Raw genomic sequence first — 55,573 nt, 5'->3', positions numbered from 1 at the left:
AGAACCGCGTCCACCTGGACCTGAAGGTCGGCGGCGGCCGAGGGGTGCCGCTCGCGGTGCGCCGCGAGCGGGTGGACGGCGAGGTGACGCGACTCACGGCCCTCGGCGCGACGATCCTGTACACCATGGACGAGCCGAACGGCATGGACTACTACGCGGTGGTCCTCCAGGACCCCGAGGGCAACGAGTTCTGTCTCGTCTGAGGAACAGGAGAGCGAGGTGACCGAGGTGACCGAGGTGACGGTGGCCGAGGTGATGGACGAGCTGGCCGCGCTGGAGGACCCGAAGGCGCGCGCGGTGAACGAGAGACACGGTGACGACCACGGTGTGAACCTCGGCAAGCTGCGCGCGCTCGCGAAGCGACTGAAGACGCAGCAGGACCTCGCGGAGCGGCTCTGGGAGACCGGCGACACCGCGGCGCGACTGCTGGCGCTCCTGATCTGCCGCCCGAAGGCCTTCGGGCGGGACGAGCTGGACTCCATGCTGCGCGGGGCGCGCACGCCCAAGGTGCAGGACTGGCTCGTGAACTACGTGGTGAAGAAGAGCCCCCACGCCGAGGAGCTGCGCCTGGCGTGGACCGCCGACCCGGATCCGGTGGTGGCGAGCGCCGGCTGGGCACTGACCACCGAGCGGGTCGCGAAGAGACCTGACGGACTCGACCTCGACGGACTGCTCGACGTCGTCGACGCGGAGATGAAGGACGCCCCGGACCGTCTGCAGTGGGCGATGAACCACTGTCTGGCCCAGATCGGGATCGAGCACCCCGAGCAGCGCGCCCGGGCGCTGGACATCGGGGAGCGCCTGGAGGTGCTCAAGGACTACCCGACGCCGCCGGGCTGCACGTCCCCGTTCGCACCCGTGTGGATCACCGAGATGGTGCGCCGCAAGGAAGGGGCGTAGCGCGGTCCGGGCCGGCCGGCTCCGCGGCGGGTCGGAAGGGTGGGACCCACCGCGGAGCCGGTTCGGACGCGTGCCGGCTACTTGGCGATGGCCCGGCTGATCACCATGCGCTGGATCTCGCTCGTGCCCTCGAAGATGGTGTAGATGGCCGCGTCGCGGTGCATGCGCTCCACCGGGTACTCGCGGGTGTAGCCGTTGCCGCCGAGGATCTGGATGGCCTGGGCCGTGACCTTCTTGGCGACCTCGCTCGCGTACAGCTTGGACATGGAGCCCTCGGCCGCCGTGAAGGGCTTGCCGGCCGTCGCCATCCAGGAGGCGCGCCAGACGAGGAGGCGGGCCGCGTCGATCTGGGTGGCCATGTCGGCGAGCTGGAAGGCGACGCCCTGGTTCTCGATGATCGGCCGGCCGAACTGGACGCGGGTCTTCGCGTAGTCGAGGGCGACCTCGTACGCGGCGCGGGCCGTGCCGACGGCCATGGCCCCGACCGCCGGGCGGGAGGCCTCGAAGGTGGCCATGGCGGCGTTCTTCACCTGCTCGCCGCCGGCCCTGGACTTCTCGCGGGCGCGGGCCAGGCGCTCGTCCAGCTTGTCCTTGCCGCCGAGGAGGCAGTGGCCGGGGATCCTGACGTCCTCCAGGACGACCTCGGCGGTGTGGGAGGCGCGGATGCCGTGCTTCTGGAACTTCTGGCCCTGGGAGAGACCGGGGGTGTTCGGCGGCACGATGAAGGAGGCGTGGCCCTTCGAGCCGAGTTCGGGGTCGACGACCGCGACGACGACGTGGACGTTGGCGATGCCGCCGTTGGTCGCCCAGGTCTTGGTGCCGTTGAGCACCCATTCGTCGGTGGCCTCCTCGTACACCGCGCGGGTACGCATCGAGGCGACGTCCGAGCCCGCGTCGGGCTCGGACGAGCAGAACGCGGCGACCTTGATGTCGTTCGCGTCGCCGTACATCTGCGGGACCCAGGTGCCGATCTGCTCCTCGGTGCCGTTGGCGAGGACGCCGACGGCGGCGAGGCCCGTGCCGACGATGGAGAGCGCGATGCCGGCGTCTCCCCAGAAGAGCTCCTCCATCGCCATGGGGATGCCGAGACCGGTCGGGTCGAAGAACTGCTGGGCATAGAAATCGAGCGAGTAGATGCCGATCTTGGCCGCTTCCTGGATGATCGGCCAGGGAGTCTCCTCACGCTCGTCCCATTCGGCGGCCGCGGGGCGCATCACATCGGCGGCGAAGCCGTGGAGCCAGTCGCGGACCTGCTTCTGGTCATCGTTGAGTTCGAGCGTGAACTCGCCCATATTCCCTCCCAGCTGTACGTTACTTGCGGTAACACCAGTCTGTTACCGGCTGGTATGGGCTGTCAACCTGCGGTGGAGCGATTCGGCCCGACCGGCAGCGGACACCGACCGGGTGTTACGTTGCGACAGCCTCACGAATCGCACGGGCGGGGAGACACGCTTATGGACATCGCACACCGGACCACCGACCAGCAGACGCCCGCCGAACAGCGGCGACGCGAACTGCTGGAGGCGGCGGACCGGGTGGTGCTCCGGGACGGCCCCAAGGCGTCCATGAACGCGATCGCGGCGGAGGCCGGCATCACCAAGCCGATCCTCTACCGCCACTTCGGCGACAAGGGCGGCCTCTACCGCGCCCTCGCCATCCGGCACACGGACGCCCTCCTCGCCTCCCTGCGGGCCGCGCTCGACGCGCCGTCCGACCGCCGCCGCCGCGTCGAATCCACCCTCGACACCTACCTCGCCTCGATCGAGGCGCTGCCCCAGGTCTACCGCTTCCTCATGCACCCGGCGGAGGAGTCGCACCAGACCGAGCAGGGCTTCGACGTCGGCCGTCACTCCGCCCCGCTGCTCCGGCGCATGGGCGAGGAGCTCGGCCAGGTCATCGCCGAGCGCGTCGACCTCGGCCCCGGCGCCGAGGCCCAGGCCCGGATCTGGGGGCACGGCATCGTCGGCATGATGCACGCGGCCGGCGACTGGTGGCTCGGCGAGCGGCCCTGCTCCCGCGACGACCTCGTCCGCAGCCTGGCCGACCTCCTGTGGGGCCGGCTCGCACAGGCACCGGACCTCCCCGGCGGCCCGGGGTTCTAGCCTCTGCGCCGGGGCCGTCGGGCCCGGACCGCCGAGCCCCGCCCCGGGAAGGCCGAGACGGTCCCGGCACCCCCGGCACCCCGGACCTTCCCGGGCCCCGGCGGCCCGTCAGCCCTCCAGCACCCCCGCCCCGCTCCCCCACGGCTGCTTGCGGATCGCGCGGATCAGACGTGACTTGCGCCACCCCGTGACGTGGTCCGCGTAGACCCCGCCCTCCAGGTGGTCGGCCTCGTGCTGGAGGCAACGGGCGAAGAAGCCCGTGCCCTCCACCCGTACCGGCGTCCCGTCCAGCCGTACGCCCTCGACCACCGCACGGTCGTAACGCGGCGTCGGAGCCTCGAGACCCGGCAGGGAGAGGCAGCCCTCGGCGTCCCGGAAGACATCGCCGTCGGCCTCCACCAGGCGCGGGTTCACGACATGTCCCAGGTGGCGGGTCTCCTCGTCGTCGGGGCAGTCGTACACGAAGACCCGCAGGCCCACGCCCACCTGGTTCGCCGCCAGGCCGACGCCGTTCGCCGCGTACATCGTGGCGAACATGTCCTCGACGAGCCGGGCCAGTTCGGGCCCGAAGTCGGTGACCGGGGCGCAGGGGGTGTGCAGCACGGGGTCGCCGAGCAGAGTCATCGCTCGGACCTGGCCGGAACTGCCGGGGATGGGGCGGTTTCGCATGGCGGTAAGGGTACGGTCCGCCGTGACCTGGCTGTTTCGCGCGGCCGCTCGGCGGTGCCGCTGTTCGGGCTGCTGGCCGGATCTCGATAGGCTGAGCCCGGACCGACGCAAGGAGGAACAAGAACGATGTCAGGACACCCCGGTAATCCAGAGCCGCTGTCGCCGCGCGCCAAGCTGGCCGTGACGGCGGGCAAGGCCGCGGCCGCGGTGTCGCGTGCGGCGGGGCGCGGCAGTGGATCCGTGATCGGCGGCAAGGTGGCGCTGCGGCTCGACCCGGACCTCCTGGGCCGGCTCGCGCAGCATCTGGACGTCGTCCTGGTGTCGGCGACCAACGGCAAGACGACGACGACCCGGCTGATCGCGGAGGCCCTGCGCGCCGCCGGCCCCGTCGTCTCGAACGCCCTCGGTGCCAACATGCCCGCCGGCATCACCTCGGCGCTCGCCGGCGGCTCGGACTCCAAGTACGGCGTCATCGAGGTCGACGAGAAGTACCTGGCCGGCGTCGCCCGCGACACCACGCCCAAGGTGATCGCGCTGCTCAACCTCTCCCGCGACCAGCTCGACCGCGCCGCCGAGACCCGGATGCTCGCCGAGAAGTGGCGCGAGGGTCTCAACGGCACGAAGGCCGTCGTCGTCGCGAACGCCGACGACCCGCTCATCGTGTGGGCCGCCTCCTCCTCGCCGAACGTGGTGTGGGTCGCCGCCGGCCAGGAGTGGAAGGACGACGCCTGGTCGTGCCCCGCCTGTGGCGGTGTGATGCAGCGTCCGGGCGACGACTGGTTCTGCGGCGAGTGCGGCTTCCGCCGTCCCGCGCCGAGCTGGGCGCTCAGCGGCGACCACGTGCTCGACCCGCACGGTTCGGCCTGGCCGATCCGGCTCCAGCTGCCCGGCCGCGCCAACAAGGCGAACGCCGCGACCTCGGCCGCCGTCGCCGCCGTCTTCGGAGTGCCGCCGCAGGTGGCCCTGGAGCGCATGTACCAGGTGCAGGCCGTCGCCGGACGCTACGACGTCGTCTCCTTCCAGGGCCGCGACCTGCGACTGCTGCTCGCCAAGAACCCGGCAGGCTGGCTCGAAACGTTTTCCCTCATCGACCAGCCGCCGACGCCGGTGATCCTCTCCGTCAACGCGCGCGGCGCCGACGGCACCGACACCTCCTGGCTGTGGGACGTGGACTACGGCCGGCTCGCCGGCCACCCGATCATGGTGATCGGCGACCGGAAGCTGGACCTCGCGGTCCGCCTGGAGGTCGCGGGCGTGGACTTCCGCGTCTGCGAGACGCTCGACGAGGCCGTCGCGATGGCCCCGCCCGGGCAGATCGAGCTGATCGCCAACTACACCGCCTTCCAGGACGTCCGCCGCCGCGTCGGCAACTGACCCGTAGAGGACTTGCAGCATGAGTGACAGCAGCCTGCGCCTGGTCTGGGTCTACCCGGACCTGCTCAGCACCTACGGCGACCAGGGCAACGTCCTCGTCGTCCAGCGCCGCGCGGAGCAGCGCGGCCTCCACGTCGAGCGCGTCGACGTCCGCAGCGATCAGCCGATCCCGACCTCGGGCGACATCTATCTGATCGGCGGCGGCGAGGACCGCCCGCAGCGGCTCGCGGCCGAGCGGCTGCGGCGCGACGGCGGCCTGAGCCGCGCCGCCTCCAACGGCGCGATCATCTTCTCGGTCTGCGCCGGCTACCAGATCCTGGGCCACGAGTTCATCAACGACCTGGGCGAGCGGGAGGCCGGTCTCGGTCTCATCGACGTGATCTCGACCCGCGGCGAGGGCGAGCGGTGCGTCGGCGACGTCCTCGCGGACATCGACCCGCGGCTCGGCCTGCCCCAGCTGACGGGCTTCGAGAACCACCAGGGCATCACCCATCTCGGCCCGACGGCCCGGCCGTTCGCCCGCACCGTGCTCGGCAAGGGCAACGGGACCGGCGACGGCACCGAGGGCGCGTACAACGACACCGTCTTCGGTACGTACATGCACGGCCCCGTCATGGCCCGCAACCCGCAGATCGCGGACCTGCTCCTGAAGCTGGCCCTCGACGTGAACGCGCTGCCGCCGACGGACGACCGCTGGTACGAGGCGCTGCGCGCCGAGCGCGTCGCGGCGGCCACGCAGCCCGCGTAGCGGTCACGCGGCCCGTCCGGGACGGGCCCCGGGGGCAACACACGCGCCGTTGTTGGTCCCTCGTACGAACGTACGTTGTCCACTGTGCGGACATCCGGTTCGGCCCCGCCACCCTGCGGCGATAGGGTGGCGGGGATCCAGCCGGACGACGTGGTCCGGGAGTCGGCCCACGTTGCAAAGGTTTTTGGGCTATGCGCATTGGCGTGCTCACCTCCGGCGGAGACTGCCCCGGTCTGAACGCTGTCATCCGTTCCGTCGTGCACCGCGCCGTCGTCGACCACGGCGACGAGGTCATCGGCTTCCACGACGGGTGGAAGGGCCTCCTGGAGTGCGACTACCGCAAGCTCGATCTCGAGGCGGTGGGCGGCATCCTGGCCCGCGGCGGCACCATCCTCGGCTCCTCGCGGGTCCAGCCCGCGCACCTGGTCGACGGCGTCGAGCGCGCCCGCGGCCATGTGGCCGACCTGGGGCTCGACGCGATCATCCCGATCGGCGGCGAGGGCACCCTCAAGGCCGCCAACCTGCTCTCCGAGGCGGGTCTCCCGATCGTCGGCGTCCCGAAGACGATCGACAACGACATCGCCTCCACCGACGTCACCTTCGGCTTCGACACGGCCGTGACCGTCGCCACCGAGGCCCTCGACCGGCTGAAGACCACCGCCGAGTCGCACCAGCGCGTCCTGGTCGTCGAGGTCATGGGCCGTCACACCGGCTGGATAGCGCTGCACTCCGGCATGGCCGCCGGCGCGCACGCCGTGGTCGTCCCCGAGCGCCCCTTCGACATCGACGAGCTGACCGCCCGGGTCGGCGAGCGCTTCGAGGCCGGCAAGCGGTTCGCGATCGTGGTCGTCGCCGAGGGCGCGAAGCCGCGTGAGGGCTCGATGGACTTCAAGACCGCGGGCACCGACATCTACGGCCACGAGCGGTTCACCGGGATCGCCAACCAGCTCTCCGTGGAGCTGGAGCGGCGCCTCGGCAAGGAGGCCCGTCCGGTGATCCTGGGTCACGTCCAGCGCGGCGGCACCCCCACCGCGTACGACCGCGTCCTCGCGACCCGCTTCGGCTGGCACGCGGTCGAGGCCGCGCACCGCGGCGAGTTCGGCATGCTGACCGCCCTGCGCGGCACGGACATCACGATGGTCCCGCTGGCCCAGGCCGTCGAGAGCCTCAAGACGGTCCCCGCCGACCGCTACGCCGAGGCCGAGTGCGTGATCTGACGCACGTCGGTACGCACGCGTGCGCGTGACACCGCCCCCGGTCGCAGTCGCGGCCGGGGGCGGTTCTAGTCTGGTGCGGACAACAAGCGCGAATCGGGCTCCAGGAGTACACACGATGGATCACAGCGGGCACGGCATGACCACGGATCTGCCGCCGTTCACGCTGGGACGGGGCCTGGAGTTCTCTCCCGACCTGTTCTTCCTGATCGGCTGCCTCGCGGCGCTCGGTCTGTACGGCTGGGGCGTGGCGCGGCTGCGGCGGCGCGGGGACGCGTGGCCGGTGAGCCGGACGGTGTTCTTCACGGTCGGCGTGCTGACCATCGCGCTCGTCATGTGCACCAAGCTCAACGACTACGGCATGGTCATGTTCAGCGTGCACATGGTGCAGCACATGGTGATCTCCATGCTGTCGCCGATCCTGCTGCTGCTCGGCGCACCGGTGACGCTGGCCCTGCGCGCGCTGCCGGTGGCGGGCCGGGGCTCGACCGGGCCGCGCGAGCTGCTGCTCAAGCTGCTGCACAGCCGGTACATGAAGGTGATCACGCACCCCGGCTTCACGATCCCGATGTTCATCGCGAGCCTGTACGCGCTCTACTTCACGCCGCTCTTCGACTTCCTGATGGGCTCGAAGCCGGGCCACATCGGGATGATGGTCCACTTCCTGATGGTGGGCGTGGTCTTCTTCTGGCCGATCATGGGCGTCGACCCTGGCCCGCACCGGCCGGGTTATGTGATGCGGATGCTGGAGCTCTTCGCGGGCATGCCGTTCCACGCCTTCTTCGGCATCGCGCTGATGATGGCCTCGGAGCCGATGGTCAAGGCGTACGCGAACCCGCCGGCCTCGCTGGGGATCGACGCGCTCACCGACCAGAACGCGGCGGGCGGCATCGCCTGGGCGTTCAGCGAGATCCCGTCGGTGCTCGTGCTGATCGCGCTGGTCTACCAGTGGTACCACTCCGAGCAGCGGCAGGCGGTCCGCCAGGACAGGGCCGCCGACCGGGACGGCGACAAGGAGCTGGAGGCGTACAACGCGTACCTCGCCTCGCTCCAGACCCGGCGGTGACGCTCGGCGTGCGGTGAACGGCCCCTTTCCGGGCCCGGCGCGGGACCTCGTACGGGGTCCGGCGCCGGGCCCGGTTCCGTTTCCGGCGCACGCCGGAGCGTCCGGGGAGTAGCGCGCGCCCCTCTCGGGGGGTCACGATGGCCTGGACGGCTTCCACGACCTCGGTCGGGAGGAGGGCGGACTGATGTCCGGTGGCACGAAGACGATGGCGGTGCTCACCTGCGCCGCGGTGGTGCTCACGACGGCCTACACGGTGGCGCTCGGCAGCAGTGGCTGGCTCTGGTTCGGCTCGGTGGTGCTCGTCGTGGCGACGATCGGCCTGGCCGCGTCGGACAGCGCGAGCCCGGCGGGACCGCGCGGCCGCCCGCCGTCGGGCCCTGGGCCGGCGAGCCCCTGAGTCGGCCCGATCGCCCGCGGCGCACTCCCGCCGCGCGCTGCGGCCTCGCGCGCTCAGCCGCGTGGTGCGAGGACCACCCAGACCTGTCCCGGTGCGAAGGCCAGCGGCTCGCCGCCCGGGGTCGTGAACGTGGTGCCCGACGTCGCCGACGTACGGGACCAGCGGGCCTCGTGCGCGCGCCCGTCGCGCAGGACGAGCGCGGTGCCGTTCCCGACGGTCTCGGTGTACGGGGAGACCGCGCCGGTGACGTCGCGGAAGCCGGAGGAGCGGACGGCGACGCGCTGGACGACCACGGTCGACGGGGCCAGGGGTCCCGTGTCGGTGGCGCGTGCCGCGCGGCCGTCCATCGCCACCCGCCAGGTCCGGTCGGAGGCGGACCAGGTGAAGGTGTAGCGGGCCGCCGGGTAGCGGACGGTCTCGGAGTCGACCGGGGTGCCTCCCGCCGGGGCGGGGCCGAAACGGAAGCCGATGTCCCGGGCGTTCTGGGGCTCCGGGACGGTGGCGAGGGCCCGTTCGGGGCGCAGGTAGAGGTTGTACGGGGCGGCCCGGTCCGGGGAGCGCCGGAAGGCGCCGGGGCTGGTGGTCTCGGTGACGGGGTGGAGCGGCGCGGCGCTCAGCAGCGGGTTCAGGGCGGACTGTGCCCCGGAGTAGGCGAGGACCGGCCGGCCGAAGGTGCCGAGCAGCTCTATGTCGGACTCGCGGGCGCTGCGGACGGGTCCGACCAGCTCGGGGAGGCGGGAGGAGTACACGGCGAGGAGCCGGGTCGCACCGCCCTCGACCTGTTCGACGTAGACGAGATCGGCGGTACCGAGCCCGGTGTGGGGGCGGGCCGCGGCCACGTTGTCGATCTTGACGGCGAGGACGGGGCCGGACCGTGCCGGGAGCCCGGTGAACGGGGACAGGCCGGTCGGGGCGGGGGGCGTCGGGGTGGGCGCGGGTGTCGTGGTGGCGGGCGCGGGCGTCGGCGTGGGGGCCGGCTCCGGCGGGCCCGAGTCGGAGCAGCCGTACAGCCCGGCCGCCGTCACCGCGCACAGCAGCGCGGTGAGGACGCGGCCGGGGCGCCTGGCTCCGCGCTCGCCGGTCATGGTGACGCTCCCCCACCAGTGGACCACGGGCCCGCGCACGGATACAACGGGCTTGACGGACGACGAACGGGGGTCGCGGGTGTTCTACCACCTGATGAAGTACGTACTGCTGGGACCGCTCCTGAAGCTGCTCTTCCGGCCCCGGATCGAGGGGCTCGAACACATCCCGGAGGAGGGTGCGGCGATCGTCGCGGGTAATCACCTCTCCTTCTCCGACCACTTCCTGATGCCGGTCGTGCTCGACCGGCGGATCACCTTCCTCGCCAAGCAGGAGTACTTCACGGGGCCGGGGATCAAGGGCCGGCTCACGGCCGCCTTCTTCCGGGCGGCCGGGCAGATCCCGGTCGACCGTTCGGGCAAGGAGGCCGGGAAGGCGGCGATCCGGGAGGGCCTCGGGGTGCTCGACCGGGGAGAGCTGCTCGGCATCTACCCGGAGGGGACGCGCTCGCACGACGGGCGGCTCTACAAGGGGAAGGTGGGCGTGGCGGTGATGGCGCTGACGGCCGGGGTGCCGGTGGTGCCCTGCGCGATGGTGGGGACCTTCGAGATCCAGCCGCCGGGGAAGGTCGTGCCGAGGATCCGCCGGGTCACCATCCGGTTCGGGGCGCCGCTGGACTTCTCCCGCTTCGCCGGGTCGGCGGGCGAGAGGGCGGTGGTCCGCGCGGTGACGGACGAGATCATGTACGAGATCCTCCGGCTGTCCGGGCAGGAGTACGTGGACGACTACGCGGCGGTGGTGAAGGCGGCGGAGGCCGACGGCTGAACCCGTGGCTGAACCCGTGGCGGGAAGTTCCCCCGCCGGGAACGCTCTGAGCGGATCCGCGCTCGGCGCAACCCGCTGGGCCGCCGCACCGGACGGTCGTAGCGTCACTCTCATGACCAAGGGAACCGCGTTCGTGCTGGGTGGATCGGGACAGGTGGGGCGGGCGGCCGTGCGGGCGCTCGCCGCGGACGGCTGGGAGGTGACGGCCGCCTCGCGGGGCGGCGGCAGGGACGAGAGGTGGCCGGCCGAGGTCCGGTCGGTGGCGCTGGACCGGACCGAGGAGGGCGCGCTCGCGGCGGGACTGGGCGACGGCTGCGATGTGCTGGTGGACATCGTGGCGTACGACGCCGGGCACGGCCGGCAGCTGACGGGGCTCGCGGACCGGATCGGTTCGGCGGTGGTGGTGTCCAGCGGCGCCGTGTACGAGGACGAGCGGGGGCGCAGCTTCGACACGCAGGACCGGCCGGACGGCTTCCCCGACTATCCGCTGCCGATCCCGGAGGACTGGCGGACGGTGGCGCCCGGCGACGGCACGTACGGCACGCGGAAGGTGGCGCTGGAGCGGGAGTTGCTCGCGGCGGGCGACGCCCTGCCGACGACGGTGCTGCGGGCCGGGGCGATCCACGGGCCGTACTCCCCGGGTCCGCGGGAGCTGTGGTTCGTGAAGCGGGCGCTCGACGGTCGGCCGGTGCGCCCGCTGGCGTACGGCGGGGCCTCGCGGTTCCACCCGGTGCACGTGGACAACCTCGCGGAGCTCGTCCGGCTGGCGGCGGCGAAGCCGGGCAGCCGGGTGCTCAACGGCGGGGACCCGGAGGCGCCGACGGTGGCGGAGATCGGGGCGGCGATCGACGCGGTCATGGGTGTCAGCAGTGAGGCGGTGCTGATCGAGGGCGCACCGCCGCAGGACGTCGTGGGGTCGACCCCGTGGACGGCTCCGCGGCCCGTGGTCTACGACATGGCGGCGGCGGAGCGGGAGTTGGGGTACCGGCCGGTGGTGTCGTACGCCGATTCGCTGCCGGAGACGGTCGCGTGGCTGACCGAGCGGGTGGCGGGCCGGGACTGGCGGGAGGCCTTCCCGGGTCTCGCGAAGTACGGGGTGGACTTCTTCGACTACGCGGCGGAGGACGCCTGGCTGGCGTCGCGGGGGTGACACGAGCGAGGGGAGGACGGGTGAGGGGAGGGACGGCTGTCCCTCCCCTCACCGGGCCGTCAGCGGGTCACGGCTTCGGGGTGGCGTGCGGGGCGCAGGTCTGGTCCCTGGCGTCCAGCTTGCCGGTCAGCAGGTAGGCCTCGACCTTGGTGTTGAGGCACGGGTTGACCAGGCCGGTGATGCCGTGCGAGCCGGCGTCCTTCTCGGTGATCAGGCGCGAGCCCTTGAACCGCTTGTGCAGCTCGACGGCGCCGGCGTACGGGGTGGCGGCGTCGCGCTCGGACTGGGCGATGAGCACCGGCGGCAGGCCCTTGCCGGTCTTCACCTCGGTCGGGCGCTGGCGCGGCGCGGACCAGGTGGCGCACGGCAGGTTCATCCATGCGTTGGCCCAGGTCATGAAGGGGTACTGCTGGTGGAGCCGGCTGTTGTCCCGGTCCCACTTCTTCCAGCTGGTGGGCCAGGGGGCGTCGGCGCACTCGACCGCGGTGTAGACGGCGTTGCCGTTCTCCGAGGCGGCGTTGCCCGCGGTGTCGGTGGGGTCGGAAGCCGCGTTGTCGATGAGCGGCTGCGGGTCACCCGCGGCGTAGGCGCTCCAGGCCTCGGCCACCGGTGCCCACATGGAGTCGTAGTAGGGGGCGTTCTGGAAGAAGCCGATGAGCTCGGCCGGGCCGACCTTGCCGCCGAGGGGCGCCTTCTTGGCGGCGGCGCGCAGCGTCACCCACTGCTGCTGGACCTCCGCCAGGGTGTCGCCGAGGTGATAGGTCGCATCGTTCTGGGCGACCCAGGTCATCCAGTCCTTGAGCCGGCCCTCGAAGGCGATGTCCTGGTCGAGGTTGACCTCGTACCAGATCTTGCGCGTCGACGGGTTCACGACGCTGTCGAGGACCATGCGGCGGACGTGGGTGGGGAAGAGGGTGCCGTAGACCGCACCGAGGTAGGTGCCGTAGGAGACGCCGACGAAGTTGAGCTTCTTCTCGCCGAGGGCGGCGCGGATGACGTCGAGGTCACGCGCGGTGTTGGGCGTGTTCATGAAGGGCAGCATGTCGCCGCTCTTCTCGGCACAGCCCTGGGCGTACTCGGCGGCGAGCTTGCGCTGCGCGCGCTTGTCTGCCTCGCTGTCGGGGACCGGGTCGAGCTTGGGGCCCTTGACGAACTCGCTCGGGTCGACGCAGGAGATGGGGGCCGACTTGCCGACGCCGCGCGGGTCGAAGCCCACGAAGTCGTAGGCCTTGGCGGCGCCCGCCCAGATGGCGTTCTTGGTGGTGACCCGGCGCGGGAAGCGCAGGCCGGAGCCGCCGGGGCCGCCCGGGTTGTAGAGGAGCGCGCCCTGGCGCTCGGCGGGGGTGCCGGTGGCGTTGATCCGGTCGACCGCGATCTTGATCTTCTTGCCGTCGGGCTTCGCGTAGTCGACGGGGACTGTGACCCAGCCGCACTGGATCGGCTTCTCCAGGCCCCAGTCGGCCGGACAGTCCTGCCAGTCGATGCCCGTCTGGGCGGCCCGCGCCGCGGCGACGGCGACGCCGATCGACTCGGCGTCGCGCAGGTGACGGTTGCTGTCGGCGTTCGCCGCCGGGGCCGCGAGCGCGCCCGCGACGAGCGTGCCCGCTATCAGGGTGCCGGCCGAGCCGAGCACTGCCGTACGTCTCAACGTGAACTCCCCCAGGATGAGCGCCACCCCCCGTGGCGGCGCTGTGTGTTGGCTGTCCGGGGGATCCTTTCGTCCCGGAGGCTCCCGATGAAAGGGCGAACACGTGTTTCTTTGCCGAACCAATAACCGGTGAACGGTGTACCGCTGAGCGGTGACCTCCGGCAGGTCACACGGATTCGGCCAGATTCGGTCAGAACGGGGCTAGTTCGGACAGAGCCGTGTCGAGCAGGCGCCGCACCGCGAGAGCGTCCGGGGCGACGGCGGTGGCGAGGGCCGCGGGTCCCGCGAGGGGGGTGACAGCGGCGTGCTCGCCGATCAGCCGTGGCCGTACCGGCTTCTCCGCGAACGCCGGGTCGACGACGAGGAGTTGCCCGGTGGCCCGGTGACCACCGAGGACCGCGCCACCGTCCCAGCCGCCGGGGGCGCCGGGGCCGAAGGCCAGCTCCTGGTCGAGGAGGGGACGCCCGGCGCGGCGGACGGTGAGGCGGGTGACGAGGGTGCCGGGCGGTTCGCCGTGCCGGCCGAGGATCTGTTCCTCGCGGAGGACCAGCCGGGCCGTGGCGGCGAGTTCGACGACGGTCCGCATCCGCAGGTCGGAGCCGTGCACGGAGACCACCTGCTCGGGCAGCCAGCGGAGCACCGCGCCCTCGCCGACGCCGATCCGGACGTCGTACGCGGCGGGCTCGGCGCCCCGGCCCGGCAGGGCGAGGGTGGCGGCGGCCGAGTCGACCAGGAGCCGGGCCCCGTCCCGTACCTCGGTCTCGACGGCGAGCCGGTCACCGCCGAGGGGCGCGCTCATCGCCCCGACGACGGTGACCCGGGTGTACGGACCGGAGGCCCTGGTCCGGCGCAGGGCGAGGGGCCCGTCGCTCACCAGCAGCGGCAGGCCGCCGTCGGCGTCGGCGGCGATCCGGGCGGTGGCGCGCAGGCTCACGCGGTCCATGCCCCGAGCCGGGCCCGGACCCAGTCGGCGACCGGGGCGACGCCGTCCTCGGCGCGCAACGACGTGAAGGCGACGGGCAGCTCGCCTCGCTGCTCCTCGGCGTCGCGTGCCATCCGCTCCAGGTCGGAGCCCACGTACGGGGCGAGGTCGGTCTTGTTGACGACGAGGAGGTCGGCGGTGGTGACGCCGGGGCCGCCCTTGCGCGGGATGTCGTCGCCGCCGGCCACGTCGATCACGAAGATCTGGGCGTCGACGAGTCCCTTGGAGAAGGTGGCGGTGAGGTTGTCGCCGCCGGACTCGATGAGGATGAGGTCGAGCGGACCAACGGTGTCTTCGAGCTCCTCGACGGCTTCGAGGTTGGCGGAGATGTCGTCGCGGATGGCGGTGTGCGGGCAGGCGCCGGTCTCCACGGCCTGGATCCGCTCGGGTGGCAGGACGGCGTTGCGGAGCAGGAACTCGGCGTCCTCCCGGGTGTAGATGTCATTGGTGACGACCGCGAGGGAGAGGGTGTCGCGCAGGGCCCGGCAGAGGGCGGCGACGGTGGCGGTCTTGCCCGAGCCGACCGGTCCGCCGAGCCCGATGCGCAGGGCCCGGCGGGTGCCGTCGGGGCGGTGGGCGTCGGCGGACACGGCGCCGTGGTGGGCGTGACCGTGGTCGAGGTGCATGGGACGGCTCCAGTGGTTCTCGGGGTGCGGGGCTTCTCGGGACGCGAGGGTCCTCAGGAGGCGAAGAGGCGGACGGGCCAGGACGCGTGCTGTTCGGCGGTGATGTCGAGGAGGGGCGCCGACGCCGCGGGCAGGGCGTCGATGCCCTGCCGGGCGGCGCGCGCCGCTTCCTCGGCGACCAGGTCCATGGCGGGGGCGAGTCGGGCGAGGACGGCGGTGGCCTGGAAGGGGTCCAGGCTCAGCAGTCGGACCGTGGCGGTGGCGGGACCGCTGACGGTCTCGTACGCGACGCAGTGTGCGGCGTCCGCGGGTCCGAGCCCCGCGGCGCGGGCGGCGACACCGAGGACGACGGGCTGGTGGGCGCCGCGCGGGAACGCGGCGGCGAGCGCGTCGAGTTCGGCGCAGGGCCAGGTGGCGCGGGCCGCGCGCATCATCTGCCGGCCGAGTCTGCGGGCGGCGGCGCGCAGGGCGGGCGAGGGGGTGCGGGCGTCGGCGGCCGCGTCGAGTTCCTCCGGGTCGAGTCCGTGCGCGGCCCCGGCGGCGAGCGCGGCGGAGGTGAGTCCGGTGGTGTGCAGCCTCCCCCGGCAGAAGGCTTCGAGTCCGGCGGCGTCCTTGATCCGTCCTGCCTTGACGGCGGCCTCGGCGCCGCCGGAGTGGGCGTGCCCGCCGGCGGGGAACCGCCCGTCGGCGAGCACGAGGAGCGCGGCGCGCTGGGCCGTCGGAAGAGGCTGTGTCATCAGAAGAGGAAGTAACGCTGGGCCATGGGCAGTTCGGCGGCGGGGGCGGGTTCGACCGCTTCGCCGTCGATCGTGACCGTGAAGGTGTCCGCGTCGACCTGGACCCGGGGCATCGCGTCGTTCTCCCGCATGTCCGCCTTGGACACCCGGCGGGTGCTGCCGATCGCGGTGAACTCCTTGTGCACACCGAGGCGTTGCGCGATGTCGTCCTCGATCGCCGCCTGGGCGACGAAGTTGACCGAACCGGCCGCCGCCGCTTTTCCGAGCGCGCCGAACATCGGTCGGGGCAGGACGGGCTGCGGGGTGGGGATGGAGGCGTTGGCGTCGCCCATCTGCGCGTAGGCGATCTGGCCGCCCTTGAGGACGGTGAGCGGCTTCACCCCGAAGAAGGCGGGTTCCCACAGCACCAGGTCGGCGAGCTTGCCGGGTTCGACGGAGCCGATGAGGTGGTCCATGCCCTGGGCGACGGCCGGGTTGATCGTGTACTTGGCGACGTAGCGGCGGGCGCGGTGGTTGTCGGCGCGGCCGTCCCCGGGCAGGGCGCCGCGTCGCTTCTTCATGACGTGGGCGGTCTGCCAGGTGCGCATGATCACCTCACCGATGCGGCCCATGGCCTGGGAGTCGGAGGAGATGATCGAGATGGCGCCGAGGTCGTGGAGGATGTCCTCGGCGGCGATGGTGGAGGGCCGGATCCGGGACTCGGCGAAGGCGAGGTCCTCGGGGACCGCCGGGTTGAGGTGGTGGCAGACCATCAGCATGTCGAGGTGTTCCTCGATGGTGTTGACGGTGTGCGGCCGGGTCGGGTTGGTGGAGCTGGGCAGGATGTACGGCTCCGAGACCACCGTGATGATGTCGGGCGCGTGCCCGCCGCCGGCGCCCTCCGTGTGGTACGCGTGGACGGTTCGCCCGGCGATGGCGGCGAGGGTGTCGCCGACGAAGCCCGCCTCGTTCAGGGTGTCGGTGTGGATGGCGAGCTGGGCGCCCGTCTCCTCGCACACGCCCAGGCAGGCGTCGATGACGGCGGGGGTGGCGCCCCAGTCCTCGTGGATCTTGAATCCGAGTGCTCCGCCGCGCAGTTGGGAGTGCATGGCCTCCCGGGACATGGTGTTGCCCTTGCCGAGCAGACCGATGTTGACGGGGAAGGTGTCCAGGGCCTCGAACATCCGGGCCGTGTGCCAGGGGCCGGGGGTGACGGTGGTCGCCTTGGTGCCCTCGGCCGGTCCCGTACCTCCGCCGACGAGGGTGGTGACGCCGGTGGCGAGGGCCTGCTCGACGACGGTCGGCGAGATGAAGTGGACGTGGGCGTCGACGGCGCCGGCGGTGACGATCCGGCCGTTGCCGACGATGATCTCGGTCTCGGGGCCGATCACGAGGCCGGGGTGGACACCGTCCATGGTGTCGGGGTTGCCGGCCTTGCCGAGGGCGGTGATCCGGCCGTCCCGGATGCCGATGTCGGCCTTGACGACGCCCCAGTGGTCGATGATCACGGCGCCGGTGATCACCGTGTCGGGGGCGCCCTCGGCGCGGGTGGTACGGGCCTGGCCCATGGACTCGCGGATGACCTTGCCACCGCCGAAGACGGCCTCGTCGCCGGCGCGGCCCGGGCCGCCGCTGCGGTCCTCCTCGATCTCGACGAGGAGGTCGGTGTCGGCGAGCCGGATACGGTCGCCGGTGGTGGGGCCGAACAGATCGGCGTAGACGGCGCGGTGCAGGTCAGGCACGGTCGGCCCCCTCGTCATCGGTGCGCTCGTGGGGCTCGTCCGCGCGGACGGCCCCGGTGTCGGTCGGGTCGAGCGGGCCCGCCGTCCCGCCGCGCAGGCCGGGCACGATCCGGCGGCCGGCGAGCGGAACGAGTTCGACCTCGACGGGGATGCCCGGCTCGAAGCGGACGGCGGTGCCGGCGGCGATGTGCAGCCGCTGCCCGTGCGCGGCGGCGCGGTCGAAGTCCAGGCCCGGGTTGACCTCGGCGAAGTGGTAGTGGGAGCCGACCTGGACGGGCCGGTCGGCGGCGTTGAGCACGGTCAGACGCGTGACGGGGCGCCCCTCGTTGAGGGCGACGGGGCCGTCCGCGTACAGGATCTCTCCGGGGATCATCGGCGCGGCCCGTTCAGACGATGGGGTCGTGGACGGTGACGAGCTTGGTGCCGTCGGGGAAGGTGGCCTCGACCTGGACGTCGTGGATCATCTCGGGGATGCCCTCCATGACCTCGTCGCGGGTGAGCACCTTGCGTCCCGAGGCCATGAGTTCGGCGACGGTACGACCGTCCCGGGCGCCTTCGAGGATGTGGGAGGTGAGGAGGGCGACGGCCTCGGGGTGGTTGAGGCGCACACCCCGGGCCAGGCGCTTGGCGGCCACGTCCGCGGCCACATGGATGAGCAGGCGTTCCTGTTCGTGCGGGCTCAGTTGCACTCTTCCACCTCACAGTCGTCGACCGGGACACCCGGACAGCTGCGGACCCTACCGACGGTCAACACCTTGTTGAACTGCGGAGATGCGGCTCGCGGCCAGACATTGCACGTTAGGGCGGAAGTTTTTCCGGCTCGTTAACTGCGGCTTTGCGTTTTCATGATCGTCGGACCGGATCGACCGACATGGACATCAGACCGCGGAGCCCGTCCTCCAGGACGTCGACGGTGACGTCGCCGAAGAGGGCCTGCTGGGCGATGAAGCCCTGGACGACGGCGATCAGCGTGCGGGCCACGTGGTCGGCGGGGACGTCGGCGGAGAGGATGCCGTTCTCCCGGTAGACGGTGACCAGGTCCGCCCAGACGACGCGCATGCCGTTGTAGCCCTCCGAGAGGGTCGTCGCCAGCCGCTCGTTACGCAGGGTCTCCGTCCACACCTGGATGATCAGGCGCGCGAAGGCCTGCCGGTCGGCGCCCTCGATCCGCTCCTCCAGGAAGAGCCGGAGCACCGCGCCGATCAGCACGTCGGGGGTGGGCGGCGGCGTGGTCCTCGACGCCTCCTCGAAGGCACCCCGGATCCCGGCGAAGGCCTCGGTCGCGATGGCCGCGATGATCTCGTCCTTGCCGCGGAAGTACCGGTAGACCGCGCCGGCCGACAGGCCGACCTCACTGAGCACGTCCTGCATCGAGGTGGCGTGGAAGCCGTTGCGGGCGAAGCAGCGCGCGGCGCCGTCGAGGATCTGGCGCCGCCGGGCGTCGAGGTGTTCCTGGGAGACACGAGCCATGGGACGAACCTAAAACGAATATTCATTCTTGACAACTTCCGTAGCCCGCAGGACAGTGAGGACATCTAAAAACGAACGATCCTTCTCTTTGAATCGAGGACACCATGTCCGCCAACGCCACCGCCGTCGGCGCGGGGCGCAGGGCCATCGCGGTGATGGTGCTGATCCCCGTCGTCGTCGCCCTGACCCTCTGGGCCTTCGCATGGCCCGCGGCCCGGACCGCCCCCCGCGACCTGCCGATCGGCGTCGCGGGCCCCGCCACGGCGGTCACCGCCCTGGAGCAGGACCTCGCCCGGCACGAGGGGGCCTTCGAGGTTCACCGCTACGAGGACGGGGCCGCGGCCCGCGCCGCGATAGAGGACCGCCATGTATACGGAGCGGTGGTCGTGAGCCCCGGCGGCACGGAACTCCTGACCGCCTCGGCGGCGAGCCCCGTGGTGGCCGGACTGCTCCGGGAGGCCCTCACCGCACAGGCCCCGGAGGGCACGAAGATCCCGGTCACGGATGTCGTCGCCGCCCCGGCGGGCGACCCGCGCGGGGCCGTACTCGCCTCCAGCCTGCTTCCGCTCGCCCTGGCCGGAGCGGCGGCCGGGGCCGTCACGACCCTTCTCGGCCTGCGCGGCGGACGCGCGGCCGGCGCGCTCGTCGGCGCCGCGGCGCTCGCGGGCGCCGTCGGCGCGGCCCTCGCCCACAGCTGGCTCGGTGCGCTCGGCGGGAACTGGTGGGCCGAGGCCGGGGTCCTGGGCCTCACCGTCCTGGCGATCGGGTCGACGTTCGCGGGGCTCGCGGCGCTCGTCGGAAAGCCGGGCCTGGGACTCGGGGCGCTGCTGATGATCCTCCTCGGCAACCCGTTCTCGGGAGTGTCGAGCGCACCGGAACTCCTGCCGAGCGCCGTGGGCACCCTCGGCCAGTGGCTGCCGCCGGGCGCCGCCGGCTCGGCCCTCCGGTCCGTCTCCTCCTTCGACGGCGCGGCGGCGGGCGGACCGCTGCTCATCCTCGCCCTCTGGGCGGCGGCGGGTCTCACGGCGACCCTGATCGGGGCCCGGAGGCGCACCGGCCCCACGGTTCCGGAGCCCGCGGCGGCGGCCCCGGTTCCGGCGCGCGCGGGCTGATCCCGGGCGACGGAGCCCGTACGCACGCAAAGACGGCCGCGTGCCCCCGCTGTAGCGGACAGGGGCACGCGGCTCTTCCGTATGCGTTCGTGGGGGCGATGGGGGCGGCGGGCGGGTCCGCCGGACCGGCCCCTAGGAGACGCCGGGCTCGCGGTGGTGGGCGGCGATGCCGAAGCGGCGCTGTTCGCCGGTAGCGGAGTCCAGGGAGCGGAGGCCGGAGACGGAGCTGATCACCTGCTCGTCGGCGGGCTTCTCGGCGGCCTCGAGTTCCTCCAGGTCAGCGGCGGAGACCAGGGCGACGAGCGGCTTCCCGTGGCGGGTGACGACGACGCGCTCACCGCCGTACACGACGCGGTTGATCAGGTCGGCGAGCTCGGCTCGCGCTTGCGTCACCGGGATCTCGTAGGTCATGCTCCCCATCTTACGGGCTGTACATCCTGTACATTTTTTACAGATGGAGGTACCTGCCATGGATGCTCGTCACGTCCTGCCCGAGTTCACGGAGCGCACCAGCTACGGAACCCGGACCCTCGACCCGTACTCGAAGCTCCTCGCGTCCCGGATCGTCTTCCTCGGGACGCCGATCGACGAGACGTCGGCCAACGACGTCATCGCCCAACTCCTGTATCTGGACCACGCGGGCCCCGAACAGGACATCTCGCTCTACATCAACTCCCCCGGCGGCTCGATCAGCGCCATGACCGCGATCTACGACACGCTGCGCTCGCTCCACTGCGACGTGGAGACCACCTGCCTGGGTCAGGCCGTCTCCACCGCCGCCGTGCTGCTCGCCGCCGGAACACCGGGCAAGCGCATGACGCTGCCGGGCGCCCGGATCACGCTCCGTCAGCCCGCCATGGACGAGCCGCTCCAGGGCCAGCCGAGCGACCTCGACATCCACGCCCGCGAACTGCTCCGCCTCCGCGCGCTGATGGCGGGGATGCTCGCCGCGCACACGGGACAGGACCGGGAGCGGGTCGACGCCGACCTCGACCGCCTCACGGTCCTGGACGCGCCGACGGCGGTCGCGTACGGCCTGGTGGACCACGTGATCACGAACCGGCGCGCGGGCGCCGGCGGCACGGCGGGGTGAGCCGGCCGTGGTTCCCGAGCTGCCGCCGCTGCCCGCCCTGACCCGCGCCGAGAGTGAACTCGTCGACGCCTACCTCGAAGTCGTCGACCTGCTCGGGAAGATCAATCCATCCAGGGGAACGCATACCTATGGCGCACTGCGCGCGGCGCAGGCCCTGGTGGGACGGACGGAGGCCCTCCTCCAAGCCCTGACGCTCATGCATATGCGGGGCGAGACCGAGGTGCACGCGGACACATTGGCGCGCGCCCTCAGGGTGTTGGACGGGGAGCGCCGGGCCGACCGCGTCACTGTCCCGCGCACTCGGGCGAGTTGACATTTCCGCGTGTCGTGTCGACCTCCGGACGGCCGACGCGCACCGCAGAATCGCTCCCCCGTTCGGCGTAGCCGACGCGTCGACATATGTGCCGGGGAAGTTGCGCAACAGGTGTACGCATTTGGCGGAATGGGGCGTTCCGCCGCTGGTGCGAGGCTCGTTGGCCAAACCTCCGAAGATCACAAAGGCTGTCTGTCCACCCGTATGGATCAGTCGTGAGGAGCCTCACATATCGCCGTTTCAGCTCGGATTTCGACCTGTGTGTGGGTCAAGATCCCTGTCGACGACAAGCCCCCGCCACCGCGGCGGGGCGGTCCGGGCGGACGCCGAGTCCTGCCGCTGTCCCGGACGTCTGGTCGACAGGATTGGATCGGCAGGAGTGGAGGACCCGATTTTTACGGGACGTACGCGCTGTTCCGGCAGCGAGGCCGTCCCTTGGGGTGAAGCCGCGTCAGCGGCCGGGCATCTTCGCCAGCCCGAACCCGACAGGTCATCCTTCGCAGGCGGCTGACGAAGGGTTGCGCATGACTGCGCAGATGCACGTCCCGTCCCTGCTGTCCCGGGCCGGAGCCGTCTCGGCTCTCACCCTCGCCGCCGTCGGCGGCACGCTGTTCGCACCCGGTGCGGCAACGGAGGCCCAGGCAGCCACCACGCACGCGAACAAGGCACTGAGCGTCGCCGCGTCCAAGAAGGGAGCTCCGTACCGGTACGGGAGCATCGGGCCCTCGAGGTTCGACTGCTCCGGTCTGACGCTCTACGCGTACAAGAAGGCGGGCAAGTCGCTGCCCCGCACCGCGCAGCAGCAGTACAACAAGACCCGGCACATCTCCGCCTCCACCAGGCAGAAGGGGGACCTGGTCTTCTTCCACTCCGGCGGGAGGGTGTACCACGTGGGCATCTACGCCGGCAGCGGCAAGATCTGGCACTCACCCAAGACGGGTTCGTGGGTGAAGCTCGACAAGATCTGGTCGTCGAAGGTCTACTACGGCCGCGTCCGCTGATCAGGCGGCGGTAGCGGTCGGTTCATGAGGGGTGCGGTGGCGCCGCCGTACCCCTGACCGACACGACACCCTCTAACAGCCGACTACCGGGGCCACGGTCCACGGAAGAGTGATCCAGACCGTCTTGCCGCCGTCCTCGGTCGGCGTGACCGACAGACGCCCACCCGCCTCCGCGGCCAGGACGCGGATGATGACCATGCCGCGGCCGTTGTCCTGCTGGACCGCCGCCGGGAGGCGGCGCGGTCGGCGCGGATGGCTGTCGGTGACGCCGACGTGGAGCCGCTCCTCGCGCTCCAGGCGGACGTCGACCGTGAAGGTGGGCGACTGGCCGAGGGTGTGCAGGACGGCGTTGGTGGCCAGTTCGGAGACGATCAGCCGGATCGAGTCCGCGACCTCCGCGCCCTCGTCCAGGCCCCAGCCCGTGAGGACGTCCGCGACGTACCGCCGGGCCGTGGGGACCGAGGCGGGATCGCTCGGCAGCGTGACGGATGCTTCCTGGTGATCTGCCATGGCGACGCTGTCCCTTTCCCACCGGGACGACCGCCCCGGATTGCGCTTCGCGTCAGAGTGCCACCGATCGTGCCGCGCCGTGCGGCGTTCCACTGAGATATGTCCCCATCTGTCGCCCGAAGCGGTGAACTCTGCTGCCCGGGAACGCTCTTGGGCCCTATCCGGCGTCGGGCGCGGTACGCAGGATCGTCCGTACCGCGCGCTCGATCTGCGCGTCCGTCAGATCGGCGCGAGCCGTGAGCCGCAGCCGCGAGATGCCGTCGGGAACGGACGGCGGCCGGAAGCAGCCGACCGCGAGGCCCTGTTCACGGCAGTCCGCCGCCCAGGCGAGCGCCGCCTCCGGCGAGGGCGCGCGCACCGAGACGACGGCCGCGTCGGGCCGGGCGGCCGTGAGGCCGGCCTCGGTGAGCAGCCGGTACAGCGTGGTCGCGACGGTGCGGGCCCGCTCGGCGAGGCCCGGTTCGGCCCTGATCAGACGCAGGCTCGCGAGCGCGCCGCCCGCGGCCGCCGGGGCGAGACCGGTGTCGAAGATGAAGGTGCGGGCCGCGTTCACCAGGTGCTCGATCACCCGGGCCGGGCCGAGGACGGCACCGCCCTGACTGCCGAGGGACTTGGAGAGGGTCAAGGTGGCGACGACATCCTCGTCGCCCGCCAGTCCGGCCTCGTGGAGGGCGCCCCGGCCGCCTTCGCCGAGGACGCCGAAGCCATGGGCGTCGTCCACCACGAGTCCGGCGCCGTGCGCGCGGCAGGCCTCGGCGAGCTCCGGCAGCGGGGCCTTGTCGCCGTCGACGGAGAAGACGGAGTCGCTGACGACCAGGGCCCGCCGCCCGGGATGCGCGCCGAGGGTCTTGCGTACGGCCTCGGGTTCGGTGTGCGGCACGACGGCCGTCTCGGCGCGGGCCAGGCGGCAGCCGTCCACGATCGAGGCGTGGTTGGAGGCGTCGGAGACGATCAGGGAGTCCCGGCCGCCGAGCGCGGTGAGCGCGGCCAGGTTGGCGGTGTAGCCGGAGGAGAAGACGAGGGCCGCCTCGAATCCGCAGAACTCGGCGAGCTCGCGCTCCAGCCGGGTGTGCAGCCGGGTGGTGCCGGTGACGAGCCGCGAGCCGGTGGAGCCCGCGCCCCAGCGCCTCGCCGCGTCGGCCGCCGCCTCGGTGACCTCCAGGCGGCGGGTCAGGCCCAGGTAGTCGTTGCTCGCCAGGTCGAGCAGGTCCGACTCGGCGGCCCGCGGCCGCAGCGTACGGACGAGACCGGCGTCCGCCCGGCGGCGCGCCTCGGCGTCGGTCCAGTCGAACGCGGTACGGCGGGGGCCCGCGGCCCGCGCGTCGTCGGCCTGTGGCATTCGGCGATCCTTTTGTAGGCAGCGCACAGACCCTAACCGGAGGATGCCGAGGTCGGGATGTGGTCATCCACACACCTCTATCGGGGGCGTTTGTTCGGATCCTCCTTGGCCCGGGGGTGGGCGGTAGGCGAGGATCAGCGCTTATGGACCTGCTGAACACGCTGGTGGAGAAGGGGCTGCGGCGCGAGCTGCCGACCCGTGAAGAAGCGCTCGCCGTCCTGGCGACCTCCGACGACGAACTGCTCGATGTGGTGGCGGCGGCCGGCAAGGTGCGCCGTCAGTGGTTCGGGCGGCGGGTGAAGCTCAACTACCTGGTGAACCTGAAGTCGGGCCTGTGCCCCGAGGACTGCTCGTACTGCTCGCAGCGGCTCGGCTCCAAGGCCGAGATCCTGAAGTACACCTGGCTGAAGCCGGAGGAGGCCTCCCAGGCCGCCGCCGCGGGTGTCGCGGGCGGGGCCAAGCGGGTCTGTCTGGTGGCGAGCGGCCGCGGTCCGACGGACCGGGACGTCGAGCGGGTCGGCAGGACCATCGAGGCCATCAAGGAGCAGAACGAGGGCGTCGAGGTGTGCGCCTGCCTGGGTCTGCTCTCCGACGGCCAGGCGGAGCGGCTGCGGGAGTCCGGCGCCGACGCCTACAACCACAACCTGAACACGTCCGAGGCGACGTACGGCGGGATCACCAAGACCCACACCTACGCGGACCGGGTGGACACGGTCCAGAAGGCGCACGCCGCCGGTCTGTCCGCCTGCTCGGGTCTGATCGCGGGCATGGGCGAGACCGACGAGGACCTCGTCGACGTCGTCTACGCGCTGCGCGAGCTCGACTCCGACTCGGTGCCGGTCAACTTCCTCATCCCCTTCGAGGGGACGCCGCTCGCCAAGGAGTGGAACCTGACCCCGCAGCGCTGCCTGCGGATCCTGGCGATGGTGCGGTTCGTCTGCCCCGACGTCGAGGTGCGGATCGCGGGCGGCCGTGAGGTGCATCTGCGCTCGATGCAGCCGCTCGCGCTGAACATCGCGAACTCGATCTTCCTCGGCGACTACCTGACGAGCGAGGGCCAGGCCGGCCAGGCCGACCTGGACATGATCGCGGACGCGGGCTTCGAGGTGGAGGGCGCGGGCACGACGACGCTGCCGAAGCACCGCGCGGACGCGCTCGCCGCGGCGGGCGGCGGCTGCGGTTCCCAGTCCTCGGCGGGCTGCGGCTCGCACGACGCGGCGGAGGGCGCGGGCTGCGGCTCGCACGCCGAGGCCGGTGGCGGCTGCGGTCCCTGCGGGGGCCACGCGGCCCCGGAGCCCACCGAGGCCGCCGAGCCCGCGGAGCCCACGGAGGCCGCCGCGAACCAGGCCCGGACCGACCTGGTCGCCGTGCGCCGCCGGGGCGCCGGCACGGACCTCGCGCCGAACGCGTAACGGCCGTGCGCAACGACGAACTGCTCGCCCTCGACCGGGCGCACGTCTGGCATCCGTACGGCCCCATGCCGGGCCGTACGGATCCGCTGGTCGTCGAGTCCGCGTCCGGCGTACGCCTCCGGCTCGCCGAACCCGCCGAGGGCCAGGCCGAGTTGATCGACGGCATGTCCTCCTGGTGGTCCGCGGTCCACGGCTACAACCACCCCGTGCTCAACGAGGCGGTGAGCGGCCAGCTGGGCCGGATGAGCCACGTCATGTTCGGCGGTCTCACCCACGAACCGGCCGTCCGGCTCGCCGCCCGGCTCGTCGAGATCACCCCCGAGCCGCTGCGGCACGTCTTCCTCAGCGACTCGGGGTCCGTCTCCGTCGAGGTCGCGGTCAAGATGTGCCTGCAGTACTGGCGTTCGCTCAGCCGCCCCGAGAAGCAGCGCCTGTTCACCTGGCGGGGCGGCTACCACGGGGACACCTGGCAGCCGATGTCCGTGTGCGACCCCGACGGCGGGATGCACGAACTGTGGACGGGGGTACTCCAGCCGCAGGTGTTCGTGGACGCCCCGCCGGCCGCGTACGAGGAGTCGTACGCCGAACTCCTGCGGACCGAGATCGGGAAGCACGCGCACGAGCTGGCAGCCGTCATCGTGGAGCCCGTGGTGCAGGGCGCGGGCGGGATGCGCTTCCACGACCCGGAGTACCTGCGGGTGCTGCGCGAGGCCTGCGACGCGCACGACGTGCTGCTCGTGTTCGACGAGATCGCCACCGGATTCGGACGTACGGGGACGCTGTTCGCCGCCGATCAGGTGGGCGTCTCCCCCGATGTGATGTGCCTGGGCAAGGCCCTGACGGGCGGCTATCTGTCGATGGCGGCGACGCTCTGCACGAGCCGGGTCGCCGACGGAATCTCGCGGGGCGAGGTCCCGGTCCTGGCGCACGGGCCGACCTTCATGGGCAACCCGCTGGCCTCCGCGGTGGCCCTCGCCTCCATCGACCTGCTGCTCTCGCAGGACTGGCGGGTCGAGGTCAAGCGCATCGAGACGGGACTGCGGGAGGGTCTCGCCCCCGCCGCCGAGCTCCCGGGCGTTCGCGACGTGCGGGTGCTCGGCGCCATCGGCGTCGTCCAGCTCGACCACCCGGTCGACATGGCGGCGGCGACGCGCGCCGCGGTCCGGGCGGGCGTGTGGGTACGCCCGTTCCGCGACCTGATCTACACGATGCCGCCGTACGTGACGGGTGACGAGGACCTGGCCCGGATCTGCGCCGCGGTATGCGCGGCGGCGGCCGCGGGCTGACCCGAAGAACGGGAAGAACGGGAAGAACAGTGGGAATCATCGTCGTCAGCGGTACCGGGACCGAGATCGGCAAGACCGTCGTGACCGCGGCGGTGGCCGCCGTCGCCACGGCCGCCGGCCGGTCCGTCGCCGTGCTCAAGCCCGCCCAGACCGGCGTCGGGCCGGACGAGCGCGGGGACGCCGACGAGGTCGTCCGGCTCTCCGGCGCCGTCAGCTCCGCCGAGCTGGGCCGGTTCCCGGAGCCGCTTGCCCCGGGGACGGCCGCCCGGCGGGCCGGGATGGCACCCGTCGGTCCCGCCGAGGTCGCCGAGGCCGCTCGGAAGCTCGCCGCCGAGCACGACCTGGTCCTGGTGGAGGGCGCGGGCGGGCTGCTCGTCCGCTTCGACGAGGAGGGCGGCACCCTCGCGGACGCGGCGGCGCTGCTCGGCGCGCCGGTCCTCGTGGTGGTCCCGGCCGGTCTGGGGACGCTCAACTCCACGAGCCTGACGGCGGAGGCGCTGCGGGCGCGCGGGATCGCGCAGCTGGGCGTGGTGATCGGCGGCTGGCCGGACGCGCCGGACCTGGCGATGCGCTGCAACCTGGCGGACCTGCCGCGGGAGGCGGGCGCGCCGCTCCTCGGGGCCGTACCGGAGGGGTCGGGTTCGCTCGACCCGGCGGAGTTCCGGGCGGCGGCGGGCGGCTGGCTGGCTCCCGCGCTCGGCGGCACGTGGGACGCGGAGGCGTTCCGGGAGCGGTTCACGGAGCCGTACGCGGGAGCTTCGTGAGGCACGGGGTGAGGCACGACGCGGGGGTCTCGCAGCGAGGCACGCGAAGGGTCTCGTAGCGAGGGACGCGCGTGCCCTCACTCCGTAGGCTGGAGGCATGCGCGCTCACGTTCAGGAGATCGTCTTCGACTGTGCCGATCCGGCCGCTCTGGTCCGGTTCTGGGCAGGGCTCCTCGGCGGTACTCCGGTCGACCGGAGTACCGACTGGTCGTACGTGGACCCGCCGGATTTCGTCCGGCTCGCCTTCCAGCAGGTGCCGGAGGGCAAGGCCGTGAAGAACCGCGTCCATCTCGACCTGGAGGTCGAGGACCCGGTCCTGGCCGCCGACGCGGCACTGCCCGCGGGCGCGTCCCGGGTCGGCGGCCTCGTGACGGACGAGCAGGGTGCGTTCCAGGTCATGCGGGACCCGGAGGGCAACGAGTTCTGCTTCGTGACGGGCTGAGGAGGATCCGATGACACCGCCGAACGCTCCGTCCCCCGCCTCACCCCGCGTCCACCACCCGCTGTTCGCCCGTTTCTACGCCCGCTTCAGCGTGTCCGCCGACACCAAGGGCGGACTCGCCGAACTGCGGACGGAACTGCTCGCCGGGCTGTCCGGCCGGGTGATCGAGATCGGGGCGGGCAACGGGCTGAACTTCTCGCACTACCCGGCCGGCGTCACCGAGGTGGTGGCCCTCGAACCGGAGGCCCGGCTCCGGCGGCTGGCCCAGGAGGCGGCACCGCGGGCCCCGGTCCCGGTGACGGTGCTGCCCGACACGGCCGAGGCGCTGCCGATGGAGGACGGCTCCTTCGACGTGGGTGTCGCCTCGCTCGTCCTTTGTACGGTACGGAACCTCCCGCAGTCCCTCGCCGAGCTGCACCGGGTGCTGCGCCCCGGCGCCGAGCTGCGGTTCTTCGAGCACGGTGTGGCCGACACACCCGGCCTCGCGCGCGTACAGCGGGGTCTCGACCGGACGGTCTGGCCGCTGCTCTTCGGCGGCTGCCACACCTCCCGCGCCCCGCTCGCGGCGATCGAGGCGGCCGGCTTCACCCTGGGCCCGTACCGCTCGTTCGACGTGCCGGAGAAGGGGCCGCGGCTGCCCTCCTCGCCCTGTGTCCTGGGCGCGGCCCGGCGGTAGGGGCGCCGTCCCACGGAACGGAAATCCTGGCGACGGCGCGGCCGCGCGTGATCGGATCCGGTACATGATCGATATGCAGATACGTGCCGCCACGCCCGACGACGCCGAGGCCGTGCTGGCCTTCTGGAAGGAGTCCGCCGAGGGGACCTCCATCTCGGACGACGTGCACGGGGTGACCCGGCTCGTCGAACGCGACCCCGAGGCGCTCCTCCTGGCGGTCGCCGGCGACCGGATCGTCGGCTCGGTGATCGCCGGCTGGGACGGCTGGCGCGCCTCCCTCTACCGCCTCGCGGTCCTGCCCCCGTACCGTCGCCGGGGGATCTCCACCGCGCTGCTGCGCGCGGCCGAGGAACGGTTCGTCGCGCTCGGCGGTCGGCGGGTGGACGCCATGGTCCTGGAGGCGAACGAGACGGGACAGCGGCTGTGGACGGCGGCCGGGTACGGGCGCGAGGACCACTGGCGCCGCTGGGTGAAGCCGCTCACGCACTGATCCGCGGGCGTCTCGCCGGGAGCCGTCACCCGGCCGTTTTGCCGGTCCTTTACCATGGTCTCTCATCCAGACGACCCGACGACCGAAAGGTGTGAGCGTCCGCCCATGGGCGAGCCTCCCAGTAGCACTGCTTCCGACAGCACATGCTTCGACGAACGACATCGAGCGATCCCTCTCCCCCTGACTGATCATGGGACGGAGGTGAACCGATGACCGAAGTGCTTCTGCTCCTCCTGGCGCTCCTCCTCTCCGTCCTGTGCGGAGCGTTCGTCGCGGCCGAGTTCTCGCTGACGACGGTCGAGCGGCGCGAGCTCGAGGACGCCGCGGAGCGCGGCGAGCGCGGCGCGGCGGGAGCGCTCAAGGCCGTCAGGTCGCTGACCTTCCAGCTCTCCGGCGCCCAGCTCGGCATCACCGTCACCAACCTGGTCGTCGGCATGCTGTCCGAGCCGTCGATCTCCAAGCTGATCCGGGGTCCTCTCGAGGACCTCGGCCTCTCCGCCGCGGTCGCCTCGTCCGTGGCGCTGGTCCTGGGCACCGCCCTGTCGACCGTCGTCCTGATGGTGGTCGGCGAGCTGGTCCCCAAGAACTGGGCGATCTCCTCGCCCCTCGCGGTCGCGAAGGTGGTCGCCACCCCGCAGCGGATCTTCACCGCCGCCTTCAAGCCGCTGATCAGCCACCTCAACAACACCGCGAACCGGATCCTGCGCCGTCTCGGCATGGAGCCGACCGAGGAACTCGCGTCGGCGCGCTCCCCGCAGGAGCTGGTGGCGCTCGCCCGGCACTCCGCGAAGGAGGGCGCCCTGGAGGCGGACACGGCCGAGCTGTTCGTCCGTACCCTCAACCTGGCGGAGCTCACCGCGGAGAACGTGATGACGCCCCGCGTGCAGGTCACCGCGCTCGACGTGCAGGCCACCGCCGAGGACGTCGCCAACGCGACCCGGGCCACCGGCCTCTCCCGCTTCCCCGTCTACCGGGGCAGCCTCGACGCGGTCGTCGGCATCGCGCACATCAAGGACGTCCTGGCCATACCGGCCGAGGAGCGGCGCCACCGCCGGATCGGCGAGCTGCTGCGCGAGCCGCTGCTCGTCCCCGAGACCCTGACCGTGGACCGGCTCCTCGACCGGCTGTCCGGGAAGCAGACGATGGCCGTGGTCATCGACGAGTACGGCGGTACCGCCGGGGTCGCCACCCTGGAGGACATCGTCGAGGAGGTCGTCGGCGAGGTGCGCGACGAGCACGACCCGCACGAGACGCCGGACCTGGCGCGGGCGGGCGAGGACGCGGAGGGGCGTACGCTCTGGTCCGCCGACGGCGCCGCCCGTACCGACCAGGTCGAGGTGATCGGCCTCCGGGTGCCGGACGGCCCGTACGAGACGCTCGCGGGCTTCGTCGCCCATGAGCTGGGCCGTATCCCGGCCGTCGGCGACAGCGTGGAGCTGGACGGCTGGCGGCTCGACGTGGTGGACGCCTCGGGCCGCCGCGCCGCGCGCGTGCTGCTGCACGCCCCCGCGTCGTACGAGCAGCACGGAGAGCACGGAGAGCACCGGGACGAGACCGGGGAGGCCGGCCGATGACCGTCATCCAGTTGTTGATCGGTCTGCTGACCCTGGTCGTCAACGCCTTCTTCGTCGGCGCCGAGTTCGCCCTGATCTCGGTGCGCCGCAGCCAGATCGAGCCGCTGGCCGAGGACGGGAACCGGCGGGCGCGCAGCGTCATCTGGGGTCTCGAACACGTCTCCGCGCTGCTCGCCGCGGCGCAGCTCGGCATCACGCTCTGCACCCTGGTGCTCGGCATCGTCGCCGAGCCCGCCATCGCGCACCTGCTCGAACCGGTCTTCGACGCGGTGGGCGTGCCGCACGGCCTGGTCCACCCGATCTCGTTCGTGATCGCGCTGAGCGTGGCCACGTATCTGCACATGCTGCTGGGCGAGATGGTGCCGAAGAACATCGCGCTGGCCGAGCCGACGCGTACGGCGCTGCTGCTCGGCCCGCCGCTCGTGACGTTCGCGCGGGCGCTGCGGCCCGTGATCTTCGCGATCAACGCCTTCGCCAACGCGCTGCTCAAGCTGTTGCGGGTGGAGACCAAGGACGAGGTCTCGGCGACGTTCTCGGACGACGAGCTGGCCCGGATGGTCACCGACGCCGGTGACGCGGGGCTTCTCGACGACCGGGCCGCGGAGCGGCTGCACGACGCCCTGGAGCTGGGCCGCCGTCCCGTACGGGATGTCGTGATGCCGGCGGAGAAGGTCGTGTACGCGCAGCTGGGCACCACCGCTGAGGAGCTGGAGGCGCTGTCGGCGCGGACGGGCTACTCGCGCTTCCCGGTGGTCGACGAGAAGCGCAGGATCCTGGGCTATCTGCACGTCAAGGACGCCCTGGACGTCTCGCCGCGCGACGAGCCGTTCCCGGTGTCCGCGCTGCGGCCGGTCGCCCGGGTCCGGGCGGCCACACCGCTGGACGACGTGCTGACGGCGATGCGCCGCAGCCGGACGCATCTGGCGGCGGTGCTCGACGAGGACGACGAGCCGGCCGGCCTCGTGACGATGGAGGACGTGCTGCGGGAGCTGGTGGGCCGCCCGGCGGCGCCGTAGCACCGCGTGAACGGCATCGCGCCGTGGCACCACGTGAACAGCGCGAGAGCCGTAGCGCCGGCTGAAGGCACCGAGAGGCCCCGGGATGTCCCGGGGCCTCTCGACTCGGGCGGACGGCACGCCGCGCATACCGCGCGGTATGATCTCTCCGCCATGGAGATCAATGCCACGTACAACAGTTTCGTCGCCCTGGGCGACAGCTTCACCGAGGGGATGTCGGACCGGAAGCCCGACGGTTCCTACCGGGGCTGGGCCGATGTCCTCGCGGACCGGCTGGCCGCCCGCACCCCCGACTTCCGGTACGCCAACCTCGCCGTACGCGGCAAGCTCATCGGCCAGATCGTCGAGGAACAGGTCGAGACGGCCGCCGCGATGAAGGCGGACGTCGTGACGCTCGTCGGCGGGCTCAACGACACCCTGCGGCCCAAGGTCGACATGGGGCGGGTGCGCGGACTGCTCACCGAAGCCGTCGAACGGCTCGCCCCCTCCTGCGGGCAGCTGGTCCTGATGCGCAGCCCCGGCCGGAACGGGCCGGTCCTGGAGCGCTTCCGCCCCCGGATGGAGGAGCTGTTCGCACACGTCGACGAACTCGCCGCCCGGCACGGGGCGCTGGTCGTCGACCTGTACAGCGCCCCCTCGCTCGCCGACCCCCGGCTGTGGGACGTGGACCGGCTCCACCTCACCGCCGACGGGCACCGGCGGGTCGCCGAGGCCGTGTGGCAGACGCTGGGCCTGGCACCCGAGGAGGACTGGCGGACACCGCCGCCCCCGACCCCGCTGCCGCGCTGGGCGAGCCGCCGGGTGGCGGACGCCCGGTTCGCCAGGGAGCACCTGGGACCGTGGATCGGGCGGCGCCTCACCGGCCGCTCCTCGGGCGACGGCCGCGCGCCCAAGCGCCCGGAGCTGCTGCCGTACGAGCCGCCGACGAAGCCGTAGCCCTTCGGGGCACCTTTCGGGAGCGGCGGCCGTGAGCTGCGTCTCGTAGCAAACTCCAGGTCGGACGGTGGCGCTGGCCTGCAGAAATCGCCAGTAAACTCTGTCCACGTGACTGCTGTGACTGCGAAGCCCCGCATCCCCAACGTTCTGGCCGGCCGCTACGCCTCCGCGGAGCTCGCCGTCCTCTGGTCCCCCGAGCAGAAGGTGAAGCTGGAGCGTCAGCTCTGGCTCGCCGTGCTGCGTGCGCAGAAGGACCTCGGGATCGAGGTTCCGGACGCCGCCCTCGCCGACTACGAGCGCGTGCTCGACCAGGTCGACCTCGGCTCCATCGCCGAGCGCGAGAAGGTCACCCGGCACGACGTGAAGGCCCGGATCGAGGAGTTCAACGCCCTCGCCGGCCACGAGCACGTCCACAAGGGCATGACCTCGCGCGACCTCACCGAGAACGTCGAGCAGCTGCAGATCCGGCTCTCCCTGGAGCTGATGCGGGACCGTACGGTCGCCGTCCTCGGCCGCCTCGGCAAGCTCTCCGCCGAGTACGCGGAGCTGGTCATGGCGGGCCGCTCGCACAACGTCGCCGCCCAGGCGACCACCCTCGGCAAGCGGTTCGCGACGGCGGCGGACGAGCTGCTCGTGGCCTACGCCCGCCTGGAGGAGCTGCTCGGCCGCTACCCGCTGCGCGGCATCAAGGGCCCGGTCGGCACCGCACAGGACATGCTGGACCTGCTCGGCGGCGACGCCGGCAAGCTGGCCGACCTGGAGCAGCGGATCGCCGGGCACCTCGGCTTCGCCCACGCCTTCACCTCGGTCGGCCAGGTCTACCCGCGCTCGCTCGACTACGACGTGGTCACCTCGCTGGTGCAGCTGGCCGCCGCGCCGTCGTCGATCGCCAAGACGATCCGCCTGATGGCCGGCCACGAGCTGGTCACCGAGGGCTTCAAGCCCGGCCAGGTCGGCTCCTCGGCGATGCCGCACAAGATGAACACCCGCTCCTGCGAGCGTGTCAACGGCCTGATGGTCATCCTGCGCGGTTACGCCTCGATGACCGGCGAGCTGGCGGGCGACCAGTGGAACGAGGGCGACGTCTCCTGCTCGGTGGTCCGCCGGGTCGCGCTGCCCGACGCGTTCTTCGCGCTCGACGGTCTCCTGGAGACCTTCCTCACCGTGCTCGACGAGTTCGGTGCCTTCCCGGCCGTCGTCGCCCGCGAGCTCGACCGCTACCTGCCCTTCCTGGCGACCACCAAGGTCCTCATGGGCGCCGTGCGCGCCGGGGTCGGCCGTGAGGTCGCCCACGAGGCCATCAAGGAGAACGCCGTCGCCTCCGCCCTCGCCATGCGCGAGCAGGGCACCGTGCAGAACGAGCTCCTCGACAAGCTGGCCGACGACGAGCGCATCCCGCTGGACCGGGCGCAGCTCGACGAGCTGATGGCGGACAAGCTGTCCTTCACCGGCGCCGCCGCCGACCAGGTGGCGTCCGTGGTCTCCCGTATCGAGGAGATCCTCAAGCAGCACCCGGAGGCCGCCGCCTACGCCCCCGGGGCGATCCTCTGACCGGGAGCCCCCGGTTCACCCAGGCAGAGCTGGAGGCCGCTCGTGACCGCGTCGTTCCCGACGTGGTGGCGGGCGGCCTCTCGGTGTTGTTCTGCGGGATCAACCCGGGTCTCATGACGGCCGCGACGGGTCATCATTTCGCCCGTCCCGGCAACCGCTTCTGGCCGGTGCTCCACCTGTCCGGGTTCACGCCGAGGCAGCTGCGGCCGGACGAGCAGGAGGAGCTCCTGACGTACGGCCTCGGGATCACCAACGTCGTGGCGCGGGCGACCGCGCGGGCCGACGAGCTGACCCGGGAGGAGTACCGGGAGGGCGGGCGGGTCCTGACCGCGAAGGTGGAGCGGCTCGCGCCCCGCTGGCTCGCGGTCGTCGGTGTCACCGCGTACCGCACGGCGTTCGGCGAGCCGAAGGCCGCCATCGGGCCGCAGGAACGCATGATCGGATCCACCCGGATCTGGGCGCTGCCCAACCCGAGCGGCCTCAACGCGCACTGGACGGCGGCGACGATGGCCGCGGAGTACGCCCGCCTCCGGGAGGCCGCCGAGGGGCCCGGCGCGTGAGGATGACCGCCCGTGGAGCCCGCCCGTGGAGCGGGTCGGGGCCCGGCGTTCCGGACGGCCGTCACGTCGGCGGGTCGACCGTGGTGAGCACGGCGAGCAGCTGGAACGGCAGCTCCTTGTCCCACTGGGAGACGCCGAGTCCGATCCACAGCCCGTCGGCCCGCCACAGGCGCAGGTCCGGGGTGTGACAGCTGAGGGTGGACCAGGGCTCGGGTATCGACTCGCCCTCCATGCTCCGCTCCAGGACGGGCCCGAGGTCGAGCTCCCGGGGCTCACCCCAGCGCGCGGTGAGCAGGGCGCCGAGCCCGTCCCGTTCCGCTTCGTACTGGTCCTCGACGATCGGCCGGCGCGTGCCGTCGTCCTCCCAGAAGTCCTCGCTGGTCGCGAGCTCCGCCAGGTGGTGGTCCGGGCCGCCGTCGAATCCCCGGGCCCTGAGTAAGTCGATCGCCGCCAGATGGTCTGCCGTGGTCATGACTCCAGTAAAGCCTCCACCACTGACAGTTGGCGTCGCGTCAGAATCCGAGGGGCCGGTGAGCCAGGGGTGAATCCAAAGCGTCATGGGGGCGGCACTCGCCGCGACCGGGCCCATTGAGTACCATCCGCCGAAGAGGTGCACGAGCTGGGAGGACACACTGTGGGGCGGCTGACCGGCGGGGATCCGTCTCTGCTGCGGCGGATCAACTCCGCGGTGGTACTCCATGCGCTGCGCGGCGCCGGCGCGCCGACGCTCACCGACCTGACCCGGATCACGGGCCTCTCGCGGCCCACGGTCGAGGGGGTCGTCGAGGGGCTCATGGAGGGCGGTCTCGTCGTCGAGGCGGCGCCCGAGGAGGGCGAGGCCCGGCGGCAGGGCCGTCCCGCGCGGAGGTTCCGCTTCCGCGCCGAGGCCGGTCATCTGCTCGGCATCGAGATCGGCCCGCACCGGGTGGCCGCGCTGCTCTCCGGTCTGGACGGGCGGATCATCGGCGCCGGGTCGCGCGAGGTGTCGGAGACGGCCCCCGAGGACGAGCGCCTGGACCGGGTGCGTACGGTCGTGGCCGATGTGCTGCGCAGGGCCGGGGTCGCCCGGTCCAATCTGCGGGCCGTCGGCGTCGGCACCCCCGGCATCGTGGAGGCCGACGGCACCGTCCGCCTCGGGACGGCCCTGCCGGGCTGGACGGGTCTCGCGCTCGGCGAGCGGCTGCGGCGCTCCTTCAAGTGCCCCGTCATCGTGGAGAACGACGCGAACGCGGCGGCCGTCGCCGAGCACTGGAAGGGTGCCGCGACCGACTCCGACGACATCGTCTTCGTCCTCGCCGGGCTGAGTCCGGGCGCCGGTTCGCTGATCGGCGGCCGGCTGCACCGCGGTTTCGGCGGGGCGGCCGGGGAGATCGGTGCCCTGCACCTGCTCGGCCGGGGCGTCACCCCCGAGCATCTGCTGTCGACGACGGACGAGCCGCTGCACCCGCTGGACGAGCAGGCCGTCGCCGAGGTCTTCGCGCTGGCCCGCAAGGGCGACGCGCGCGCGGAGGCGGCGGTGGAGCGGTTCATCCAGCGCCTCGTGCACGACGTGGCGGCGCTGGTCCTCGCGATCGACCCCGAGCTGGTGGTCGTCGGCGGCTGGGCGGCCGGCCTGGACGGCGTACTCCAGCCGCTGCGGGAGGAGCTGGCCCGGTTCTGTCTGCGACCGCCGCGGGTGGTGCTGTCGCTGCTCGGCGAGGCCGCGGTGGGGACGGGGGCGCTGCGGCTCGCCCTCGATCATGTCGAGGAGCAGCTCTTCGCGGTCGACGGCACGGTGACGGCCCGCCGCTAGAGGATCCTCGCGACGGGCCGGCGGCCGGTGTGCGGTGTTCGGTGTTCGGTGTTCGTGGGAGGGGCGCTACGAGGCCATGACCAGGTCGACCGAGTCGCCGAAGGTGAGGCGGCAGGTGTCGGCGCGGTAGGTGGCCACGGAGACCGCGGCGGTACGCCCTCCGGACAGGTAGCGGGTCGTCACGACGAGCACGGGCGCGCCCGGCAGCCGGTCGAGCTCCTTGGCGTCGTCGGCGCGGGCGGATCCGAGCTCCACGGAGCGGTCCTGGCCGTCGAGGGCGAGGTGCTGGAGTTCGCGGAGCACCGCGCGGGCGCGGGCTGTTCCGGCGGGGGCGTCGATGGCGCTGAGGCCCGGGACGGAGCCGGCCGGCACGTAGAGCAGCTCGGCGGCGACGGGCTGGCCCTGGCTGGCGCGGATGCGGCGGACGATGTGCACCCGCTCGTCGACGCCGCTGTCCAGGACGCGGGCGACGGCGGCCGGGGCCACGTCGGTGGCGCAGTCCAGGGACTGCCAGGCCTCGTCACCGACGCCCGGCCAGGTGTGCTGGGTGGTGGAGACGTCGACGCCGACGCGCGGCGGAGCGACGGTGGTGCCGACGCCGCGACGGCGCTGCAGCCGGCCTTCGAGCTCCAGCTGCTCCAGGGCCTGGCGGAGCGTGGCACGGGCGACGCCGAAGCGTGCCGCGAGTTCGCGCTCGTTGGGGAGGATCTCCCCGACCGTGAAGTCCGAGTCGAGTGCTTCACCGATGACTGTCTTGAGGTGCTGGTACTTCGGTTCCGGCACCGATGCCAGCTGCGTGGTCCCCACCCTGATCCTCCGCAATTCGCCGTGTCCCGCGGCGTTTTTCCGCGCCCTTGTTTATTAAAGGTTCCTGCACTAACTCTGCGACCATAAGGCGAGCCCACCCCTTGGTCAAGACCAATCCTCCGTCGAACGTCCCCGAATGTGACCCTCTGACCTAGATCGTTCACAGGACGTTCGCGCCCCCGTGTGCCCCGCGCAGCACAACACCCCGCCTCCCTGGTGGGAGACGGGGTGGAGAGCCGGGCGGGTCAGAGATCGGCGAGGCCCTGCAGCTTGTCGGGGTTGCGGATGATGTAGACGCACTGGACGCGCCCGTCGAGCACCTCGATCTGGAAGACGGCTTCCGGCTTTCCGTCGACGAGGGCCAGCAGGGCGGGGCCGCCGTTGAGTTCGAGGAGACGGATCTCGAAGATCTCGCCCGCGCCCCGACTCGTGGCGTGGAGGAAGCGGCCGACCTTGTCGGCGCCCTCGATGATCCGCAGCGGGGCCTTGGACTTGCCACCGCTGTCGCCGACGAGCCGTACGTCGGGGGCGAGCAGGGCGAGGAGATCACCGAGGTCGCCGCCCGCCGCCGCGGCGAGGAAGCGTTCGGTGAGGTCCCGGCGCTCGGTCGGGTCGACGTCGTAGCGCGGCTTGCCCTCGTCGACGTGATGCCGGGCGCGCCCCGCGAGCTGGCGAACGGCCGCCTCGGAGCGGTCCAGGGCGGTGGCGATCTCGGCGTACGGGAAGCCGAAGGCCTCGCGCAGCACGAAGACGGCCCGCTCCAGCGGGGAGAGGGATTCGAGGACGACGAGGACGGCGAGCGAGACGGAGTCGGCGAGCAGGGCACGCTCGGCCGTGTCGGGCGCGATCGGTCCGAAGTCGGTGACGACGGGCTCGGGCAGCCACGGGCCGACGTAGGACTCGCGGCGTGCCTGGGCCTGCCGCAGCCGGTCGATGGCGAGCCGCGTCGTGATCCGTACGAGGAAGGCCCGGGGTTCACGAACCTCGGCCCGGTCCTCGGCGGCCCAGCGCAGCCAGGCCTCCTGGACGACGTCCTCGGCGTCGGCGGCACGGCCGAGCATCCGGTAGGCGACGCCGAGGAGCATCGGGCGGTACTCCTCGAAGTGCTCGGTCAGGGTGTCGGTCGGAATATCGGTGGGCACCCGTCCATCCCAGCCCACCGCGGTCGCGCTGTCCAGTATCGGACGGGGGCTTGAACTCCGGGCTACCGATCGGTAATTCTCACTGACGGGACGTCTAAGAAGCTTCAGGACAGGGAGTCCGCATGCCCGAACGGATCGCGTTCACGACCGAGACCCCGGCGGGCCCCCGCACGGCCTCCCTCACGTACGAACGCCGGGGGGCGGGGGAACCGCTGCTGCTCCTGCACGGCATCGGGCACCACTGGCAGGCCTGGGAGCCCGTGCTGGACGTCCTGGCCACGGAGCGGGACGTCATCGCCGTGGACCTGCCCGGCTTCGGCGCCTCCGACGAGCTTCCCGAAGGCTGCCCGTACGACCTGTCCACCGTCGGCGGTGTGCTCGGCGCCTTCTGCGAGGCCGTCGGCGTCGAGCGCCCGCACGTGGCGGGGAACTCGCTCGGCGGACTGCTCGCCCTGGAGCTGGGCAGGGAGAAGCGGGTGCGCTCGGTCACCGCCCTCTCCCCCGCCGGCTTCTGGTCGGAGGGCGAGCGGCGGTACGCCTTCGTGACGCTGCGGGCGATGCGGGGCGCGGCGAGGTCGCTGCCCGTGCCGGTGATCGACCGCCTCTCCCGGACGTCCGCCGGGCGCACCGTGCTCACCAGCACGATCTACGCACGCCCTGGGCGCCGTTCACCCGCGGCCGCCTACGCCGAAACGCTCGCGCTGCGCGGCGCCACCGGATTCCGGCAGACCCTGGCCGCCGGCGGGAGCGTGCGCTTCCGTGACGACGTCACCGACGTACCGGTCACCGTGGCCTGGGGTGCCCGCGACCGGCTGCTCCTTCCCCGGCAGGGCATCCGCGCCAAGCACACCATCCCCGGCGCGCGGCTCGTCCGGCTGCCCGGCTGCGGTCATGTGCCCATGAACGACGACCCGGCTCTCGTCGCGCGCGTCATCCTGGACGGCAGCAGCGTCTGAGGTCCGCCCGGCCCGTCGGGTGAAGAGGCCGGTGCCGACGGCGGCGCCGGCCCCCACCAGCAGGCTGCCGACCGCCTGCGGGAGGCCGAAGGCGGCCCCCGCGACCAGGGCGGCGCTCAGGGCGGCGGCGACCGGGATCGCGCCGGTGAAGAGGGTGGCCCGCTCCATGCCGACGCGCTGGACACCCATGTAGAACAGGACGAACCCGACGACGGTGGCGAGCGCCGCCTGCCAGACCAGGGCGCCCGCCTCCACCGCCGTCGGCATCCGGACGAGACCGGCCCCGTCCACGATCAGACCCACGAGCGCCGCCTCGGCCGCGCCGACCCCGCACACGACCGCCGTGAGCAGCTTCGGCCCGAGCAGCCGGAGGACGGGGACGGCTAGCACCGTGAACCCGACCTCGCCCGCGAGCGCGGCCACCGACCAGCCGATTCCGGCCAGGTCCGTACGCCCCCAGCCCTGCACGGTGAAGGCGCCGGCGGCGACGAGCAGCGCCCCGTACAGCACGGCGGGGGCGGGCCTGCGCCCCTCGGTCAGCGGCACGAGGACGGCGACGACGACCGGGGCGCAGCCGACCAGGACGCCGGGCACGGCAGGCTCGGCGGTCCGCTCGGCGGCGAGGACCGCCAGGTTGAAGCCGACCATGCCGACCCCCGCGAGGGTGGCGAGCCGCAGCCAGTGACGGGTGGTCAGGACCCGCAGCGGGGCGAGTCCGGCACGGCCGAGCAGGGGAAGCAGGAGCAGACAGGCGGCGCCGTAGCGCAGGGCCTGGCCGCCCGCGTACGGGTAGTCGCCGAGGAGGCTGTTCGCTGTGAAGGAGGCACCGACGAGGGCGTAGGCGAGGGTCACGAGGAGGACCCCGCGCAGGGCGTTCGCGTTCATGTCTCCGACGCTAGGCAGCCGCGCGGCCCCGGTTGAGGTCCACTTCCGTCACGCCATCGGGGACCACTTCGGGTGGTGGGTTGTTACCTTCTCCCGGCGGTACGCGTCAGGGGGGTGACGGCCGGATACGACCGGCCGCCGCCACGACGAGTGAATCGGGATCAGGATGCTGACCAACCTCATGTACGTGACGATCTACGTCACGGATCAGGACCGCGCGCTGGAGTTCTACACCGACGGACTGGGCCTGGAGAAGCGGCTCGACTTCCCGGGGCCCGACGGGCGATTCCTCACCGTCGGCGTTCCCGGCAGCCCCGTGCAGATCATCCTGTGGTCGCACGCGGCGGCCGCCGGGCAGCCGGGCGCCGGGGGCGCGCCCGGTCCGCTGATCCTCGAATCCGACGATCTGCGCAAGGACTTCGAGGCCATGCGCGGGCGTGGTGTCGTCTTCGAGGAGTCCGAGCCGGTCGACTATCCGTTCGGGGTCCGCGTCGAGGCGGTCGACCCCGACGGCAACCGCGTCTCGCTCCGTCAGCAGCGTCAGCCGTGACCGCCGGCCCGCCCGGCCTCGTGGCCGAGGCCTTCGAGGCCCAGCGCGATCGACTGCGCGCCGTCGCGTACCGGGTGCTGGGCTCGCACGCCGACGCGGAGGACGTGGTCCAGGAAGCCTGGATGCGCCTCGCCCGCCAGGACCAGGCGGCCATCGACAACCTGGCGGGGTGGTTGACGACGGTGGTCGGCCGGATCAGCCTGGACCTCCTGCGATCCCGCCGGGCCCGGCCCGAGACCGCCTGCGGGGAGGATCTCGCGACCCTCGTGGTGGTGCCCGACGACGGCCCCGCGCCCGACGAGCAGGTGGCGCTGGCCGACTCGGTCGGCCTCGCCCTGCTGGTCGTGCTCGACTCGCTCACCCCGAGCGAGCGCCTGGCGTTCGTCCTGCACGACATGTTCGCGGTCCCGTTCCACGAGATCGGCCGGATCCTGGGCAAGTCCGCCGCGGCCACCAAGATGACCGCCAGCCGCGCCCGCTGCAAGGTCCACGCCACGGACCGACCGGCGGGCCCCGGCCGCGAACACCGAGAGGTCGTCCGGGCATTCGGGGCCGCCGCCGTCGGCGGCGACTTCGAAGCGCTCCTGCGTGTCCTCGACCCGAACGTGAAGCTGACCGTCGACACCGCCGACGGCACGGTCGTCACCCTCGGCGCCACCAAGGTCGCCGCCGGCGCCCGCATGTTCTCCGGCGAGGCCGCCCTCAGCCGACCCGTGCTCGTCGACGGCCTGCCCGGCCACATGTCCTGGCGCCCCGACGGAACCCCGCTGTCCGTCATCGCCTTCACCGTCGGCGAAGGCCGGATCACCGGCATCCGCATCGTCGTCGACCCGGCCAGGCTCGCCTCGGTCCGTCTGCCCGCCCCGGCCTGAGAGGGTGTGGTCTCCCCCCTCCCCCCTCGCAGCTCATGGTGCCTCCGATGCGACGACGGCGGCGCGGGCGCGGAAGGTGCGGCGGTAGGCGTCCGGGGGGACTCCGACGGTGCGGTTGAAGTGGCGGCGCAGGGTCGTGGCGGTGCCCATGCCGGTGGCGGTCGCGATGCCCTCGACGGTTTCGTCGGTGGACTCCAGCAACTCCTGGGCGTGGCGGATCCGCTGGGTCAGCAGCCACTGCAGCGGGGTCGTACCGGTCACCGACCGGAAGTGGCGGCCCAGGTTGCGCGAGCTCATCCGCGCGCGACGGGCCAGGTCGTCCACGGTCAGCGGCTGGTCGAGCCGCTCCATCGCCCAGGGGAGCAGATCGCCGAGCGGATGGTCGTCGCGCGCGGGCACGGGGGTGGTGACGAACTGGGCCTGGCCGCCCGCGCGATGCGGGGGTACGACCAGGCTGCGGGCGACCGTGTTGGCGACCGCCGTGCCGTGGTCGAGGCGGACCAGATGCAGACAGAGGTCCATCGCGGCGGCCTTGCCCGCGGAGGTGAGGACCCGGCCGTCGTCCACGTAGAGCACGTCCGGGTCGACCTCCACCCGGGGGTGGCGGGCGGCGAGTTCCTCGGTGTGCGCCCAGTGGGTGGTCGCGCGCCTGCCGTCGAGCAGGCCGGCCGCGGCCAGGACGAACGCGCCCGTGCACAGGGAGGCCACGCGCGCTCCCGCCTCATGGGCCGCGCGCACCGCGTCGACCAGGTCGGCGGGCGGGGCGTCGTCGGTCTCGGCGAGGGCGGGAACGATCACCGTGCCGGCGCGCGCCAGCCGGTCGAAGCCGCCGTCGGGCTCCAGTCGGAACCGGCCGATCCGGACGGCGGCGGGTCCGCAGAGGGCGACGTCGTACCAGGGGCCGGTCACTGCGGACGGGGGCGGGCCGAAGACCTCGTAGGCCACGGACAGTTCGAACTGGCGCATTCCTTCGGTCACGGCCAGCGCGACGGTGATCGGGTCTTTGCTGCGGTCCGTTCTCAGGTCCGTGTCCACGTCCGTAATTGTACGCATGATGTCGTTCCGGACACTCGTGCGGGACGGTCGCCGAGGACAGGATTGCCCCCAGGAGAACGGTTCGAGCCGTACGGGACGTACGGGTACGTCCCGTACGGCTACGTCGTACGGGAACGCCGTACGAGAACAGGGAGAAGTCATGGAAACGGGGCTCACGGTCGCGGTGTTCGGCGCCTACGGACACACCGGGCGGTTCGTGGTGACGGAGTTGCTGACCCGCGGGTTCGTCCCGGTGGCCGTCGGCCGCGACGCCGAGAAGCTGCGGGCTCTCGCGGAGTCCCGTCCGGGGCTCGACGTCCGCCCGGCGTCGGTCGACGACCCGGCGTCGCTCGACCGCGCACTGGAAGGCGCGGCGGCCGTGATCAACTGCGCCGGACCCTTCGCCGTGACCGGCGCGCCGGTGATCGAGGCCGCCCTGCGGGCCGGAATCCCGTACGTGGACGTGGCGGCCGAGATCGAGGCCAACGTCGACACGTTCGCACGGTTCACGGACCGGGCCCGCGCGGCGGGAGCGGTGATCGTTCCCGCGATGGCCTTCTACGGCGGCCTCGGCGACCTGCTCGCCACCGCCGCCATGGGCGACTGGACGTCGGCCGACGAGGCCCACATCGCGTACGGGCTGAGCAGCTGGCACCCCACGGCCGGCACCCTCGCCGCCGGCAAGGTCTCCCGGGAACGGCGGAACGGCCGCCACGTCCGCTTCAGCCAGGGGCGACTGGAGTACCACGACGACGAGTTCACGGTCCTGGAGTGGCCCTTCCCGGCCCCGATGGGCCCCCGGCCCGTCATCGGGGAGTTCACGATGGCCGACGTCGTCACCGTCCCGAGCCACCTGAAGGTGCCCGAGGTGCGCACGTACATGGCGGTCGACGCGGCCCAGGACCTGTCGGCGCCCGACGCGTCGGCACCGGCCGCGGTCGACGAGCGGGGGCGGTCCGACCAGACCTTCCTCGTGGACGTCGTCGTGCGCTCCGGCGACGCGGAACGCCGGGCCGTGGCCGCCGGCCAGGACATCTATGCCGTCAGCGCGCCGCTCGCCGTCGAGGCCGTCCGGCGGATCCTCACCGGCCGGACCAGGACGACCGGCGTCGCCTCGGCCGGCGAGATCTTCGACGCACCGGACTTCCTCCGCGCGCTCGCCCCGCACATCTCGTTCGAACTGCACCAGTAGCGCGCGCGGCATGATGAGTCCCGGCCGGGACCGCCCGGCCCGTGGGACGGGGAGAAGGGCCACACGGAGATGAGCAGCCACGGACAGGCGGCCTGGGAGTTGCTCCTGCCGGCCGCCGCCGCCCCGGCGCGGCGGCGCGGCCGGGCCCTCCAGGAAGCGTTGCGCGAGGCGGTGCGCTCCGGTCGGCTCGCGGCCGGGACCCGACTGCCGTCGACCCGCGCGCTCGCGGCCGACCTGGGCGTCTCACGGGGCCTGGTCACGGAGGCGTACGAACAGCTCACCGCCGAGGGCTATCTGCGCAGCGACCGGGGCGCGGGCACATGGGTGGGCGACGCGGCGAGGGGCCGAACGGGCGGCACGCCCGCACGTGGAGGTGGGACCGTCGCCCAGGGCACGGATCCGGTTACGCGCGCGCGTGGGGCCGTCGCCCGGGGCGCGGGCCCGGCCACGCGCGCGCGTGGTTCGGGTGCGCCCGCCGTCCGCGTGGACTTCCGCCCGGGAACACCCGATCTGTCGCTCTTCCCGAGAGCCGCCTGGTCGGCCGCCCAGCGGGCCGTCCTCTCGCGGCTCCCCCACCCCGCCCTCGGGTATCCGGACCCACGCGGGGTGCCCGAACTGCGGGAGGCGCTGGCCGGGATGCTGACCCGGCGCCGGGGTGTGGTGGCCGATCCGGAGCGACTCGTGGTGTGTTCGGGGGTGGCGCAGGCGTCGACCCTGCTCGGTTTCGTGCTGCGCGCGCGGGGGCTCGACGCGGTCGGCATCGAGGATCCGGGCAGCCCGGAGCACGGGCGGCTGTTCGCCTCGACCGGCCTTGACACGGTGTGGCTGCCGCTCGACGAGGAGGGGCTGCGGACGGAGCCGCTCGCCGCCTCCGGGGTGCGGGCGGTGGTGGTGACGCCCTCGCACCAGTTCCCCTCCGGGATCATCTGGTCGGCGGAGCGCCGTGCCGCGCTGCTCGACTGGGCGCGGGCGGTGGACGGTTACGTCCTGGAGGACGACTACGACGGCGACTTCCGGTACGACCGGGCTCCCGTCGGCGCGCTCCAGGGACTCGACCCGGAGCGGGTCGTCTACGCGGGCTCGGTCAGCAAGTCGCTCGCGCCCGGTCTGCGCCTCGGCTGGATGCTCGTCCCCGAGGCGCTGCTCGCCGAGGTCGTCGAGCGCAAACGGACGATGGACCTCGGCAACCCCGTACTCGACCAGGCGGTGCTCGCGGAGTTCGTGACGCGGGGCGCGTACGACCGGCAGCTGCGCCGCTGCCAACGTGCCTACCGGGAGCGGCGGGACGCGCTCCTGTCGGCGCTCGCGGAGCACCTGCCGGGAACCGGCGTGAGCGGCATCGCCGCCGGACTCCACGTCATCGCGCGCGTACCGGGGCGTTACGGGCCACCGGAACGGTTCCTGGCACGGTCGGCGGAGGCGGGTGTGGCACTGCGGCCGCTGGAGGAGTACGGCACGGCGCGGCCCGGGGACGGCGACGTACGGCTCGTGATCGGGTACGCGCACCTGTCGCCGTCCGTCGTGACGGCGGGGATACGCCGGGTGGCGGAGGCGGTCGCCCGAGGGTGAGGTGATGCGTTCACACGCACGGCGCCGGAGGTCCATGGCGGCCCTCACGTGAGTGTTCACATGGGGTTCGTGTGGGCGCCGCCCCCGGCCGTTAGGCATGGGGCGACGCACCGCCCCCCGCCCGGACGCCCCTCGGAGGCTCTTCCATGTCCCAGTCCGTACCCGGTAGTTCCCCCTCCCCCGCCCGGCGCAGCGTGCTGCGCGGTTCGCTCGCCGCGTCGGCGGCGCTCACCCTCGGCGGTGCGGGTCTCGCCGCCCCGGCGTTCGCGCTGTCGGGCCGGCCCCGCGCCGAGTGGGGTGTCCAGACGGGCGACGTCACGACGTCCTCGGGACTTGTGTGGGTGCGCTCGGACCGGCCGGCGCGGATGCTCGTGGAGACTTCGGCGAGCGAGTCGTTCCGCCGGGTACGCCGCCACCACGGGCCGCTGATCGGCGCGGGCACGGACTTCACCGGCACCACCCCGCTGCGCGGGCTGCCCGCCGGCGAGCAGATCCACTACCGGGTCACGCTCGCCGACCCGGACGACCCGCGCCGGACGGGCGAGCGGATCGTCGGCACCTTCCGTACCGCCCCCGACCGGCGCCGCGACGGCGTCCGCTTCCTCTGGTCGGGAGACATCGCCGGGCAGGGCTGGGGCATCAACCCGGACATCGGCGGCTTCCGCGCGTACGAGGAGATGCGCCGCCTCGACCCGGACTTCTTCCTGTGCAGCGGCGACTCGATCTACGCCGACGGGCCGCTGCAGCCCAGCGTGACGCTCCCCGACGGGCGGATCTGGCGGAACGTCACGACGCCCGAGAAGTCGAAGGTCGCGGAGACCCTCGACGAGTACCGGGGCAACTTCCGCTACAACCTCCTCGACCACAACGTGCGGGCGTTCAACGCGCAGGTGCCCACGGTGATGCAGTGGGACGACCACGAGGTGCGCAACAACTGGTACCCGGGCCAGATCCTGGACGACGCGCGCTACACGGAGAAGGACGTGGACGTCCTCGCTTCGCGTGCCCTGCGCGCGTTCGGCGAGTACACGCCAGTGTCCACCCTGCACGCGCGCGGGGGCGGTCGCGAGCGCCGGATGCACCGGGTCGTGCGGTACGGGCCGCTGCTCGACGTGTTCGTGCTCGACATGCGCTCGTTCCGGAACGCCAACTCCCCCGGACGCCAGGCCGACGACACCACCGGCATCCTCGGCGCCGAGCAGCTCGCCTGGCTCAAGCGGGAGCTGGCCGCGTCCACCGCGGTGTGGAAGGTGCTCGCGGCGGACATGCCGCTCGGCCTGGTCGTCCCGGACGGCACGAACATCGAGGCGATCGCGCAGGGCGACCCGGGCGCGCCGCTGGGCCGTGAGCTGCAGATCGCGGAGCTGCTGCGGTTCATCAAGCACCGGCGGATCACCGGCACCCTGTGGCTGACGGCGGACGTGCACTACACCTCGGCGCAGCACTACGCGCCGGAGCGGGCGGCCTTCCAGGACTTCGCGCCGTTCTGGGAGTTCGTGTCCGGGCCGCTGGCGGCCGGCGGCTTCCCGGCGAACAAGCTCGACGCGACCTTCGGTCCTGAGCGGGTGTTCGTCCGGGCGCCCGAGCGGGCCAATCTGTCGCCGATGGAGAGCCCGCAGTACTTCGGGGAGATCGACATCGACGGCCACAGCGGGGAACTGACGGTCCGTCTGCGGGCGGAGGGCGGTGCGGTGCTGTTCAGCAAGGCGCTCCGGCCGGGGCGCGTCGGGCAGTAACGCCTGGTCGGAGGTGGTGCGGGGGCCGGGCCCTTCGCCGGTCGCGGCGGGCGGGGGCCGGGTCCCCGGCCGGTCGTGACGGCCGGACGGGCCCCGGCTCCCCGGTGATTGTCAGTGCCAGGTCCTAACGTCTTTTCCATGACGCGATCCGTACAGGCACTCGCCTATGTCCGCCCTTCCGCGCTGGAGTCCACGGGCTCCGGCCAGCTGCTCGGTCTGGAGACGGCGGGGGGTCTCACGCCCCGTGGGGCCGAGGCCCATCCCCGTTTCTTCGCCGGCTTCCTGGCCTCGCCGCAGGTCGCCGCCCGCGGTCTGCTCGCGGTCGCCGACGTGGCATCGGCCCGCTACTACCAGCGGATACGGCCGGGATCGCTCGACCCGGTGGTGACGGGGAACGGGGACCGGCTGCGGTTCGAGTCGTTCTCCGGCTGCGGCGGGGTGTACGCGCGCCTGGACGTGCTCGACGAGGGGCTCGGCGGTACGGAGACGGGGCACGGCACGACCAACGTCGACGTCAACAACCCGCTGCGTGAGGCGCTGTCGCGGATGACGGGGGACGATCCGCTGCATCTCCGGGTGGGTCCGGAGGAGATGGCGGTGACCACGCTCGCGGGGGCGGTCGTGGAGAAGAAGGTCCCGCTGCCGGACCGCTGGCTGCGGGGCTTCGCCGAGGCGCAGGTCGCCTCCGCCCGGTTCGATCTGCGGGCCGAGCTGAGCGGGGCGGAGGCCGTCCGTTTCCTCCGGTCCCTGCCACGCAACCAGGCCCGTGGACGCGGTCCGATGTGGATCACCCAGTCCGGCCGGAGCCTGCGGCCGACGACCCGGCCGGGCCCGGGCGCGGTGTGCCTGCCCGGGCCCGACCGGCTCGTCGCCCTGGAGCGGGTGCTGCGGCACGCGACGGGGCTCCGGGTGTACGGGCCGGTGCCCGACGGCACGCCGGCCACGGCGAGCGCCTGGGAGGTGATCCTGCCCGGCATGCGGCTCACGTTGACGCTGTCGCCCGATCCCGCGCGGGGCTTCTCCGGCGAGGGCGGGGTCCTGGAGGCCCTCGCGACGGAGGAGGCCGCGCAGGACGCCGAGCTGGTCGCGGTCCTGCTCGCCTGGGAGCCGCGGATCGACCCGGCCGACCTCGCGGCACAGGCCGGGCTCACGATCGACCGGGTGCGGGCGGCGCTGACCCGGCTCGGCACGGCCGGGCGCGTGGGGTACGACGTGGCGGACGCGGCCTACTTCCACCGGGAGCTGCCGTACGACGCGGACCGCGCCGAGCGGCACAACCCCCGCCTGGTGAGCGCCCGACGGCTGGTCGCGGAGGGCGCGGTGACCGTCGACGGCCCGCTGGCGACGGTGGCCTCGGGCGAACGGCGCTATCGGGTACGGGAGTCGGACGGGGTGCTGAGCTGCACCTGCCAGTGGTGGACCGACTACCGGGGCCGGCGGGGGCCGTGCAAGCACGCGCTGGCGGTCCGGATGGTCCGGCGGGGCGCGACGCCCGAGCACGTCGGTGCCCCGGAAGCCGGCACGGCGGTGGCCGGAGCGGCGCGATGACGGGGACCGGTGGGACGACAGGGAGCGGTGGGGCGACGGGGACCGGTGGGGGGACCGACGTGACGAACAGCCTGGTGAACAGGGTGATGGACAGCATGATGACCAAGGTGAGGAGCGCCGTGGTGCGCGGGGCGGGGAACGACGTGGACGGTGCGGCGGGGAGCACGAGCGGCGACGCGGGAGACGCGAGCGGTACGGAGGGCGGCACCCCGGTCGAGCAGCTGCTCGCGGCGGTGCGCGCGGGGCGCGCCCACAAGGTGCCGGCGCTCCTGGAGCCGCTGGACGCCGCCGCCCGGAAGACCGTGCTCGGACAGCTGAAGTCCCTGCGCTCCGAGGTCCGTGCCTGGGACTGGAAGCGGTGGAACGAGGCGACGGCCGTCCGGCGCGCGCTGTACGTGGCGGGCGCCGGCTGTCAGACCGGCGCCGCCGCGACGGCGGCCTGGCTCGGCGGGCGCGACCTGCTGAGCCGGCGCTCCGAGGACGGCGCCCTGGTCCTCTCGGTGCTCGCCGACCGGGACCCGGCGTGGACGGCGGACGTGGCGCAGCGGCTCGCGGCACGGCAGTCCGTGGCGGAGAACAGCTACGGTCTGATCCGCGGACTCGTGGAGCACTCCGGATGCGCGGTGCCCGCGACCGACGGCTATGTCCTCGCGTGGACGTGGGAGGTCCACGACCCGCGCCTTCTGGAGCGGCTCCGGGAGGACTCGCACACGCGGGTGCTCGTGCCGCACGCGCTCGCCATGGCCGAGACGCCCGCCCCGCTGACCTGGTCGGTCGGTCCCGAGGCGCCGACGCACTGGCCGACGGTGCTCGCGACGCTCGTCACGGAGGGCGTGCTCGACCGGGCCCAGGTCGTGGACCTGTGCGTCTCCCGGCTGCTGCGCGGTGGGCGGGCCCGGGATCTGCGGTTCCCGCTGGAAATGTTGCGGCTCGTCGAGCCGAGCGCGGCCGAGCGCCGGGAGCGGGTCCCTGACTGGATCGGGATGACGGCCGACGCCCCGTCCCCGGTGGCGGGGTACGCGCAGGAGGTCCTCGCGGGCCTCGCCGACGAGGGCGCGCTGTCGGCCGGGGCCCTGGCCGAGATGACGGGCGGGGTGCTGTTCCGTACCGAGAAGAAGCTGGTGCGGGCCCAGTTGACGCTGGTCGGCAAGGTGCTGGCGCGGGAGCCCGGTGCGGCGGAGGAGCTGCTGCCGGCCGTGGCGGAGGCCTTCGGGCACGAGGACACCACGATCCAGGAGCGGGCCCTGAAGCTGGTGGGCCGTCATGCGGCGGCGGTGGAGGCCTCCGTACGACGTGAGCTCGCCGAGCAGGCCGGGCTGCTGAGTCCGGTGCACCGGGCGGCAGCCGTCGCCCTGTTCGGGGAGGACCTGGAGGTGGAGTCCGGGGTCCCGTACGAGGAGATCCTTCCGCCGGTCCCGGAGCGGGAGCCGGTGGCTCCCCCGGCGACGACGGTCGAGGCTCTGGTGGAGGAGCTGCTGACGAGGGGCCAGTACCAGGATCCGGCGGCGTTCGAGCGGACGCTCGACGGTCTGGTGCGGCTCGCGCGACGGGACCGGGCGGGGCTGGAAGCGGCGGTGCGCGAGACGTTCCCGACGGAGCACTGGGGGCACCAGCACTACTTCACCCACTCCACCCACGGGGCGGAGGTGGTACTGGCGGGGCTGCTCGCGCTGCTGCCGGGATGGCGGGTCGACTCCGGACGGGCGAAGGGGAACGGCCGGAACGCCTGTCACCACGAGGCCCTGTCGGGGATGCTGGACGCGCGCCTGTGGGAGGCCGCCGACCTGATCGGCACGGACGCGCTGCCGTTCCTGCTCGCCGTACCGACCCTGCACACCGGTGAGATCGACCCGGTAGTGCTGGTGGAGCGGGTGCGCGCCTACGGGGACGCCGGCGTCGAGCCGGCCCCGGCCGACTTCGCCCAGGCGCTGTTGAGGGTCGGGCGCAGGGACCCGTCGGCCGGGCGGGCGGCCGAGGAGGCCGAGGCGCTCGGCACGCGGGCGGGACGACGGCTCGCCGCGTGGCTGCGGGCGGGGGAACCCCTGGGGACGAGGGTGCGGTTCCTCGCCAGGGGGAAGGACCGGGCCTCACAGAAGTGGTGGCTGACGGACCGGATCGTCGTCGAGATCGACGAGCGAGCGGTGGTGCGCGAGGAGTTCCCGGCCGCATTCCGCTGGCTGGGCGGTGAGCTGCAGGCGACTCCCCGACGCTGCTACCACTGGCTGGACACGCGGGGGCACTGGGCCACGGCGTTGCCGGTGGACCGTGAGTTCGTGGCGGCGTGTGTCCTGTCCTCCCTCGCGTCGGGTGCCGACGGGGACCAGCGCGGCCTGACCGAACCGCTCACCGCGCTCGCCGAGGCGGGCGGCCCGGCCGGCCGGGCCGTCCATCTGGCCCTGGCGTTCGGTCTGGGCTGTCAGGACGCGGACGACCGGCTGCGGGCGGTGGACGCGCTGCTCGTCCTGGCGTCGCGGGGTGATCTGGACGCCCGGCGGCTCGGCACGGAGCTGGTGTGGTTGGTCGTGGAGGGCTCGGTGAAGCCGAACCGGCTGGCGGACGCGCTCCGGACGACGGCCGCCACGGGCGCGTACGGCACGGTCTGGGCGGTCCTTGAGCCGATGCTGCCGGAGCTGCTCGGCGCGGAGAAGCCGATGCGCGGTCTGGGCGAGGTGCTCGCGGTCGCGGCGGACTGTGTGGAGCGGTGCGGGGCCGGCGGTGAGGTGGCCGGGCTCGACGCGATGGCCTCGGCGCGGAGTGCCTCGCAGTTCGTCGTCCAGGCGAAGCGGCTGTCGGCCGCACTCCGTCGGGGGGCCGATCAGCCTCTGACAGAAATGGTCTGAATCGTTCTTTAAGCCGCTAGATGGGCGCTTAACCCGTCAGTCACAAAGCGTTCGTGATCACGCAACACCACTGGGCCACAGTGAGGTCATGACCGATGTGACGTCTTCGAAGAGCGCCCGCCGTCCGCACCACTGGCGGCACGACCTGATCGAGCTCGCCGCACTGTTCACCGCGGTGGTGGTGGCCGACACGATCGCCAAGACCATCTCCAAGGGGCCCGACGGCCCCTACCTCCTGGTGTTCTCGGCGATCGCGCTGGTCGCCACCGCCGCCTTCCACACCTGGTGGTCGCGCAGGCGCAGCCATGCGAGCCATGCCCCGCCCGCCGGACACACCGGCGGGCACTCCACCGCGGCCGTCCCCGCGAGGACCGAGGAGGAGCGGGAGGAGACGGGGGCCGCGGCGCCCGTCGAGACCTCGCTCTGGCGGATGCGGACCACCGTGGCGGACACCCCGGGCAGCCTCGCCGCCCTGTGCACGGTCCTCGCCCGCCTGGGCGTGGACATCCTCACCCTCCAGACGCATCCGCTCGCCGACGGCACGGTCGACGAGTTCCTGCTGCGGGCCCCCGCGGATCTCTCCGCCCACGCCCTCGCCCGTGAGACGGCGGCGGCCGGCGGCCGCGACACCTGGACCGAGCGGGCCGACGCCCACGATCTGGTGGACACCCCCACCCGGGTCCTCGGCCTGGCCACCCGTACGGCGCTCGACGCGGCCGAACTGCCGCTCGCGCTGCGCCAGCTCCTGGGCCGCTGCACCCTGCACTCCGTACCCGCCCTCTCCCTCACCGGCCGCCCCACCGGCGAACACGCCCCGGTCGAGGGCGTCCTGGAGGAGACCGTGATGCGGCTGCGCGACCCCAACGGCGGCACGCTCATCGTGGAGCGGCCCTACCTCCCGTTCACCCCGACCGAGTTCGCCAGGGCCCGCGCCCTCGTGGAGCTCGACGCCCGGCTCGGCCCCCGCGTGCCGCGCAGCCAGGACGTCCTGACCCTCCCCGAGGGCAACGAGATCACCGTCCGCCGCGCCGACCAGCGGGACCTGTCCGCCGCGCGCGCCATGCACGACCGCTGCTCGGCCCGCACGCTGAGCCTGCGCTACCACGGCCCCGTCGGCGACGCCGACCGCTACCTCGACCATCTGCTCAGCCCCCGCTTCGGGCGCACCCTCGCCGTCCAGACGGCCTCCGGCCGGCTCGTCGCCCTCGGGCACCTGCTCTGGGACGGCGACGAGACCGAGGTGGCGCTGATGGTGGAGGACGACTGGCAGCGGCGCGGCATCGGCTCCGAGCTCCTCGGCAGGCTGGTGGCGATGGCCGAGGAGGCCGGTTGCGCGAGTGTGTACGCCGTGACGCAGTCGTCCAACACCGGGATGGTGGCCGCGATGCGGGCGCTCAACCTGCCCCTCGACTACCAGATCGAGGAGGGCACCCTGGTGATCACAGCCCGGCTGGCCTCGGCACCGCGACCGGCTGCCCGGCCGCAGCACCGGGAGACGCGCCCGGAGCAGCCGCACGAAGGGGTGCGGCGGGCGGAGCGCTGAGCGCCCAGGTCAGATCCCGCCAGAGGTCCTCGACGTCCTCGAGACCGACCGACATCCGCAGCAGGCGGTCGCTGACGCCCGCCGAGCGCCGGTCGCCCTCGGCCACGATGCGGTGGCTGATGGAGGCCGGGTGCTGGATGAGGGTGTCGACGCTGCCGAGGCTGACGGCGGGAGTGATGAGCCGGACGCCGGCGATGACGTCGTGCGGGTCGCCGTACACCTCGAAGGCGATCATGGCGCCGCCGATCCGCGGGTAGTGGACCTGTGCGATCCGGGGGTCGGTGGCGAGTCGCCGTACGAGCTCCGCCGCCGTCCCGGACGCGGCCCGCACCCGTACCGGCAGGGTGGAGAGACCGCGCAGCAGCAGATAGCCCGCGAGCGGGTGCAGCACTCCGCCGGTGGCGAAGCGGACCTGGCGGAGGGTACGGGCGAACTCCTCGTCGCAGGCGACGACGCCGCCCATGACGTCGCCGTGCCCGCCGAGGTACTTGGTCGCGCTGTGCAGCACGATGCGGGCGCCCTGCTCGACCGGGCGCTGGAGCACGGGCGTGGCGAAGGTGTTGTCGACCAGCAGCGGCACGGAGCCGCAGGAGTGGGCCAGGGCGCGGATGTCCGCCTCGGCGAGGGTCGGGTTGGCGGGCGACTCCACCATGACCAGGCCGGTGTCGGGCCGTATCGCCTCGGCCACGCCCGCCGGGTCGGTCCAGGTCACCTCGGTGCCGAGCAGCCCGGCGTCGAGCAGGTGGTCGCTGCAGCCGTACAGCGGACGGACCGCGACGACATGGCGCAGGCCCTGGCTCGCCCGGGCGAGGAGGACCGCGGTGAGGGCCGCCATGCCGCTGGCGAACGCGACGGCGGCCTCGGCGCCCTCCAGACGGGCGAGGGCCTCCTCGAAGCGGGCGACCGTGGGGTTGTCCAGCCGGGCGTAGACCGGCGGGCCGTCGAGCCGGGCTCCGGTGGTGGCGAACTCGTCGATCCGGGCGGCCTCGGCCCGGGCGTCGTACGAGGGGTAGGTGGTGGACAGGTCGATCGGCGGGGCGTGCAGACCGAGCGAGGCGAGGTCTTCGCGGCCGGCGTGCACGGCTTCGGTGGCAAGGGCTCTCGGGGTGGCCGAGGGGCCGTAGTCCATGGCGTCCATGGCGGCACTGTGAACGGAAACCGGGAAGGAGCGGGAATGAGCCGTGCTACGTTCGCCAGATGGCCGATTCTGTCGTACTGGACGCGGTCGATCTGCACATTCTTCGCCTCCTGCAGAACGACGCCCGGACCACCTACCGTGAACTCGCCGCCGAGGTCGGAGTGGCACCGTCCACCTGCCTGGACCGGGTGGCGCGACTTCGCCGCACGGGTGTGATCCTCGGACACCAGCTACGACTGGATCCGGCCAAACTCGGCCGAGGGCTTGAAGCGCTCCTTCTCGTGCAGGTCCGGCCGCACCGGCGGGAACTGATCGGTCCGTTCGTGGAGCGGATCCGGGCGCTTCCGGAGTCCCGGGCGCTGTTCCATCTGACGGGACCCGACGACTACCTGGTGCACGTGGCCGTAGCGGACCCCGCCGACCTGCAGCGACTCGTCCTCGACGAGTTCACGTCACGCCGGGAGGTGGCCCGCGTGGAGACCCGGCTGATCTTCCAGGAGTGGGAGTGCGGCCCGCTTCTGCCGCCCTCTTCGAGCCCCTCCTTGTCGGCCGACTGAGCCCCGACGAGGGTGACGCGGGCCCGCCGGAGGCGCCAGGATGGCCCCCATGCCAGAGACTTCCAGCAGCCCGCTGCCCCGCCAGGTCGCCGACGAACACGTCGACGCACTCATCGCCCTCGACCCGATCACCGGTACGTACCTGGGAGTCAAGGAGAGCGCCGGACTGCTGCCCGACTTCTCGCCGGCCGGCCAGCGGGCCGTGGCCGATCTCGCCCGCCGGACGCTCGCCCGGCTCGACGTGGCGGAGCAGGTCCCGGGTGCGGACAGCGAGGCCGAGCAGCGGTGTGCCCGTCTGCTGCGGGAGCGCCTGACGGCGGAACTCGCCATGTTCGAGGCCGAGGAGGGCCTCTGTACGGTCAGCAACATGCGTTCGCCGGCGCACAGCGTCCGCATCGTCTTCACGGTGACGCCCACGGAGACCGAGGAGGACTGGGCCGCGGTCGCCGCCCGGCTGCGCGCCGTCCCGGCCGCGCTGGAGGGCTACCGTTCCTCGCTCGCGCTCGGGCTCGAGCGCAAGCTCTTCGGCGGGCCGCGCCCCACCGCCACCTTCGTCGACCAGCTCACCGAGTGGGCGGGCGCGGAGAGCGGAAAGCCGGGCTGGTTCGAGGAGTTCGCCGCCGCGGCCCCCGACACCCTGCCCGAGGATCTGCGCGCCGGGCTCACGAAGGCGGGCCGGGGCGC

The 55,573-nt window shown here is 72.8% G+C and carries 56 protein-coding genes, 1 pseudogene and 1 riboswitch (2 of these 58 only partly in view); of the genes and pseudogenes, 37 read left to right on the top strand and 20 right to left on the bottom strand.

What is annotated here, in order from left to right; all coding sequences use genetic code 11:
• A protein-coding gene (locus N5875_RS33235; RefSeq protein WP_338497905.1) for a VOC family protein crosses the window boundary here: on the top strand, positions 1-203 show its 3' end. It extends 265 nt beyond the left edge of the window; 203 of the gene's 468 nt are visible here — the last part of the coding sequence; its start codon lies off the left edge, out of view; it ends in the stop codon at positions 201-203.
• A gap of 52 nt (positions 204-255) precedes the next feature.
• The gene (locus N5875_RS33230) at positions 256-900 is read left to right on the top strand and encodes a DNA alkylation repair protein (protein WP_338499335.1); all 645 of its coding nucleotides are present in this window, start codon (positions 256-258) and stop codon (positions 898-900) included.
• A gap of 77 nt (positions 901-977) precedes the next feature.
• On the opposite strand, the gene N5875_RS33225 is transcribed toward N5875_RS33230, so the two are convergent.
• Positions 978-2,192, bottom strand: a complete 1,215-nt coding sequence (locus tag N5875_RS33225) for an acyl-CoA dehydrogenase family protein (protein WP_338497902.1) — start codon at positions 2,190-2,192, stop codon at positions 978-980.
• A gap of 162 nt (positions 2,193-2,354) precedes the next feature.
• Between N5875_RS33225 and N5875_RS33220 the strand changes: the two genes are divergently transcribed.
• Complete coding sequence (locus tag N5875_RS33220; RefSeq protein ID WP_318206561.1) at positions 2,355-3,002, top strand: TetR family transcriptional regulator; 648 nt, start codon at positions 2,355-2,357, stop codon at positions 3,000-3,002.
• Positions 3,003-3,110: 108 nt separating this feature from the next.
• Here the strand turns inward: N5875_RS33220 and def are convergent, their stop codons facing one another.
• Entirely contained in the window at positions 3,111-3,671 is a 561-nt protein-coding gene (gene def / locus N5875_RS33215) for a peptide deformylase (protein ID WP_318206562.1), read from the bottom strand.
• A gap of 126 nt (positions 3,672-3,797) precedes the next feature.
• On the opposite strand from def, the gene N5875_RS33210 reads away from it, so the two are divergent.
• The 5 genes from N5875_RS33210 (at position 3,798) to N5875_RS33190 (ending at position 8,470) form a co-directional block, all read left to right on the top strand.
• The gene (locus N5875_RS33210) at positions 3,798-5,045 is read left to right on the top strand and encodes a MurT ligase domain-containing protein (protein WP_030206784.1); all 1,248 of its coding nucleotides are present in this window, start codon (positions 3,798-3,800) and stop codon (positions 5,043-5,045) included.
• A 19-nt stretch (positions 5,046-5,064) separates the two neighbouring features.
• Positions 5,065-5,793: a glutamine amidotransferase gene (locus N5875_RS33205; RefSeq protein ID WP_318206563.1), complete on the top strand. Its 729-nt coding sequence runs from the start codon at positions 5,065-5,067 to the stop codon at positions 5,791-5,793.
• Positions 5,794-5,984: 191 nt separating this feature from the next.
• A complete protein-coding gene (locus N5875_RS33200; RefSeq protein ID WP_030316712.1) occupies positions 5,985-7,010 on the top strand; it encodes a 6-phosphofructokinase in 1,026 nt (341 codons plus the stop codon).
• A gap of 115 nt (positions 7,011-7,125) precedes the next feature.
• The gene (locus tag N5875_RS33195; protein WP_318206564.1) at positions 7,126-8,073 is read left to right on the top strand and encodes a cytochrome c oxidase assembly protein; all 948 of its coding nucleotides are present in this window, start codon (positions 7,126-7,128) and stop codon (positions 8,071-8,073) included.
• Positions 8,074-8,257: 184 nt separating this feature from the next.
• The gene (locus tag N5875_RS33190; protein ID WP_318207401.1) at positions 8,258-8,470 is read left to right on the top strand and encodes a hypothetical protein; all 213 of its coding nucleotides are present in this window, start codon (positions 8,258-8,260) and stop codon (positions 8,468-8,470) included.
• 53 nt (positions 8,471-8,523) lie between these two features.
• Here N5875_RS33190 and N5875_RS33185 read toward each other — a convergent pair whose 3' ends face one another.
• The gene (locus N5875_RS33185; protein WP_338497894.1) at positions 8,524-9,555 is read right to left on the bottom strand and encodes a DUF3048 domain-containing protein; all 1,032 of its coding nucleotides are present in this window, start codon (positions 9,553-9,555) and stop codon (positions 8,524-8,526) included.
• 79 nt (positions 9,556-9,634) lie between these two features.
• Here N5875_RS33185 and N5875_RS33180 point away from each other — a divergent pair, with 79 nt between their 5' ends.
• Both N5875_RS33180 and N5875_RS33175 read left to right on the top strand, forming a co-directional pair.
• The gene (locus tag N5875_RS33180; RefSeq protein WP_318207346.1) at positions 9,635-10,318 is read left to right on the top strand and encodes a lysophospholipid acyltransferase family protein; all 684 of its coding nucleotides are present in this window, start codon (positions 9,635-9,637) and stop codon (positions 10,316-10,318) included.
• A 112-nt stretch (positions 10,319-10,430) separates the two neighbouring features.
• Complete coding sequence (locus tag N5875_RS33175) at positions 10,431-11,468, top strand: NAD-dependent epimerase/dehydratase family protein (protein WP_338497892.1); 1,038 nt, start codon at positions 10,431-10,433, stop codon at positions 11,466-11,468.
• A 67-nt stretch (positions 11,469-11,535) separates the two neighbouring features.
• On the opposite strand, the gene N5875_RS33170 is transcribed toward N5875_RS33175, so the two are convergent.
• The 8 genes from N5875_RS33170 to N5875_RS33135 all read right to left on the bottom strand — a co-directional run bounded on the left by N5875_RS33170 (position 11,536) and on the right by N5875_RS33135 (position 18,652).
• Positions 11,536-13,116, bottom strand: coding sequence for an alpha/beta hydrolase (locus N5875_RS33170; RefSeq protein WP_318206567.1), 1,581 nt, complete (start codon positions 13,114-13,116; stop codon positions 11,536-11,538).
• Between the two features lie 190 nt (positions 13,117-13,306).
• Positions 13,307-14,050, bottom strand: coding sequence for an urease accessory protein UreD (locus N5875_RS33165; RefSeq protein WP_338499333.1), 744 nt, complete (start codon positions 14,048-14,050; stop codon positions 13,307-13,309).
• Positions 14,047-14,724 carry an urease accessory protein UreG gene (gene ureG / locus N5875_RS33160; RefSeq protein WP_318206568.1) on the bottom strand — a complete coding sequence of 226 codons (678 nt, stop codon included), beginning with the start codon at positions 14,722-14,724 and terminating at the stop codon, positions 14,047-14,049. The genes N5875_RS33165 and ureG overlap by 4 nt, the downstream gene beginning before the upstream one ends.
• Before the next feature lie 53 nt (positions 14,725-14,777).
• Positions 14,778-15,461, bottom strand: a complete 684-nt coding sequence (locus tag N5875_RS33155; protein ID WP_338497889.1) for an urease accessory UreF family protein — start codon at positions 15,459-15,461, stop codon at positions 14,778-14,780.
• Positions 15,461-17,182 carry an urease subunit alpha gene (locus tag N5875_RS33150; protein ID WP_338497887.1) on the bottom strand — a complete coding sequence of 574 codons (1,722 nt, stop codon included), beginning with the start codon at positions 17,180-17,182 and terminating at the stop codon, positions 15,461-15,463. Before N5875_RS33150 ends, N5875_RS33155 begins: the two co-directional genes overlap by 1 nt.
• Complete coding sequence (locus N5875_RS33145) at positions 17,175-17,555, bottom strand: urease subunit beta (RefSeq protein ID WP_338497885.1); 381 nt, start codon at positions 17,553-17,555, stop codon at positions 17,175-17,177. The genes N5875_RS33150 and N5875_RS33145 overlap by 8 nt, the downstream gene beginning before the upstream one ends.
• Before the next feature lie 13 nt (positions 17,556-17,568).
• A complete protein-coding gene (locus N5875_RS33140) occupies positions 17,569-17,871 on the bottom strand; it encodes an urease subunit gamma (protein ID WP_266975427.1) in 303 nt (100 codons plus the stop codon).
• A 154-nt stretch (positions 17,872-18,025) separates the two neighbouring features.
• Complete coding sequence (locus N5875_RS33135) at positions 18,026-18,652, bottom strand: TetR/AcrR family transcriptional regulator (protein WP_318206572.1); 627 nt, start codon at positions 18,650-18,652, stop codon at positions 18,026-18,028.
• Between the two features lie 104 nt (positions 18,653-18,756).
• On the opposite strand from N5875_RS33135, the gene N5875_RS33130 reads away from it, so the two are divergent.
• Positions 18,757-19,764: an ABC transporter permease gene (locus N5875_RS33130; protein WP_338497882.1), complete on the top strand. Its 1,008-nt coding sequence runs from the start codon at positions 18,757-18,759 to the stop codon at positions 19,762-19,764.
• Positions 19,765-19,896: 132 nt separating this feature from the next.
• Here the strand turns inward: N5875_RS33130 and N5875_RS33125 are convergent, their stop codons facing one another.
• The gene (locus tag N5875_RS33125) at positions 19,897-20,175 is read right to left on the bottom strand and encodes a type II toxin-antitoxin system Phd/YefM family antitoxin (protein ID WP_318206574.1); all 279 of its coding nucleotides are present in this window, start codon (positions 20,173-20,175) and stop codon (positions 19,897-19,899) included.
• Between the two features lie 43 nt (positions 20,176-20,218).
• Here N5875_RS33125 and N5875_RS33120 point away from each other — a divergent pair, with 43 nt between their 5' ends.
• The 3 genes from N5875_RS33120 to N5875_RS33110 all read left to right on the top strand — a co-directional run bounded on the left by N5875_RS33120 (position 20,219) and on the right by N5875_RS33110 (position 22,171).
• Positions 20,219-20,857 (top strand): ATP-dependent Clp protease proteolytic subunit, encoded by a 639-nt coding sequence (locus tag N5875_RS33120; RefSeq protein ID WP_338497880.1) that lies wholly within the window; start codon positions 20,219-20,221, stop codon positions 20,855-20,857.
• Between the two features lie 7 nt (positions 20,858-20,864).
• On the top strand, positions 20,865-21,170 hold the full coding sequence (locus N5875_RS33115) for a hypothetical protein (RefSeq protein ID WP_338497878.1): 306 nt from the start codon (positions 20,865-20,867) through the stop codon (positions 21,168-21,170).
• Positions 21,171-21,484: 314 nt separating this feature from the next.
• A riboswitch (cyclic di-AMP (ydaO/yuaA leader) is annotated at positions 21,485-21,691 on the top strand.
• Positions 21,692-21,694: 3 nt separating this feature from the next.
• Positions 21,695-22,171 carry a C40 family peptidase gene (locus tag N5875_RS33110; protein WP_318206577.1) on the top strand — a complete coding sequence of 159 codons (477 nt, stop codon included), beginning with the start codon at positions 21,695-21,697 and terminating at the stop codon, positions 22,169-22,171.
• 72 nt (positions 22,172-22,243) lie between these two features.
• On the opposite strand, the gene N5875_RS33105 is transcribed toward N5875_RS33110, so the two are convergent.
• Entirely contained in the window at positions 22,244-22,681 is a 438-nt protein-coding gene (locus N5875_RS33105) for an ATP-binding protein (RefSeq protein WP_318206578.1), read from the bottom strand.
• 157 nt (positions 22,682-22,838) lie between these two features.
• The gene (locus tag N5875_RS33100; protein ID WP_338497877.1) at positions 22,839-24,020 is read right to left on the bottom strand and encodes an 8-amino-7-oxononanoate synthase; all 1,182 of its coding nucleotides are present in this window, start codon (positions 24,018-24,020) and stop codon (positions 22,839-22,841) included.
• A 143-nt stretch (positions 24,021-24,163) separates the two neighbouring features.
• Between N5875_RS33100 and bioB the strand changes: the two genes are divergently transcribed.
• The 11 genes from bioB to mug all read left to right on the top strand — a co-directional run bounded on the left by bioB (position 24,164) and on the right by mug (position 34,727).
• The gene (gene bioB, locus N5875_RS33095) at positions 24,164-25,432 is read left to right on the top strand and encodes a biotin synthase BioB (RefSeq protein WP_338497875.1); all 1,269 of its coding nucleotides are present in this window, start codon (positions 24,164-24,166) and stop codon (positions 25,430-25,432) included.
• A 65-nt stretch (positions 25,433-25,497) separates the two neighbouring features.
• Positions 25,498-26,718 (top strand): adenosylmethionine--8-amino-7-oxononanoate transaminase, encoded by a 1,221-nt coding sequence (locus tag N5875_RS33090; RefSeq protein WP_338499332.1) that lies wholly within the window; start codon positions 25,498-25,500, stop codon positions 26,716-26,718.
• 29 nt (positions 26,719-26,747) lie between these two features.
• Positions 26,748-27,482 carry a dethiobiotin synthase gene (gene bioD / locus N5875_RS33085; protein ID WP_338497873.1) on the top strand — a complete coding sequence of 245 codons (735 nt, stop codon included), beginning with the start codon at positions 26,748-26,750 and terminating at the stop codon, positions 27,480-27,482.
• 97 nt (positions 27,483-27,579) lie between these two features.
• On the top strand, positions 27,580-27,924 hold the full coding sequence (locus N5875_RS33080) for a VOC family protein (RefSeq protein WP_318206583.1): 345 nt from the start codon (positions 27,580-27,582) through the stop codon (positions 27,922-27,924).
• 10 nt (positions 27,925-27,934) lie between these two features.
• The gene (locus tag N5875_RS33075) at positions 27,935-28,600 is read left to right on the top strand and encodes a class I SAM-dependent methyltransferase (RefSeq protein ID WP_338497872.1); all 666 of its coding nucleotides are present in this window, start codon (positions 27,935-27,937) and stop codon (positions 28,598-28,600) included.
• A gap of 64 nt (positions 28,601-28,664) precedes the next feature.
• Positions 28,665-29,090, top strand: coding sequence for a GNAT family N-acetyltransferase (locus tag N5875_RS33070; RefSeq protein WP_338497870.1), 426 nt, complete (start codon positions 28,665-28,667; stop codon positions 29,088-29,090).
• Positions 29,091-29,299: 209 nt separating this feature from the next.
• On the top strand, positions 29,300-30,664 hold the full coding sequence (locus tag N5875_RS33065) for a hemolysin family protein (RefSeq protein ID WP_338497869.1): 1,365 nt from the start codon (positions 29,300-29,302) through the stop codon (positions 30,662-30,664).
• Positions 30,661-31,680 (top strand): hemolysin family protein, encoded by a 1,020-nt coding sequence (locus N5875_RS33060; RefSeq protein ID WP_318206587.1) that lies wholly within the window; start codon positions 30,661-30,663, stop codon positions 31,678-31,680. The genes N5875_RS33065 and N5875_RS33060 overlap by 4 nt, the downstream gene beginning before the upstream one ends.
• 153 nt (positions 31,681-31,833) lie before the next feature.
• Positions 31,834-32,616, top strand: a complete 783-nt coding sequence (locus N5875_RS33055; RefSeq protein WP_338497867.1) for an SGNH/GDSL hydrolase family protein — start codon at positions 31,834-31,836, stop codon at positions 32,614-32,616.
• Between the two features lie 108 nt (positions 32,617-32,724).
• A complete protein-coding gene (gene purB, locus N5875_RS33050; RefSeq protein ID WP_338497865.1) occupies positions 32,725-34,167 on the top strand; it encodes an adenylosuccinate lyase in 1,443 nt (480 codons plus the stop codon).
• Positions 34,168-34,229: 62 nt separating this feature from the next.
• Positions 34,230-34,727, top strand: coding sequence for a G/U mismatch-specific DNA glycosylase (mug, locus tag N5875_RS33045; RefSeq protein WP_318206589.1), 498 nt, complete (start codon positions 34,230-34,232; stop codon positions 34,725-34,727).
• A 61-nt stretch (positions 34,728-34,788) separates the two neighbouring features.
• Here the strand turns inward: mug and N5875_RS33040 are convergent, their stop codons facing one another.
• Entirely contained in the window at positions 34,789-35,199 is a 411-nt protein-coding gene (locus N5875_RS33040; protein WP_338497863.1) for a hypothetical protein, read from the bottom strand.
• 162 nt (positions 35,200-35,361) lie between these two features.
• Here N5875_RS33040 and N5875_RS33035 point away from each other — a divergent pair, with 162 nt between their 5' ends.
• A complete protein-coding gene (locus tag N5875_RS33035; protein WP_318206591.1) occupies positions 35,362-36,519 on the top strand; it encodes an ROK family transcriptional regulator in 1,158 nt (385 codons plus the stop codon).
• A 66-nt stretch (positions 36,520-36,585) separates the two neighbouring features.
• Here the strand turns inward: N5875_RS33035 and N5875_RS33030 are convergent, their stop codons facing one another.
• Together N5875_RS33030 and N5875_RS33025 are read right to left on the bottom strand one after the other, a co-directional pair.
• Complete coding sequence (locus tag N5875_RS33030; RefSeq protein ID WP_318206592.1) at positions 36,586-37,326, bottom strand: GntR family transcriptional regulator; 741 nt, start codon at positions 37,324-37,326, stop codon at positions 36,586-36,588.
• A gap of 245 nt (positions 37,327-37,571) precedes the next feature.
• A complete protein-coding gene (locus N5875_RS33025; RefSeq protein ID WP_338499331.1) occupies positions 37,572-38,456 on the bottom strand; it encodes an RNA polymerase sigma-70 factor in 885 nt (294 codons plus the stop codon).
• 134 nt (positions 38,457-38,590) lie between these two features.
• Here N5875_RS33025 and N5875_RS33020 point away from each other — a divergent pair, with 134 nt between their 5' ends.
• The gene (locus N5875_RS33020) at positions 38,591-39,424 is read left to right on the top strand and encodes an alpha/beta fold hydrolase (RefSeq protein ID WP_318206593.1); all 834 of its coding nucleotides are present in this window, start codon (positions 38,591-38,593) and stop codon (positions 39,422-39,424) included.
• A gap of 48 nt (positions 39,425-39,472) precedes the next feature.
• On the opposite strand, the pseudogene N5875_RS33015 reads toward N5875_RS33020, so the two are convergent.
• Positions 39,473-40,309 (bottom strand): annotated as a pseudogene (locus tag N5875_RS33015) (EamA family transporter); the annotation flags it as partial.
• Between the two features lie 166 nt (positions 40,310-40,475).
• Here N5875_RS33015 and N5875_RS33010 point away from each other — a divergent pair.
• Complete coding sequence (locus N5875_RS33010) at positions 40,476-40,859, top strand: VOC family protein (RefSeq protein WP_318206594.1); 384 nt, start codon at positions 40,476-40,478, stop codon at positions 40,857-40,859.
• Complete coding sequence (locus N5875_RS33005) at positions 40,856-41,731, top strand: sigma-70 family RNA polymerase sigma factor (protein ID WP_318206595.1); 876 nt, start codon at positions 40,856-40,858, stop codon at positions 41,729-41,731. The genes N5875_RS33010 and N5875_RS33005 overlap by 4 nt, the downstream gene beginning before the upstream one ends.
• A gap of 33 nt (positions 41,732-41,764) precedes the next feature.
• On the opposite strand, the gene N5875_RS33000 is transcribed toward N5875_RS33005, so the two are convergent.
• Positions 41,765-42,784 (bottom strand): helix-turn-helix domain-containing protein, encoded by a 1,020-nt coding sequence (locus N5875_RS33000; RefSeq protein ID WP_338497859.1) that lies wholly within the window; start codon positions 42,782-42,784, stop codon positions 41,765-41,767.
• Positions 42,785-42,926: 142 nt separating this feature from the next.
• Between N5875_RS33000 and N5875_RS32995 the strand changes: the two genes are divergently transcribed.
• The 6 genes from N5875_RS32995 (at position 42,927) to N5875_RS32970 (ending at position 53,194) form a co-directional block, all read left to right on the top strand.
• The gene (locus N5875_RS32995) at positions 42,927-43,958 is read left to right on the top strand and encodes a saccharopine dehydrogenase NADP-binding domain-containing protein (protein WP_338497858.1); all 1,032 of its coding nucleotides are present in this window, start codon (positions 42,927-42,929) and stop codon (positions 43,956-43,958) included.
• Between the two features lie 69 nt (positions 43,959-44,027).
• A complete protein-coding gene (locus N5875_RS32990) occupies positions 44,028-45,527 on the top strand; it encodes a PLP-dependent aminotransferase family protein (protein WP_338497857.1) in 1,500 nt (499 codons plus the stop codon).
• A gap of 146 nt (positions 45,528-45,673) precedes the next feature.
• Positions 45,674-47,263, top strand: coding sequence for an alkaline phosphatase D family protein (locus N5875_RS32985; protein ID WP_338497855.1), 1,590 nt, complete (start codon positions 45,674-45,676; stop codon positions 47,261-47,263).
• A 138-nt stretch (positions 47,264-47,401) separates the two neighbouring features.
• Positions 47,402-48,811 carry an SWIM zinc finger family protein gene (locus N5875_RS32980; protein WP_338497854.1) on the top strand — a complete coding sequence of 470 codons (1,410 nt, stop codon included), beginning with the start codon at positions 47,402-47,404 and terminating at the stop codon, positions 48,809-48,811.
• A gap of 59 nt (positions 48,812-48,870) precedes the next feature.
• Positions 48,871-51,651, top strand: coding sequence for a DUF6493 family protein (locus tag N5875_RS32975; RefSeq protein ID WP_338497853.1), 2,781 nt, complete (start codon positions 48,871-48,873; stop codon positions 51,649-51,651).
• An 88-nt stretch (positions 51,652-51,739) separates the two neighbouring features.
• Positions 51,740-53,194 carry a GNAT family N-acetyltransferase gene (locus N5875_RS32970; protein ID WP_318206602.1) on the top strand — a complete coding sequence of 485 codons (1,455 nt, stop codon included), beginning with the start codon at positions 51,740-51,742 and terminating at the stop codon, positions 53,192-53,194.
• Here N5875_RS32970 and N5875_RS32965 read toward each other — a convergent pair.
• A complete protein-coding gene (locus N5875_RS32965; protein WP_318206603.1) occupies positions 53,091-54,332 on the bottom strand; it encodes an aminotransferase class I/II-fold pyridoxal phosphate-dependent enzyme in 1,242 nt (413 codons plus the stop codon). The two genes, N5875_RS32970 and N5875_RS32965, sit on opposite strands and share 104 nt — an antisense overlap.
• A 59-nt stretch (positions 54,333-54,391) precedes the next feature.
• Between N5875_RS32965 and N5875_RS32960 the strand changes: the two genes are divergently transcribed.
• Positions 54,392-54,889 (top strand): Lrp/AsnC family transcriptional regulator, encoded by a 498-nt coding sequence (locus N5875_RS32960; RefSeq protein ID WP_318206604.1) that lies wholly within the window; start codon positions 54,392-54,394, stop codon positions 54,887-54,889.
• 49 nt (positions 54,890-54,938) lie between these two features.
• Positions 54,939-55,573, top strand: the beginning of a protein-coding gene (locus N5875_RS32955; protein WP_318206605.1) for a DUF885 domain-containing protein. 1,069 nt of this gene lie beyond the right edge of the window; the window shows 635 of its 1,704 coding nt (coding positions 1-635); the start codon lies at positions 54,939-54,941; its stop codon lies off the right edge, out of view.

The organism is Streptomyces sp. SJL17-4 (genome assembly GCF_036826855.1).
GTDB lineage: Bacteria > Actinomycetota > Actinomycetes > Streptomycetales > Streptomycetaceae > Streptomyces.
The sequence above is the reverse complement of the archived record's forward strand: the minus strand, read 5'-3'. Positions and strand labels throughout refer to the sequence as shown.

Bases quoted from the DNA above. Each gene is read 5' to 3' on its own strand.
- N5875_RS33230 (WP_338499335.1), top strand. From the start codon at position 256: ATGGACGAGCTGGCCGCGCTGGAGGACCCGAAGGCGCGCGCGGTGAAC.
- N5875_RS33225 (WP_338497902.1), bottom strand. From the start codon at position 2,192: ATGGGCGAGTTCACGCTCGAACTCAACGATGACCAGAAGCAGGTCCGC.
- N5875_RS33220 (WP_318206561.1), top strand. From the start codon at position 2,355: ATGGACATCGCACACCGGACCACCGACCAGCAGACGCCCGCCGAACAG.
- def (WP_318206562.1), bottom strand. From the start codon at position 3,671: ATGCGAAACCGCCCCATCCCCGGCAGTTCCGGCCAGGTCCGAGCGATG.
- N5875_RS33210 (WP_030206784.1), top strand. From the start codon at position 3,798: ATGTCAGGACACCCCGGTAATCCAGAGCCGCTGTCGCCGCGCGCCAAG.
- N5875_RS33205 (WP_318206563.1), top strand. From the start codon at position 5,065: ATGAGTGACAGCAGCCTGCGCCTGGTCTGGGTCTACCCGGACCTGCTC.
- N5875_RS33200 (WP_030316712.1), top strand. From the start codon at position 5,985: ATGCGCATTGGCGTGCTCACCTCCGGCGGAGACTGCCCCGGTCTGAAC.
- N5875_RS33195 (WP_318206564.1), top strand. From the start codon at position 7,126: ATGGATCACAGCGGGCACGGCATGACCACGGATCTGCCGCCGTTCACG.
- N5875_RS33190 (WP_318207401.1), top strand. From the start codon at position 8,258: ATGTCCGGTGGCACGAAGACGATGGCGGTGCTCACCTGCGCCGCGGTG.
- N5875_RS33185 (WP_338497894.1), bottom strand. From the start codon at position 9,555: ATGACCGGCGAGCGCGGAGCCAGGCGCCCCGGCCGCGTCCTCACCGCG.
- N5875_RS33175 (WP_338497892.1), top strand. From the start codon at position 10,431: ATGACCAAGGGAACCGCGTTCGTGCTGGGTGGATCGGGACAGGTGGGG.
- ureG (WP_318206568.1), bottom strand. From the start codon at position 14,724: ATGCACCTCGACCACGGTCACGCCCACCACGGCGCCGTGTCCGCCGAC.
- N5875_RS33155 (WP_338497889.1), bottom strand. From the start codon at position 15,461: ATGACACAGCCTCTTCCGACGGCCCAGCGCGCCGCGCTCCTCGTGCTC.
- N5875_RS33145 (WP_338497885.1), bottom strand. From the start codon at position 17,555: ATGATCCCCGGAGAGATCCTGTACGCGGACGGCCCCGTCGCCCTCAAC.
- N5875_RS33135 (WP_318206572.1), bottom strand. From the start codon at position 18,652: ATGGCTCGTGTCTCCCAGGAACACCTCGACGCCCGGCGGCGCCAGATC.
- N5875_RS33130 (WP_338497882.1), top strand. From the start codon at position 18,757: ATGTCCGCCAACGCCACCGCCGTCGGCGCGGGGCGCAGGGCCATCGCG.
- N5875_RS33125 (WP_318206574.1), bottom strand. From the start codon at position 20,175: ATGACCTACGAGATCCCGGTGACGCAAGCGCGAGCCGAGCTCGCCGAC.
- N5875_RS33120 (WP_338497880.1), top strand. From the start codon at position 20,219: ATGGAGGTACCTGCCATGGATGCTCGTCACGTCCTGCCCGAGTTCACG.
- N5875_RS33110 (WP_318206577.1), top strand. From the start codon at position 21,695: ATGACTGCGCAGATGCACGTCCCGTCCCTGCTGTCCCGGGCCGGAGCC.
- N5875_RS33105 (WP_318206578.1), bottom strand. From the start codon at position 22,681: ATGGCAGATCACCAGGAAGCATCCGTCACGCTGCCGAGCGATCCCGCC.
- N5875_RS33100 (WP_338497877.1), bottom strand. From the start codon at position 24,020: ATGCCACAGGCCGACGACGCGCGGGCCGCGGGCCCCCGCCGTACCGCG.
- bioB (WP_338497875.1), top strand. From the start codon at position 24,164: ATGGACCTGCTGAACACGCTGGTGGAGAAGGGGCTGCGGCGCGAGCTG.
- N5875_RS33090 (WP_338499332.1), top strand. From the start codon at position 25,498: ATGCCGGGCCGTACGGATCCGCTGGTCGTCGAGTCCGCGTCCGGCGTA.
- N5875_RS33080 (WP_318206583.1), top strand. From the start codon at position 27,580: ATGCGCGCTCACGTTCAGGAGATCGTCTTCGACTGTGCCGATCCGGCC.
- N5875_RS33075 (WP_338497872.1), top strand. From the start codon at position 27,935: ATGACACCGCCGAACGCTCCGTCCCCCGCCTCACCCCGCGTCCACCAC.
- N5875_RS33070 (WP_338497870.1), top strand. From the start codon at position 28,665: ATGATCGATATGCAGATACGTGCCGCCACGCCCGACGACGCCGAGGCC.
- N5875_RS33065 (WP_338497869.1), top strand. From the start codon at position 29,300: ATGACCGAAGTGCTTCTGCTCCTCCTGGCGCTCCTCCTCTCCGTCCTG.
- N5875_RS33060 (WP_318206587.1), top strand. From the start codon at position 30,661: ATGACCGTCATCCAGTTGTTGATCGGTCTGCTGACCCTGGTCGTCAAC.
- N5875_RS33055 (WP_338497867.1), top strand. From the start codon at position 31,834: ATGGAGATCAATGCCACGTACAACAGTTTCGTCGCCCTGGGCGACAGC.
- N5875_RS33040 (WP_338497863.1), bottom strand. From the start codon at position 35,199: ATGACCACGGCAGACCATCTGGCGGCGATCGACTTACTCAGGGCCCGG.
- N5875_RS33020 (WP_318206593.1), top strand. From the start codon at position 38,591: ATGCCCGAACGGATCGCGTTCACGACCGAGACCCCGGCGGGCCCCCGC.
- N5875_RS33010 (WP_318206594.1), top strand. From the start codon at position 40,476: ATGCTGACCAACCTCATGTACGTGACGATCTACGTCACGGATCAGGAC.
- N5875_RS33000 (WP_338497859.1), bottom strand. From the start codon at position 42,784: ATGCGTACAATTACGGACGTGGACACGGACCTGAGAACGGACCGCAGC.
- N5875_RS32995 (WP_338497858.1), top strand. From the start codon at position 42,927: ATGGAAACGGGGCTCACGGTCGCGGTGTTCGGCGCCTACGGACACACC.
- N5875_RS32990 (WP_338497857.1), top strand. From the start codon at position 44,028: ATGAGCAGCCACGGACAGGCGGCCTGGGAGTTGCTCCTGCCGGCCGCC.
- N5875_RS32985 (WP_338497855.1), top strand. From the start codon at position 45,674: ATGTCCCAGTCCGTACCCGGTAGTTCCCCCTCCCCCGCCCGGCGCAGC.
- N5875_RS32980 (WP_338497854.1), top strand. From the start codon at position 47,402: ATGACGCGATCCGTACAGGCACTCGCCTATGTCCGCCCTTCCGCGCTG.
- N5875_RS32970 (WP_318206602.1), top strand. From the start codon at position 51,740: ATGACCGATGTGACGTCTTCGAAGAGCGCCCGCCGTCCGCACCACTGG.
- N5875_RS32965 (WP_318206603.1), bottom strand. From the start codon at position 54,332: ATGGACGCCATGGACTACGGCCCCTCGGCCACCCCGAGAGCCCTTGCC.
- N5875_RS32960 (WP_318206604.1), top strand. From the start codon at position 54,392: ATGGCCGATTCTGTCGTACTGGACGCGGTCGATCTGCACATTCTTCGC.